Raw genomic sequence first — 57,671 nt, 5'->3', positions numbered from 1 at the left:
CCGGATCGACGGCGAAAAGCTCATCCTTTTGAAGGAGACCTGGATTGAGGCGGCTTTTGCCGGGGACGGGGATGATCATCTGACCGCCCATGACCAGGGCGGCCTTCTGGTCGGCGGCCGGGGCGATGACACGCTTCTGGGTGGTTCGGGGGATGACTACCTCGAAGGTGGGCTGGGCTCGAACAAGATCGAAGGGGGGCTTGGCAAGGATACAGCGATCTATCGGCTGGCCCGCGAGGCCGTGACCTTCGAAACGGTGGAAGAGGGATGGATCATCGCGACCGGAGAGGACGAGGATTTGGTCCGGGATGTCGAGGTCTTCGCCTTTTCGGACGGGCTTCTGACTTTTGATATCATGGATTCGGAAGCGGCCCAGATCTACCGGCTTTATGAAGCGACCTTTGGCCGGGATCCGGATGAGATGGGCCTCGTGCACTGGACCAAAGTCGCGATGACCGGCCAGTCGCTCGAGACCCTGGCGCGCGGGTTTGTCCATTCGGACGAGTTCGAGATCCGCTACGGGGCCAATGTGACCCATGCCGAATTCGTTGGCGAACTTTATGAAAACGTTCTTGGTCGGGAAGCCGGCGACGCGGAAATCGACCATTGGGTTCTTGCGTTGAACCAGGGACTTGCCCGGGAAGATGCCTTGGTGGGCTTTTCCGAAAGCCTCGAACACCGGATCCTTCGGGCGGAGGAACTCAAGAACGGGATCTGGCTTCCGGGCCAGGATTGGCTCCAATAAAAAAGGCGGGGCTCGGCCCCGCCTTTTCTCGTATCGACACCCCAATCAGGATCAGGTGATCGTCTTGTCGGTGACCTTGATCGTATCGTCGGTCTTGATGTCGGATTCGAGCGACTTCGCGAGCTGAACCACGGCCTGGGCCTTGGTGAGCACACCGGCATTGAGCGCGTTGATCCAGTTCTGCGCACCGCTATCCAGACCGCGGTCGAAGAGGTTCTGGTACATCGCCGCAATGAACTCATCATTCGAGAGCTGGTCAGCCGTCTTGCCGCCATTCTTCGCGGCAAATTCCTGCGAGGTCAGCATGGTCTCGGCAAGCTGGGAGAGATCAGCGCCGTTCTTGGCCGCCGAAGTGAAGGCCTTGGCACCGCCCTGATCCGAGGCGCGGCCGAGGATCGCTTCGAACAGGGTCGCTGCGGTCGCCTGATCTTCGCTATTGACCACGACAACAATTTTGCCGGCAACGTTAAGATATTCGGTGTTTTCAACAACGCTCGTTTCGCCCGAGCTTTTGTTGGTCACGGTGACTTTGCCGGTCGCTTCATCGAAAGCGACATCGAATTCACTCGCTTCGCCATCAAACTTGGCAGCATCAAAGCCCGAACCGCCGTCAAAGGAGCCGCCGCCGCCGTTGATGTTAAAGGTGTCGGCGCCAAGACCGCCATCAATATCGTTGTTACCGCCGCTGACCGTCACATCGAGCGGGCCGCTGGCTTCCGAGGCGTCAAGCTTGTTGTCGCCCGAGCCAAGATCGAAGGTTGCCGCGCTTCCACCCGTCGCCGTCACGGTGTCGTCACCGGCGCCAAAAACCGCAACCCCGGTCTTGGTGCTGTCGATCACGGTTGCCACGCCGCCGGTCCCGGAGAAGATCACGACCGGCACGTCCGGGACAACAACGTCACCGCTGACCGAAGGGTCGAAAGCCAGGATGGCCGTATCTTCCGGAATTGCGCCGCCGGTATATTCCGAAACCGTGGTCGGCGCCGCAGCGTTGGGATCGTCGCTCAATCCACCAAGATTGTTCAGTGTCGCCAGGATCTGCTGGGCGAGGCTCGCACCCACCGTGCTCTCGAGGTTGGACGAAAGATCACTCGTCGTAAACGAGCCCTCTGAACCGCCATATGTCAGCGCCATGACTTTCACTCCAAATTTAAGCTAGGGTTTTACTGGTTTACCACCCCGTAACCCTAATCAAATGCTAAATGGCACAGAAGGCGATGCCGTGTCCAGTAAAAAAATGATGCGGTGGAATAATTCAAGAAGAGCGAAAAACCCAATAAAAACAAAGATAAATATGGTTAACGAAGCGTTTCGGCAAAAATCGGCGCAATTTTTTTTCAAATCCCCCACTGAAGATCGACGCGTTGAAAAGCTTAATGACCGTGCGACGCTCAGGGGCGGCAGTAAAAATGAAGCTTTTGTGACACTCTGGCTGAATAACAGGCAGCGCGCGATCTTAAGCGAGGCAGCGTGCCGAATTTTTGGGCGCCATGCGATCGGCGGTCGAAACCGACCCGGCGATTGGCGACAGGTCCCGTTAGCCTTCGGCGGGCCCGCCGGACAAAAAGACCAATTCGCGCAAGGGTTTATCCTTATCCTGTTAAGGATCGAAAAATCCCCGGTGACACTCTTTCGCCGACCAATCGAAGAGGCGAGGCTGAGCTTCACCCGCTTCTGATGCCGAAAGCCCTATCATTCTTGATGGCCCGCTTTCCTCCTTCACTTGGGGGAGGAGATTCGATTTTTTTAGGAGGGCGGTCTTGCTTGGCTTTGCGTTTTTTGCAGCGAGGTTTTTGTGCGGCCCGGCCTTCATGCGGGTCCTGCCATGGGGCGTGGCCCCGTCCCTGATGCGGGGTCTTCTCCCTCATGAAGAGCCCCGTCCTTCACGAAGACCATGTCTTCGAGCTCGATCGCGATGGATTGGCGGGTTGTCGAGCCTGCTGTCCGATCCGGCGCATGATGGTCCTGAACCGAGCATGAAAAGCGGTCGGCGATGATGATCAATGGTTGGCCGCTGCCGGGCCTTGCGGGGGAAGACGGGGAAGGGAAGACGGGGAGGGGACATCGGGCCAGGGGGACATCGGGCCAAGGAGACATCGGGCCAGGGGGACATCGGGCCAAGAAGACATCGGGCCAAGAAGACGTCGGGTAAGTGGGCGTCTCGAGCAGAGGGCAGGGCCGTCAAGCATTCCCCCTACCGGAAAGCCTGGCTTTCTCTTGCCTTCTGGTTCTCCCTGTTCTGGCTCTTCCTGACGTTTTTCGCTATCGCCAAAACGCTCGAGTGAGCATCCAAGCGTTCCAGTGGTGCTTCGTTGAAGAGCCAGCGAGTTCTCGGCAGCAAAATTCTCGGTAGGGAGCTTTCGCTGGAGGCCAGTCTAGTTCGTCTCTTGGGAAAAAAAGAAGCCGGCTCACCAACGGGACGGCTGTTGGGGCGGCCGCCATCACGAACGAGGCGCGATTACGGGCTGCAACAATCGGCGAGGTTATCGGGATGACCGGTTGAGCTCATTTTGGTTTTCATCGTGCTTGCTTTTTTTTCGATCGTCACTCAGGAGAATGCGGGTGAGCCTGTGAGACGCTGGGGAATTTATCTTGCGCATTACAGCGGCATCATCGCCAGGAGCGGTTGAACGTCTTCGGCCAAGAGTAACATCTTTTTACCGTCCTGCTGGGGATCATTCTTGCGATCCTTCAACGCAGAAGAAAACTTTGATGGTTGAGTTGAGGCGAGTGCACGATGCGTTTTGAACCCCTTTCTCTTGATGGCGCCTTCCTGATCCACCCCGTTCGACATGGTGATCCCCGCGGATTTTTCTCGGAAGTCTTCCGGCATGACCTTTTTTCGGCAGCGATCCCCGGCATCACCTTTGTCCAGGATAACCACTCGCTCTCCGGCCCGCGCGGAACCTTGCGCGGGCTTCATTTTCAGAAAGCCCCCCGCGCGCAAGGGAAGCTTGTCCGCGTGACGCGCGGAGCGGTGCTTGATGTCATTGTGGATATCCGGCACGGATCCAAAACCTTTGGCCAGCATCTGGGCGTCGAACTCTCGGCAGAGAACTGGACCCAGCTTTGGGTCCCGGCCGGCTTTCTCCATGGCTTTTGTACGCTGACCGAGAATGTCGAATTTCTCTACAAAGTCACAGCGCCCTATAGTGCCGAGCATGATGCCGGCATTGCCTTTGATGATCCCGATCTCCAGATCCAGTGGCCGTTCCCGCGGGAGGCCCTGACCATTTCGGCCAAGGATGCGGCCCTGCCACGTCTTAAAGACCTGCCGCCTCTCTTTTAAGTTTGCTGTGACGGGAAGGAACACCCATGAAAAAAATCCTGGTGACGGGCGGGGCGGGCTTTATTGGCTCCGCCCTTTGTCGCTACCTTGTCCTTCGTGGGGATTGTCAGGTCCTCAATCTTGATAAACTCACCTATGCCGGCGATCTCCGGTCGCTTTCAAGCATCGACAACCACCCCCATTACGCCCATCTTCGTGCCGATATCTGTGATCGCGCTGCGCTTGACCTGGCGTTCCGGACATTTGCTCCCGATGCGGTCATGCATCTGGCCGCTGAAAGCCATGTCGATCGCTCGATTGATGGCTCGGAAGCCTTCATAAAGACCAATATCCTTGGCACATTCCAGTTGCTTGAGGCCGCGCGCGCCTATTGGGTTCAAGAAAAGAACGGAGATCGGGACGCGTTTCGCTTCCTTCATGTCTCAACTGATGAAGTCTATGGTTCGCTCGGGGCCGAGGGACTCTTTGTCGAGACCACCCCCTATGATCCAAGTTCGCCCTATTCGGCCTCGAAAGCGGCGTCCGACCATCTCGTGACCGCCTGGACGCGGACCTATGGCTTTCCGGCGCTCATCTCGAATTGTTCGAACAATTACGGCCCCTTCCATTTTCCCGAAAAGCTTATCCCGCTGATGATCCTCAATGCCCTTCACGGCAAACCTTTGCCGGTTTATGGCGATGGTCAGCAGATCCGGGACTGGCTTTATGTCGAGGATCATGCGCGCGCCCTCCATCTCATTCTCGAGCGCGGGGACATCGGCCGGACCTATAATATTGGCGGGCGCAACGAGCGGGCCAATATCGATGTCGTCAGAACGATCTGCGATTATCTCGACAAGGTCCGCCCGAGGGAGACATCCCATCGCGACTTGATCACCCATGTCAAGGATCGGCCGGGTCATGACCGGCGCTATGCGATTGATGCGACCCGGCTGGAAAGCGAATTGGGCTGGCGCGCGCTCGAGACGTTCGAGACCGGCATTATCCGGACCATCGACTGGTATCTTGCGAATGAATGGTGGTGGCGCCCCTTGCGCGAGAAGGTTTATGCCGGCGAGCGTCTCGGCCAGGTTGGTGGCGGGCGTGAATAGCGAGGGTTTCCTCCGGATCGACGGGAAGGGGATGTCGGGGGCGCCCATTGGGGTACGCCCTGTCGCTTCTCCCCGCCTGGCGCTCTCGAGCACCAAAGAAACGCGGCGCCATCGCGCCCGTGATCCATCGGAAGCCGCACGTCGTTTCAAGGGGCCCTCTTTTCAAGGGGCCCTCTTTTCAAGGGGCTTCCTTTTAAGGGGCACTTTGTCCGGTGGGTCTTTGACCAAATCCGGAATGGCCAAGTCTGAAACGATCAAGTCTGAAACGATCAAGTCTGAAACGACCAAGTCTGAACCGATCAAGTCTGAAGCGAGCCAGACAGAAATGAGCAAGATGTCATGAGGCAAGATGCCATGAGAATTGCTGTACTTGGCCAATCCGGACAGGTGGCACGGGCGCTTTCTGCGCTCCGGGATCCCAGGATTGGCGCTCTGGCAAGCTTTAGTCGACCGCGCTTTGATCTTGGCGCCGATGACCCTGACGTGACCGCGCTTGAAGCCTTTGAGCCGACGATCGTGATCAATGCCGCGGCCTACACGGCCGTTGATCGGGCCGAAACGGAACAGGACGCGGCCTATGCCCTCAATGCCACCGGCCCGGCGCGGATCGCATCCTGGGCTCAGAAGCGGGGATTGCCCTTTTTTCATCTCTCAACCGATTATGTTTTTCCCGGGGATGGGGCCCGGCCCTACCGCGAAGAGGATCCTGTGGGTCCTCTCTCGGTCTACGGGAAAAGCAAGCTTGCTGGCGAGGAAGCCATCCACCGGGTTCATCCGGGCGCCTACACCTTCCGGACGGCCTGGGTTTACGATGCTGAAGGCCAGAACTTTGTCAAAACCATGTTGCGCCTGGCGAGCCAGCGCGAGGAAGTCACCATCGTTTCCGACCAATTCGGCTCCCCAACCTATGCGCCGGACCTCGCGCTTGCGCTTCTTGAAGCCGCAGCCTTGGTCACGCGAAGCCAGGCAGGATGTTCTCCCGGGATCTATCATCTTGCCGGGCGGGGCGATACGTCCTGGGCTGGTTTTGCCGAGGCGATCTATGCCTTTGCCCGCCGCCACAACCTCAAGGGCGCGCGCGTCAGGCCGATCCTGACGGCCGATTACCCGACACCGGCGCGGCGGCCTGCCAATTCCCGTCTTGATACGGGCAAGTTCGAGGGCAGCTTTAAAACCATGCTCCCCCCCTGGTACGAAAGCCTCGGCGTCTGCATGTCCAAGATCGCCATCCGGACCAGGAACCCGTAACAACGAAGCCGTAATTGCCCGAAACAGGGCATGCAGAATCAAAGACGTGCAAGATCCGAGACGTTTCAGATTAGAGACGTGCAAGATCCGAAACGTTCAAGATCAACGACGTGCAGGATCGAAATGACGAGTGAGGCCTTCATGACAAAACGAAAAGGGATTGTGCTGGCGGGAGGGAGCGGCACACGCCTTCATCCCATGACCCTGGCCCTCTCCAAGCAATTGATCCCGGTTTATGATAAGCCGATGATCTATTACCCGATTTCGGTCCTGATGATGGCAGGCATCCGCGAGATCCTGATCATCTCGACGCCGCAGGATCTTCCCGCTTTCCAGCGGCTTCTCGGAACCGGGCAGGCCTGGGGGATGCGTTTTTCCTATGCCGAGCAACCGAGCCCCGACGGGCTCGCCCAGGCCTTTACCATTGGCAAGGACTTTCTGGCCGGTGCACCGGCCGTCCTGATCCTGGGGGATAACATTTTTTATGGCGCAGGATTGCCAGACCTTCTGAAAAAGGCCGACAGGGTCAAGCATGGTGCCACGGTTTTTGGCTATCATGTTGCCGATCCCGAACGCTACGGCGTCGTCGAATTTGATCATGATGGCCGGGCGATCTCGCTCGAGGAAAAGCCCCAGGCGCCAAAATCGCCCTGGGCGGTGACGGGGCTCTACTTCTACGACCCGTCCGTGGTGGATATCGCGGCCTCGATCCCGAAATCGGCCCGTGGCGAATATGAGATTACCGATGTCAATCGCCATTACCTCGAAAAGGGGGCGCTGAACGTCATCCGTCTTGGCCGCGGCTATGCCTGGCTCGATACCGGAACCCCGCCCTCGCTCGCCGATGCAACCAATTTTGTCCGTGCGCTGGCGGTCAGGCAGAACGTCCGGATCTGTTGCCCGGAGGAAATCGCCTTTCAGGAAGGATTTATTTCCCCCGATGCCTTTGGCGCCCTCGCCGAGGCGCTCGGGAAAAGCGATTATGGGCAATATTTGCGGGGTGTCCTCGCCCAGTATCAGCGCGAAATGCAAACCTAGGGGTCTGATTCCGACATTTGCATCCCAGCTAAGGAGATCGCGAGGCAAATGTCGGAATCAAGAAGACCAGTAACTGGGGCAGATTTTGTGGCGGTCAGTCCGTTGCGTTCTGCCGGACAAGAAGGGCGAGTTCGGGCACCACGCCTGCGCGGGGTAGGCGATCACCGAGATCGGCGGAGATCAGACGGACCACTTGGCTGTAGCGCGACAATCTGGGTGAGACGTGTCTCAGCTTGACTGTCGCGCCGCACTTGGCGGTTCGAGATCTCGACGCCGATCCCTGACAGCATCGCCGACAACCGCTCCGTCGTCACCTGCCCCTGAACATGCACGACCCAGGACGAACCGCCGATATACCCCATCTAGGTTCGGCCCGAAGCCGCCGAATACACCCGCCGGCAGGGGCGCGACCAGCGTCTCGCCACTCGGCGCGCGGCACCGGGCCTGCCAATAAAGCGTGACCCGCGGCGTAACGATGAGATCGCGTACGGTGATCGGATGGTAGCCCTGGAAGCGCGAGCCCGGAGGAACGTCCTCCAGCTTCAGCGTCACCTCGCGATCAGCGCGCTCGGCGTCACGCTTCGGCCCGCGCCTGCGCCACTTCGGTGGGCGCCCGACCTTGCCGGCCTTCTTCTTCATGCCCGAGCGGCGCGGCGGCTTCGTCGGTGGCCGTGGCGGCAGCCCCTTCAGCCGCGCGACCTCGTCCCAGAGAGAGAGAACCTCCGCCTTCAGCGCGATATTGGCCGCCCTCAACTCTTCGTTCCCAGCGCGCAGCGCCTCGTTCTCGGAACGCAGGCCCCGGACCGCGCCAATCAAATCGACGACGAGTGCGTGAAGCTCGATGACCGAAAGAGACGCTACCGAATCGGGCGTGAGGGGCGCCATAGAAGGCGTGAATCATCACGCCGAGTCGCTGGCAAATCGAAGCCGCCACAAAATTGGCTCCGCTTACTTCCTGGAGACCATTTCAGCTCCGCATCGGATCGATAGTCGGCCACTCGCCGACTCCTTTACGACCCGTTCGACATAAAAACATCCCTCATCGGCCCGCCCGACTCCCAGCGAGTCCAAGGGCTTGACGCTCCCGACTTCACCGACTGTCCACCGAACGCAAACTCTCGATGGCTATCGGGCAATTGCAATGGGAGACACGATTCTCTAAAATAACTACATGTAGTCACATTCTCCCGAGGGGCCTCGAAAATGAAAACGCTAAACCTCCGAGATGCCAAGGCGACGTTCTCCGCCGTCGTTGAAGCGGCTACCCAAGGGGAACCGACTGTCGTAACCAAGCACGGTCGCCCGGCGGCAATGATCGTTCCTATCGAGGAAGGACGGCGCATCTTCCCCGACACCAAGCCAAGCTTTGCCGATCTGCTCCTTTCCATGCCGCACGAACTTCAGATCGAGCGCGATCAAACTCCTATGCGTGAGGTTGACCTTTGAGAGGCTGGCTGCTGGACACGAACATCGTCAGCCTGCTTGCCCCAAAAGAGGACGGCGGCCCCAGGATCAGTTCAGAGCTGGCGGCTTGGATTCGCAAGAACACCGACAGCCTCTTTCTATCGGCAATTACGGTAGCCGAGATACGCGCCGGCATCAGCAAGCTTCGTCGCTCAGGTGGGCAAGGCCGCTCAGATGACCTTTCACTCTGGTTTGATCGTTTGATCTCAAACTACGGCGACTGCATCCTCCCCGTGGAGGTGCACACGGCAACCTTGGCCGGCGATCTCGCCGACCAGGCGACGGCAACGGGTCGAAATCCTGGCTTGGCCGATATATTGGTTGCTGCGACTGCCCAACGACACCACCTTTGCCTCCTCACGGCAAACACCAAGCACTTTGAGCAGTTAGCTCTGAGCATCCTGGTGGAAAATCCACTGGAGCACCTCCCAAGCTCTCGGGTCTAAGAGTCTGATTCAAAATTTCACGTGACATTCCAATGCCTTGCGATTTTGCATTTGAGCATTCGGATTGCCGATTCAGGCCGCTCGAAAAACGCTAAATCTCATAAATCAGAATTATGATCCAAATGTTATATTGCAAAAATATGATCTCACCGATATAATTAAAACGAGGAGACACGGATGCAAACCCTTGCCCGCACCCCGAAGCAGATGGGAGACGCGCTCCGCCGCGTTCGCAAACTGAAAGGCCTGAGTCAGGCTGAGCTCGGCGAAAAAACCAATCTTTGGCAAGAAACGATTTCGAAAATCGAGAGCGGATCCGATGCGACCAAAATCGCCACCCTCTGCACTTTGCTGGCAGCACTTGATTTGGACTTGCTCATCGTCCCGCGCAGCAAGGGCTGCGCCGAAGACATCGCGGATATTTTTTCATGAGCCGTCGCCGCGCAAACACGCCTCTGGACGTTTACCTCAATAACCGCCTGGTTGGTCAATTGCTGAAGGATGCAGCAGGCGCAACTTCATTCGCTTACGATCAGGGTTGGCTTGCCTTTCCGTCGGCAATCCCGGTTTCCTTGTCCCTGCCCTTGCGCGAAACACCTTTCGTCGGCGCGCCTGTGCTGGCCGTTTTTGAAAACCTCTTGCCAGACTCAGAGCCGATCCGTCGCCGCGTCGCAGAAAATCTCGGCGCGCGCGGGACAGATGCCTACAGCCTGCTCTCCGTGATTGGACGCGACTGCGTGGGTGCGCTGCAATTCCTGCCCGAAGGCCAGCAGCAAACACCAACCGGCATCATCACGGCGGAAGCGCTGACAGAAGACGAGATCGCTGCCACCATCAACAATCTGGCGCGGGCACCTCTGGGCCTCGACGCGGATGATGATTTCCGGATTTCTGTCGCGGGCGCTCAGGAAAAAACGGCGCTGCTTTTCCATAAGGGCCAGTGGAAAAAGCCGACGGGCACAACACCGACCACCCACCTTTTCAAACCACAAATCGGCCAGCTGCCACACGGCATTGACCTCTCAAACAGCGTCGAAAATGAATTCTACTGCCTGAAGCTGCTCGAACAATTCGGGCTTCAGACCAATGCCTGCACGATCGAGACATTTGGCGACAAGAAAGTGCTGGTCATCGAACGCTTCGATCGCCGCTGGACGAAAAACAATCTTCTGATCCGCTTACCGCAGGAGGACACCTGCCAGGCACTCAGCATCCCGCCCAGTGTGAAATACCAGAACCAGGGCGGCCCCAGCATCGTCGGCATCCTGAAACTCCTTCAGGCCAGCGACACACCAGAACAGGATCAGCAAGACTTTTTCAAAGCGCAGATCCTGTTCTGGCTGATGGGAGCAACCGACGGGCACGGCAAGAATGTCAGCATTTTCCTGACGCCAGGCGGAAAATTCCGCATGACGCCCTTCTATGATGTGCTGACGGCACTGCCGAGCCTGGAGGCTGGGCAGATTCATCCGAAGCAGATGAATCTGGCCATGTCGGTCGGCGACAACAAGCACTACCGGATGAAGGAGATTGTCGGCCGTCATTTCCTTCAATCCGGCATCGCGGGCGGAATGGCAAAACCCAATATCCTTGCCTGCATTGACCAGATCATCACGCAAACACCAAAGGCCTTTGATGCGCTGGAAGCCATCCTGCCAAAGGGCTTTCCTCCGGCGATCCATGATGCGGTAAAGGCGAACGCACTGAACGCTCTGAACAGTCTTCGCCTTCACGATACGGAATAGAATAAAAGGCGTGCTGACGCGCGCCCCTCTCCGGCGGGTGGATTTTCGGGCAGCTGGCGCGGAACGATCCAGTCATGGATCGGCACGACATCGCATGGAAGCGTTATGCTCCCATGATGCGTCTTGGAAGCCTCGCCATGCACCGGAATTGGCAATGGCGGGGTCTTCGGTACGGGGTCTTGGGTTCAGCCCTTCTCGTTAACGGACGTCCAGCGTTGCGTTGCTGCCTCTGGGATTATTGGCGCGTCCAGGATCATCGGCGTGTAAGGCAAAATCCCCCATGCGCTCGACGATGACGCGATCGGGTTCAATGAACGACGCGGATGTCTCAAGACCTCCGTCCGGCGCCTGATGCTTCTCCCGATCAAACGCGCAGGCGCTTGGATCGTGCAAGGCAAGATGTGACGGGGCGATACGGGAGCGTCAACTGGCGCCTCGGGTGCCATTTGGCGGTGGGGATCCTGACATCCACTGGTTCGGTCCGGCATGTCCGGGCCAGCGTCAGAGACTTCGGTTCTAAGGACATGCGCTCGTCGCCGCCCGCGCCGCGACCTGCATCGGCCGGCCGAAGGCCAAAGGCCCGGACCGCAGGCTCAAGGCCTGGGGCGCAGGCCACAAGCCAAAGCTCAAAAACCAGGGGCCATTTCTGGGCAGCGACGTGTCCGGACGGGATCGGCGAATTCTTGATCACGGGTGCGCTCTGCCGCATGGAGGTCATGCGCTTTGGGTGGGCGAATGGGGCTTCGGGTGGGTGAATGGTTCGGGCGCGCGGGCGATATCTTCGGCATGACCGGCGGCCCGCCTCCAAAAAAGAGGACGCAGCTGGACCCGCATCCTCTTGCCTTCAGCCCGATTATCCTCCGACGTTAAGGCACCCGGCGCGGGCGCGCCTGCCCTTGCCGGTAGATATCCTGCCAGGGCGCGGGCAGGGCGTCTGCGGGGAGCGCCGTGAGCGCGGTGAGGCGTTGATCCTTTTCCGGGGAAATGGCGACCCGGTTCATCATCAGGAAGCTTCCGCTGGCTGTCCCGATGAATAGGGCGCGTTGACCCGTCGTTCGGGCAACGGGCGAAGCGGGGTTCATGGGAAGCCCGAAGCCCGAGAGATGAAAGCCAGGCCCGGAAAAATCTCGGGCAAGATAGCCCTGGACAGCGAGCGGCGTCCTTGCGCGTGCAAGGCCCAAGGGAAGATCGTGCCGGATGGCGCGAGGGACGAGCCGGCCGTGGCGATAGGTGCCAACAAGGCTGGCGAACCGTCCGATGGCCGGCCTTGCCTGAAAGGCAATCGGCGTCGCGCCGATCCCGGGCCCTCGAGGCGTGGGTCTGACCTGACCGGTGAGGCTTGCGGGTGCCCGGGGCGCAAGGACGATCCGGCTCGCAACAACGACCCCATCCTGCCAGAGCCCGCTGATCCGCACCGTCACGCCGGGTCTCGCGGCAGCCGCCTGTCCCGCCTCCGTGACAATCGCGGTTCCTGCCGGCACCATCACCCGCGTGCCCATGACGGTGATTTCGCCCGGGCGTACGGATGTGATCGGGCCCGAGAGCGGGAAAAAGCGGATGATCTGCCGGGCCTGAAGGCCATTGGCCTGTCGCTCGAACCGAACAAAAACCGTCTCGCCCGGGACAAGCCGCGCGGCATGCGGCCCGGGCTCGCCCAGTCCTTCAGGATAGGTTCCGAGCCTTGCTCCTGGTGTTTGAATGGCAAGACCATTGACGATGATCGAGCCCAGGCTGTCGATGGTGCCAAAGACCATGCCCGTGCCGCCAATCCCGCCATCACGGCTATGCTGCCCCGCTTCCGCCAACCGGACCGGCGGGGTTAGCGTCTGGCTTTTCGCGGGCAAGAGCCCGCCCAGGAGGACAAAACCCACAAGGACGAGACCCAAGAACACAAGACCCGGGAAAGCAAAACGCGCGAGGACCAAACGCGCGAGGACTAAACGCGCGAGGACTAAGCGCGCGAGGACTAAACACGCGAGGACAAGCCCCGAGAGAAAAAAGCCCGAGAGGATAGGAACCGATGCCTCCCGCAAGCGCAAACGCAAGAATGGGCGGGGCTGGGGCACAGGATGATCAACAAGAGCCATGATCGGGCGCCTTCCTGGGGGGCGAACGGGGGGGTAAAGACGTCTGGCGAGAAGACGTCGGGCGGGACGAGGGAAGATCCGACGAGGTGAGATCAGAAGAAGTAAGATCCGAGGAGGTGAGATCCGGGGACGTCGAAGCCGGAAGCGGCTCGGTCCTATGGTTTTCGGTGACCTGGCTTTCGGTAACTTGGCTCCCGAATTGGGCAGGATCCCGGGCCGGCCGAGGGGGCGCGGCTGAACCCTTTTCTTCCTCGCCCTCCGTGTCTGGTTCGCCCGGGGGATCAGGGGCCAGATTGGCCATCGCTTCAGAAAAGAAGAACATGCCAAACCGGAACCGGTGCCTTGCCTGGTCGCTGGCGCGATCGAGATCCTGGAGGCTGCGCGCCTCCTTGTTGATCCGCCGGAGCAGCGCCATCCCATCCTCGCGGGTTTTGTGATCGAGCGCCGCAATCGATCCAGAACTCAGATGATCATAAAAGACCGCCCGTTCAAAAAAGAGCGGGTCTCCGTTTCGGGCAAGCACATTGGCTGTTGCTGCCTCGAGGTGATCGTGAAGATTTCTTGTCCAGAAATCATAAAGAGCGGCGCGGTCTTCCCCCGGGACATAGGCATCAGCCTTGAGGATGACGGTATCGGTGACCTCATCGAGCGCCACAAGATCCTGGGCAATCATCACCTCCAGCACAGCGGCTGGCCGAATATCGCTGCTGAGTTCCTCGACGAGCCGGGCAAAGCTCGCTTCGCCCGGCTTGCCATGGAGGCGGGGCAGCGGGCGGGGCTGACCCTTTTCGTCGAGCGTCCTCGGATCGGCGAGCCAGAGGCCGATCACGGTGCTCACAAGATGGGGCCGGGCCTCGGCATCCTTGTCGCGGGCCTGATCGCGGATGGATCGGACATCCTTGCGATGGACACCGGTCAGAACCGAGATTTGGCTATCGGACGGCGTCTTCCGGTTCTCGAGCCGGCTTTCGGCCACATCGACCAGAACCTCCTTGAGAATTGCAACGCCCGAGGCCAGCGGAAGCCCATGCGCGATCATCGCTCTGGCGATCGGCCGCAGCACTTTTCTTAACCCGCGCTCAAGCAGCGTCCGGTTGGACAGGGATGCGGCCAATCGTTCTGGCATGGACCTCGTTCGCCTCGTTCCCCGCTATAGCCCAACGCCGCGCGAAAAAAAATCATGATGTCCTCTTTACGTGGGAATTTTTCCCACAATATGAGATCAGGCTGGCGCATGCAAGGGCCAGCGCTCGAGGGTGGGGTTTCACAGCGCTTCCCGAAGGCTTTGTTGGTTTAGGTCCGGGATCGCCTCTTGGGGTAGGTCGCCGGCATGGAGAGGGAGAAAAGACATGGCAACGACGACTTTGGCCGGCCTAGTCGGGGCCTCCGGACCGGGCTTTGACGCTCATCCGGACAATTTCAATATCCTGGCTTCTGCGCTTGATGCGGCCGGTTTAACCGGAGCGCTGGCGGATCCTCAGGCAAGGCTCACGGTCTTTGCGCCAACGGATGCGGCATTCATCGCGCTGGCCAGGAGCCTTGGAGCGAAAGTCGCGGAAGGTGACGAAAAGGCAGCTTTTGATGCGATTGTTTCGGCCCTGACCGGGCTGGGCGGCGGCGATCCGATCCCGCTTCTTCGGGATATCCTGCTCTATCACGTGGCCGGGGGAGAAAAATCTTTGGGCGAGGTCAAGGCGGCCAAAGAGGTGGCAACCCTGTCGGGGCAAATCCTGACGCCCGTCGGCAACAGCCTTGTCGACAAGGATCCTGACCTCAAGGATCCGAGCTTTATTGGTGGAGCCACCGATCTTCTGGCCTCGAACGGGATCGCGCATGCGATTGACCGGGTTCTTCTGCCGGTGGATGTCCCACAAGCGACCAGCGATCCGACCATTGCGGATCTGGTGGCGGCTTCTGGCGGCAATTTTGATCGGAACAGCGCGGATTTTGATCTGCTGCTCCGGGCGCTCGACACGGCCGGTCTTGTTTCGACCTTTCAGGACAAGACAGCCGACTTTACCGTCTTTGCGCCGACAGACGCGGCCTTTATCCGTCTTGCCCAGACCCTTGGAGCCCCGGTCCGGGATGGGGATGAAGCGGGCGCCTTTTCGGCCATCGTCAACACATTGACCGCTCTGGATCCTGGAGGAAATCCCCTTCCGCTCCTGACCAAGATTCTGACCTATCATGTCGCCGAAGGGGGGCGGAGCAAGAACGAGCTCGTGGAAGGGGTGGAGGTTCGCACGCTGGCGGGCGAGACGCTGATCGCCCGGCCAAACCATCTCATCGACAAGGATCCCGAGGTCAAAAACCCGGGCTATGTTCCCGGTCTTGGCGATCTTGTGACCCAGAATGGCATTGTTCAGGCGATTGACGGTGTTCTCTTGCCGTTCGACGTCGCGGAAGCCATCCGCGCGCCGGATATCCGCTTCGACTTTGATGGCGATGCGGCCCAGTTGGTGCGCCTCTATCAGGCGGCCTTCGGACGAGCGCCAGACCAGCAGGGCTTTACCCACAACGAGGCTTTGCTGCGCGGTGACATGACCCTCAAGGATATGGCCGCGGCCTTCCTGGTGAGCAAAGAATTCGAAGCGCGCTTTGGTCGCAACACCAGCGATGAGCAATTTATCGACGCGCTCTACAACAATGTTCTGGACCGTAGCGCGGACCAGGGCGGGCTCCTCGAATGGGATGACCGGCTCGATAGCGGCGCCTGGGACCGGCCCGAGGTCCTGATCGGGTTCTCGGAAAGCCCGGAGAACCAGGCTCGAACCGCGGATCTCCTGACGTTTTTCTAAGGGAAGATCAGGATCTTTGGCCAAAAGGAGGGGGATGGGGCGGCGTTTCGGATGAAATGGCTGACCAAGCGTCGCTCACCCCCTCTCGGGCGCCTCCCTGAACCGCCCACAGTTTGCCGGAGGCCGTTTGGGTTAAGTTATGCGGCCATGGTTGGCGGGTGCAGGATGACGTAGTCGCGTTCTTCGCCTTCGGCTGGCGGGATATCGCCGATGGCGCGCATCAAGCGGCGGTGATTGAACTCGTGTACCTATTCGAGCGTGACGAACGCTCTAGCCCGAGCCAGCCGCTACTTTCTGAGTCAGACCAGCCATATCCCGTCATTGATAGCAGGCGCTACATTGTTGATGTTTTCCGGGCTCTCCGAAAAGCCGATCAGCAACGTGGTCCGCGTCCACGAGCCGTCATTCAGTCTCGCTTGCCATCCCTCTTGCCCAGCGGGATCAGCATCACGGCCAAGGACATTGCGGTAGAGCGCATTGATGTATGCCGTATCGCTGACATTGCTGCCGTATCTCTGCTGGAATTCCGCCGAAGCCAGGAAGGCAGATGACATTTGCGCCAGGCTCAGGCCGCCATCGACTAGACCAATGTTATGCTTTAGCCCTGCATTATCCGGCGTCCGGGCAAATGCCGCCTGATAGAGCCTGTATGTCTGGCCCGCGGTGCCCGATGTGTCCAAGGCGAGAGTGCCTTCTATAAACTGAAGCCGCTCTACGTTGGTTAAATCATCAACACCTCCAGAGCCGTCACTGATTAAGACACGATCATTCAGCAAAGAGACCGCGAACGAATTCCGCCCTCGGTCATAGATTGCAAAATCGAGCCCATCGCCTCCGTTGACCTGATCGAAGCTGCCATCCGCAGTCAGGATAACCCGGTCGCTCCCGCCCTGCAGGAATATGATGTCTTGGCCGAGGCCAGGCGCGACGACGTCATCAAGGCTGTTCGTAAGGATGCTGTCGCGTTTGGCCCCTCCAATAATCTCAGCGCCCATTTTCCAGTAATTCACTTGGAAAGAGTTAACTTCCTGCAAGTGGAGTACTCCAAAAATACTTTCGAAAAAACTTTGATTGTTGACGCCTAATTCATCAGATACGAATTCGCGCGCGCTCTCTTGGAAATTGCCGGTGATTGTGTCGAGCCGACTTTCATATTCGGCCCCGTCGACCCGCCCAGAAAGTCCATCTTCAAGCAGATCAAACAGATTGGAATGGAAGTTGGTCACAATGTCATGGACTTCACGAACCCTGTTGACTGTATCGACAAATTCGGTTGGCAGACTTAAGCGCTCGAGGATGTCCCGGGCCTGGTCCAAAACGACGTCTATGCCCGCATCTGCGATCTGGTCGAACAAGGCATTGGCGGTCGAGCCGGCATTGAAGTCGTCCAGCCCGGAAATGCCCGACAAGCCAGGAATATCCCACGAGCCGTCGTCATTGAGGTCGTAGAGCGGGGAGCTAAACCGGTCGCTGAATGAGTCGTAGGAGGGCTCGATCTGATCCGGATAATCGATCAGGTCTTCGGAGGGTCCGCCGCCGAAGTCGCCGTAGATGTCCGAGAGCAAGGTGCTGGATGGGTAGGTGTTAACGAGGAGCCGGATCTCGTCGAGCCCTCGGAATAGGAGAAAATAATCGCCGCTCGAAAAGAGCGAAATGACGGTCTCGACCTCGGGTGTGTAGGCGCCATATTCGATCAAGTACTGGCGGACCTCATTCCAGTCGACATTTGCCAAGCCGCTGAAGTCAAAGTTAAGAGCGATGCTCAAGTCCCCAACCGTGAGGTTTGAATAATCGGCAGCCATTGCTTCACCCGTAGCAATAATTATCGAAACGTTAATAATGAAGCATAAACTAGCCGCTCCGGCAATAGGCGTGAGAATTGGACGGTTCTATCAACTCGCCCTTCTCCAATTCTGACACCAGCATTTCCCCGGCCGAGTTGTGAAGCAGGCTCATGATCGGCGCGAAGAGGATTGATTTTGGTCGTCGACCGGACGCCTCTGCCCATCCCGCAACGAATTTGAAGAATTCCACGCCTCATGGGGCATCCGCCTGTCACACTTGCCCAAGAAGTCCCACACCAAAAGCCTCCACCGGCGAGAAGGGGAGCCGGTTTCAGCCCCCTCGAGAGGGCAAGGGTTGGCCTTCCTGCGCGCATTGCCGAAACCGACACTGGAAATCCGGGCTGTTTCGGGCCCAAGATCAGGCAGCGGGCTCTCTCCAAACTCTCGGGCGCGTCAGCCTCATGGTGCGTGTGCGAGCCCGGAGCCTGATGCGCTCATGTGCACAGGCGCAAGGAGACCGCCAAGATATTCCGGAACCTTGCGGCTTCGGTAATGCGTGAGCAGGGTGTCAAGGTACGCGTGGCCACTGAGCTGATTTGCCGTCATCGGATCGATATCGTCCGAATCTTGCAAAAAAGCGCAGCGTAGGCGCCGGTAATCATGGGGTTGCAGAGGCTCCTTGATCAGTGTGAGGCTGGTCTTCCTGATCGAGCGGTCAACCGAGGCCAGCGAGAGGGGGGCTTGATCGCGGGAGCGCCATATCGGAAAGGGCGGAGCCAGCGGGTTCTTCAAATCTGGCGCATAATCAACAAGTGACCGGACCAACCAATCCGGCAATGCAGCCGGAAAGGTGTGGCTGTTCTTCGTCATCGAGGCCGGGATAACCAGTATCGGTTTGGGCCCAGGGTGGATCCAGTCGCTGCAAAGGCCATGGACATTGGTGATGCGCAAGCCGGTACTCAGCATGACGCCCACGATGAGGAGGTCGCGCCTTTCGACTTCGAGCAGAGAATTGCGGCGATGGGGCCCGGATTGGATATTCTCCTCGATGCCCGCGAGCGCCCGCTGGACGCGCGTCAAAAGATCGAGATAATCGATATGGCTGACATCCCGTCGTTTCGGTGGCTTCGAGAGAAAATGCTCCCGACCGATCACGGAGAGATAAAGGCAGCCATGATCCCGATCCGCCGGAAAGATGCGCCTGTGGAGCATGCGAATGCGTCCGCACGTCCGGCCAATCGTCCGGGGATCGAGCATTTTGTGCTGGAGCCGCTGGACCATGGCTTCGAGCGAGGGGAGCGAAAACACCTCACAAGCTGGATCATCCGGGTTGCCGATTCCCTTCAGAATGCGGGCATTGATCAGGTGGAGCACATCCCCGTCGATTAGTTTCCGGCTACTGCGCTTGAACGACCGGGACGCACGTGACGACCGGATGGACGATTGGGCCGTGGGGGCGATCTGCTCCATCAGCGCCAGCAAGGGGCCGGTCCGCATATCCGCCCGGGTCTTCAGCCTGGGCCTTGAAGAGCGGCCCGGGCTTTTGGTCGTTGTTCCTTTTCTTTTCGGCGGCGGCGCGAGGGCCGCTTGACGCGCGCGGATGGCATCATGGAGCCACCGATGGGTCTTCACGCCGAGATAGGCGTCAAGCTCGGGGGCAATCAGGTGAAAACGCTGGAGAGAACCCGCGTCATGGACCCCACCAAGCCAGGCCAGCAGAACAGGTTCCAGCACCGGCTGGAGAAAGCGCTGCCGAAATTCAAGGGTGAGAAGGCGAGGAGAAGCGCTTGTTATGTGGCCGAGGAAACGCAAATAATCATCGCCGCGGTGGATGCCATACGTTTGTCTGATATGGTTGACGAACGCCTTTTCGTCGTCGGATAGCGCGCTCAGGGATACGGCCATGATTTTTCCCCCCCGCCCTGTGCCTGTCGTTTTCTGAACGGCGATCAGTTGCCTCAAGGCGCTCTTGTCGAATTGACCCGGCAAGGCAGCGCTCAGTGCGGACAAGAGAAGCTTCAAAAAGCCTTTGACATTCACCTTCCTGGCTTGAAGATAGGAAGCATATTCAACAAGATGTCTCTTGTTGATATATAGGCTTTCTGGATTGAGTTCACTGAATTCAGTCATCCAGTCGAAGAACGTTTTCAAGGCTCTTATATAGATTGTTGATGATCGCTCGTTGAGTTTTTGACCAAGGCTTGCCTTTTTGGGTGTCAGGAGACCTTTGACATCTGGGGAGAGATTGCGCCAGGTTGGCGCAATCTTCGAGGCTTGATGGGGGGTGCGAGAGAATTTTGTCATGGCGCGCCCCTTCATCCGATGAGCTTTTTGGCGTTGGCGAGCGCGATCAAGGGAGCGTATTTTATCTTGAACCGCAGGTAGGAGCCGTAACCGAGGATACGGTAGAGCCGGGCGGGACTTTGATGGGGGATGAGCCGCCAGACGAGCAAGTCACGCAACATGCCCGGTGTCATGCCTGGCGCGAGATCAGCAAGCACGAGGGCCATGCGGGCCTGGGCTGAGGCTTGCTGCGCACGCGGCCCGAGCAGGCCATCGAGCAAGGATTTCGGCATGCGGCCATATTCGGCAAAAAAGAGCGCACAGAAGGCGTTAAGGGCCTGATCGACCTCGCCGAGCGCCAGAACGTTGGGCAGGGTCCTTGTGCGCTCGGTCATGTCAGGGCTTATCGTGGGTTTGATCGAAGGTGACCCGTCATCGGGATCATAGATAATGGAGAGCGCAACAAGCTGCGCAAGGCGGACCCCGCTCATCAACTGGATCAGGCAGAGGCAAGCGCCGGATGCGCGGGCAATTCTCTGGCGCGATTGGCCGTCCGTGCCGACCCCGCCGGCAGCCCGCAGCAAGCCGCCGATGAGGTTGACGAAGTTGGTATCCTCGCCGATCCGGGCCACCAGCGGCAAATTGCGCAAGTGCGATCCGCCGGCCAGCCGAGATCGATAGGCTCGGGTGAGATCCTGGATCCTTTTGATCCCGCCAAGATCCATCGGTTTAATCTTGGCCGCAAAGCGCAGGACATGTAAAAGGCTCGCGCATCGGGCGGCTGGGACATGGTCGGCTTCGAAGTCCGCACATAACGCATCAAGGGCAGCGGGTTGCCAGAAATCCGATCGGCTGACCACGGAAATCCCGGCTTGCTGGAGCCGCACCGCACAATCGTAAAGATCGAGGGTGTAGCGCGACCGGACCCTTTGCGCGAGGGTCTCGGCGGCCGAGGAACGCATGATCCCATCGATCAGCCTTTTCGTCTGACGCGGCACATTCTGGCGGCGTTGCTCCTGGAGTTCGAAGGAGGACGGGAGGATCCGCAGATCTGACCAGTATCCGATGGACGGATCATTCGCTCGGAGGGCCAGCCATGCATTGACGCATTGGGTGAAGACGGCCCGGATCGCGCGCTGGACCTCATGGGCCTGACGGCCGGGCGCGGATCCCGACAAGGCCGTCCTGCGATGCTCCCGCTCAATTTCGGCAATCAGGTCCTCGATCACCGTCATCGTAAGATCGGCGGGCGAAATCCCACGCGCGAGCAGGATCCCTATGACGAGTTCACAAGGATTGCGCCTTTGGACCGTGACCTTGTCGAGGATAACCTGCCAATCGGCCGCGAGCGGCACATCCGATGTCAGGGGCTGGCCTAGCCCGGCAAGATAGGGCCTGCAGGTCGTGACGGCATTCCGATCACTCCTTCCAGGCGCATGGAGGATCCGCTCGGCCTTGTTCTTGCTTGGTCTCCCGCGCCGATCGGGCTGTTTCATTTTGGGCGTCTTCGCGGCGAGTGGCGATGTCGAGACTGGCGATGTCGAGAGTGGCGATGTTGAGAGTGGATTGGACATAACGGGGTACTCCTTTTAAGCAACATGGATGGTTAGGCCGACATGGGATTTCCGAATCCGGCGAATCCTTGTGTCGTGAAAAGGTTAGATGAAAAACGGCGACAGGAGAATCCCATTGCTGGAAGAGAAAAACCTTCGGTTTTAAGTGTCGTTCAGATCAAAAAAATGATGCCTTTATCAATCTCTTGTTTGGTTAACGGACAAACGAATCGTCAGCTGCATGAAATTTTTTTTGAGACCTTTTGATGCCGGAATGGCTGAGCGATGCCGTTAACCAATCGCACGCCGACCCAAGCGGGAAGGCTCCCGCAACGCGGTCTTCGTCGCTGAATTCAAGGTGTCAGCACGTCCCTGGCAGGGGTGTTGGATTGGGTCGTGATCAGCGGAACGAAAGCGGATTTCGGATCATCGAGCCGACGCCTCCGGCGATACCGATCGCGCGAGCAGCGCCCCGAGGATGGGAAATGCCTTGGTCTTCCCTCGGCCCGCGATGGTCTCCGACACCAGATTGTCCAGCCTGTCCGGTCTGACGCGCTGACGCCAGCAGGTCATCGACGGACGGCCGAACGGTAGGGTGTGGCGGAAGTGTTCCACCCCGTATGAAGCCGCAATATCCGGTTTCTCCACCGACGCCAGAGCCGGACAAGGTCGGTCTAAAGCGGAATTCGAACTAAATGAATCCGGTCGTCCACCCTCATTTTTTGTTTTTGACGCATTTTCTGCGATCAATCGGTATCCACGTCATTGGAACATGCTCGAGGTCACGGCACCGTTCTGCGGGAAAGCGTCGGCTATCTCCGGCGAGTGGTCCAATTCTGACATTTGCATCCCAGCTGGGGAGATTACGAAGCAAATGTCAAAATCAAGAAGACCGCGAGCAACTCGATGTTTTTTATGGATTTTTCGAATTCTTCATTCGACCCGACGTTCGCCTCGCGCGGGGCCCGAATGGAAAAATTCAATCCACGAGGAAGGCTGTCCTGAAAGCCTTCGGATCGCCAAGCCGGGTGAAGGGTACGTCGTTGGGGAGCGCCTCAACGGCCTTGGTCCCTTGACGTCACCCTTGAACCTGTATCAGGGCCGTCGCGATCTGGTTCATTTTGAGCCATAAACGCCCCGGGTTAATCGAGCCGGGTTAACCGAGGAACCTGACCACCAGCGCGACAAGGTCACTCTGCCGGGTGACCCCGAGGCGCAGGAAAAGGTCCTTGATATGGGTCCGGATGGTCGATGGACTAACCCCCGATTGTTCCGCGATGGTTTCGACGCGGCCTCCCCTGGCGAGGGCTTCGGCAATTTCGGCCTGACGCCGCGTCAGACCGAGCGCTTGTTGTAGCCGCTCGGTCTGGGGACTTGCGGGCAATCCCAGTTCCTTGAGCGTGACAAGAACACAGCCTCGGGCAAGAGGATTGTCGATCAGCGTTATCAGAGGCACCACATTCGCCATCAGGCTTGAGGCGCCACGCCTTTCGATCAAGATCGGAGCCCCATCTTTGGAAAGCTTGTCCAAAAGGGCATTCTGAATCGCGCGCTCGAGGCGCTCGCAGGCGCGACGGGGCCCCAGGAAGCGCCCCTGGCGGATCTGAAAATCCGACCCCAGAAGCGCCTCGGCCATCGGATTGACCTCGACGATCCGCCCCAGGCGATCAACCAGGATCGCCCCGATCCGCAGCGCTTCGAGCGTCTCGGTCGCCCCCGCAATCCGGGCCGCAGCGATTTCTTCGCCAAGGGTGGCCATCTCGGTCGTCTGCGGCCCGGAAAGTCGGCAGGCATCCTGCTTATCGGGGGACAGTGCCCCCGCTTCGGCGCCTTGCTCGACTGTCAGGCTTTGGACGTCCGCGCGAAGCCGCATGGGATCACACCGAACCCAAGAAAACAGAATCGACCGCGGTGCCCACGTCAGAAGGAATGCCTGTCAGCGTCTTCAGCCGGGATAGCGTTTGGATTGGTCGATACGCCCTTTTCCAACGGGATTGGAAATCGGCGATCGCATGCATTCGGAAGCGATCAACTTTTCTCAAAACAGGTCTTGGCCCGTTTGCCGAGCGATGTTGAAAAAAGATGGGAAGGTGTCCGCTCGAGAACCGGGAGGATAATCCATTGTTCGGATCGGTGCGTCCTGGCGACCTGACCCACAGCGATCGGTCAAGCTTCTGGATCAATCGCTGCATGAACGAATGCCTGCTCAACTTTGAAAAAACCCGCACGCCCTTGCCCGCTCAATACCAAACGCCGGTTAAGAAGTTTGGCAATCTCTATGTGAACCTATTGAAACTGACGAATAAAAATCAATAAAAGTTCGTCCCTGCCATTTGTTTTTTGACGTCCTTCTGTGAGTTTTTTCACAGACGAATTTCATTATGCTGATATGGCCGCGGTCTCGGGCCAGCGTACAAGAAAACGAAACGCATTCGCTATCCTCACTTTCACAGAGGTTGCGTAGGATAGTCCGGGGGTCAAGTATCGACCGCGGGTTTTCAGGAATGCGGGGGCGTTCAGCGCCTCAGCTCGCACCCTTATGGCTCAGGCGGCGATCACGCTTCTTGAGCCAGAACCGTCTGAGCGCTCGGTGTGCTCGGCAGAGCCCACCAGTTTTGTGGCATCCTCTTGTATCATTGGACGGCCGAGCAAATAACCCTGCCCCTGGTGACAGCCGAGCTCCTTGAGGAAGCGCAGGTCTTCGAGCGTCTCGACCCCTTCCCCGGTCACGTCCATCGAAAATTGACGCGCCAGCTCCATGATGGTGTGCAAGGTCGCTGCCTTGGCACCGCGCATGATTTCGGCCCCCTGGACGAGGCTACGGTCGAGCTTGATCTTATTGAAGGGGAATTTCCAGAAATAGCTGATCCCGGAATATCCAGCACCGAAATCATCGATCACGATCCGGATGCCCTGCTCCTGGAGCCGCCTGAGGTCGGCCATGACCTGCTCGTTCTGGTCAAGCAGGATGCCTTCGGTGATTTCAAGTTCAAGCCGGCCAGGGGCAAGCCCGCTGGCTTTCAGGGTTTGCTCGACAAGATCGGTCAGCCGGCGATTGGCCGTCATCTGTGCAGGCGAGATATTGACGGCAAGCCGGACTGGCACCGGCCAGCTTGCGGCGAGGGTGCAGGCCTTGCGCATCACGATTTCGCCAACCTTGTTGATCTGGTGATTATCCTCTGCGATCGGGATGAAGAGCGCTGGCGAAATCATGCCCCCCTCCGGATCGGCAAGGCGCGCGAGGGCCTCGAAGCCAACGAGCCTTCCCCTCTGGATGTCCCAGATCGGCTGGAAATGCACGTCGAGTGTCTCGCTCTCGATGGCTTCAGCCAGGATGGCTTCAATCCTCTTCGCCTTTCTCTGGGCTTCGTCGAGGTCAAGGCTATATAGGGCATAGCGGCCGCGACCGCTGGTTTTGGCCTTGTAGAGCGCAAGATCGGCGCGGCGGATCCACGCTTCGGCATTGTCGGGACGTGGCTCGGCCTTGGCAATGCCGATGCTGGCCGAGAGCCCAAGCACTTGCCCCTGACAAGGCTTCGGCCGGCCGAGCGCCTTGAGGATGCGGCCAGCGAGCGATTCAGGATCGCCCCGGTTCAGTGCGACCACGAACTCATCACCACCGAGCCGGGCGATCAGGCCATCCTTGCCAATTTCCTCGGTTAGGGTCGATGCGACCCGGCAGATCATGGCATCGCCGATTTCGTGACCGAACTCATCATTGATCTGCTTGAAGTGATCGAGATCAACAAAAAGGATCGATTTCAGCCTGATATCCGGCATGTTGATCGCTGCCCCGAGCTTCTTGTGGAATGCGTTCCGGTTCAGCGCGCCCGTCAGGGCATCGTGATGGGCAAGGAAGATCAGTTCGTGATGAGCCTTCTCCTTGGCGAGTTCCCTTCGCCGCACCGCACCCATTGCAATCAGCAAGAGCATGGTCGTCAGAAGACAAGTGCCCCAAAGCCAGGCCTGAATAAGGCGCGCACGGTCACGGGCCTCGACGAAAGCCGGACCGACCTTCGTCGTCACCGTAATGATGCCGCGCACATCGCCCTGCCGCCAGGTCCGGATCGGTGAATCCCGATGTTCATTATGACATTGGACACAGGTCCGGCTCGAGAGCCGGTCGGCTATAGCCATGCGGTAGCGGGCATCGAGTCCCACGCCTTCCTGCACGGCGACGACCTCGTCAGGATGATCCCGGAACTGCTGCCAAGCTTTGTTGAGAAAGCTATCCATGGGCGAACGCGACTGCCCTGGCCAGGGGAACGGGCTGACGATCTTCACCTCGATGTCGCGGCCGGACATGCGTCTGGTGATGTCCCGGATGAACTCGATCGGGAGCGGGATATGCGTTGGCTCTGCGCCCCGCATGGCGGAACGCGGGTTCTGGCCGGGCTGGCCTTTGGCAACGGTCTCGGCATAGGTATCGCGGATGTCCTTGATTTGGCTGAGCGTCTCCCGGGATGTGAGATCGATGAATTCGAGTGTAGCCTGCTCCACCATCCGCGGAATTTGTACATTCATGAAAAAGGCGCCGGTCCAGATCGCGAGAATGGCCAATATTGCGATCCGTGAAAGCGCGTGCTGGGCATGGAAACGCACCACGCTCCCGACCTCGTGAAAAAAGCCAGCGATGCTTTGTCTCAATGACAATGGCCTGCTCCTGATGGTGCCGAGGGTGGACCATCCGGGTTCAGGATTGGTTTCGCCTGCGCCTGATCGCATCGCCGGCGCGCAAAAACCCTCGATCGTGTCTAATTGATCGTAACGAAGGACGCGTCACAGTCGCGGCGCTTCGCATATCGAAGCCTTTTCCGGGCCAGTCGGATGGTTCAATTTTGTGACTGCACGGGCAAGAAGGCCAGTCGAGAGAGGCATTGTTGACGCAAGAAAAAGGAAAGGCGAAGGAAGGCACCTTCGTCTGAAGGATTTCGACCCGATGCCCCTGCCGATCCCTTCGTTCCTCTCAAGATGGTTGCGGGCGTCCTTTCCCCGGCATCGCACGGATCGGTCAAATCAATCCCCTTTGGCTGGAAGGAGGGTCCCCCCCGACATCGGACCGATTTCACCCAAGGTGACAGTTTTGATCCCGACCTTTAACCGGCCGGCCATGCTGGAACGGGCCCTCAAGAGCGTGATCGAAAGCGGGTGCAGCGGCCTCGTCATCCGCGTATTTGACAATGGGAGCACCGACGAGGCCAAGGCGGTCATTGATCGGTTGAAGAAATCCGATGTTCCGATCCATTATCAAAAAAACCCGGTCAACATCGGGCCGATCGCCAATTTCCAGCAGGCACTCGGATGCGTTGATACCGATTATTTTGTGCCGCTTGCTGATGATGACTGGGTATACCCGGATTTTATTCCCAAGGCCCTGGCCATGCTCGAAGCAGATCGAGCGCTTGGGGCAGCGATTTATGTGACCGAAGCGCGAGATTGCGGGGGCAAACTGCTCGAGACCTATCCGCAAGTGCCCGATCAACGGCGCTTTGGCCGGCTCGAGCCGGCCGAGCATATGGAGGATTGGCTTCGCTTTGGCCATTATGCCTGGAGTTCGATTCTTTGGCGTCGTTCGGTGCTCGAGACGGTCGGTGCGCCTTACCTTCATGCCGGCTTGCCGAGTGATGTGGATTTCCAGCTCCGGGTCTTCGCGCGGTTTCCCATTTTTCGGGTCAACCAGCCTGGCGCGGGTTATCTCATCCATGAAGGGCAGGGCGGCGCTGCCCTTTCTGCATCCCACCTTGCCGATTGGGCCCGGATTTTTCTGGCGCTGGATCGACATGTGGAAATTCAGGAATTATTTCCTCGTTCCAAATATGCAGCATTGCGAAAAATCGCCCTGACGCGCTATCGCCCGCTCTGGCGGCGAGGGTCGCCGGAAACAGCGACCGAAAGCCTTGAGGATCTCGCAGTTTTGGCAGGCATCTGTCTCGACGATTGGGAGTATGCGCTGGAGCTATTGCAAAGGGCGCAAGAAGGTCAATGTCGGTCAGGGCCCGATCTGGGCTTTGCTCGGCCACCCCATTGGAACAGGGCAAATCCGAGTGATCCGGCCGATGCCCTGGATCTATGCAACGAAAGCTCTGGCTCAGAACATTGCGAGGCCCGGCTTGATGCGGCGATCCTCGGCCATCTTCGGGCGCATTTTCTTTCAAGGCTTAAAGTCCCGTGACCGGGTCTTGGCTCTCGCTGACTTTCCTAGGGCGACCTCCTTGCCTTCCGACGCATTTTACACAACCCAGTCGATCCTTGGCGGCCCAGGCTTGCGCGCCCTCCAAGATCCGGTTGGAGGAGAGCGATCCGGGTGGAAGGGCCCGATGAACCGAAGTTTGTTCATGCATGCAAAATTCGGGTTGCCGCCTGAGCGCGCTCCCGGCGCCTTCGATGTCTTTGGGGCAGAGTTGGTCCCCCTGGTCCTTGGCCTAAGGCTGAAACGTTTAAAGGGCTTGGGCGGAGTAAAGGGCTTGGGCGAAGGTCCGAGGGCGAGGGCGCAGGGGCGGGCGGCGAATGAGCCGGTTTGTGCCAGAAGACGAATTAAAACTGGCCAAGACATCTGTCGCTGAACCAGATCTGGCAGCGTGTTTCTCACATGGAGCCCGGATCAAGATGAATTCACCCGAGCGCAATCAAGGGTATTCCGGCCTCAACTGAGCGTCGGCAGGTCGGTCAAAACCCCGATAAGGCTCAGTGTCGAGCCATCATCGAGGGCCCAGGAGAGCACCCCAAACCCTTCATCGCCGTAGCGCGCTTCATCCCGTTCGAAAAGCACAACGTTTCCGTCCACCATGAGCAGGTCTACCGTCGGCGAGTTCTTGAGGAAAGCCTGGACCAGGGGTTCCATCCGCATGTCATACCGGTCCAGTTGGCTCGCAAGATCTTTCATGGACCGATTGCTTGCCCCGGTATCCTCGTGAGTGTTCAAGGAGCCGGTCTTGTCCTGGTCTATTGCGGCCTTGGCATCGAGCTCAATCGGAACATGTTCGTCCACAACGTCGCTCTCGATCGGGTGATGGATTTCCTGAAAGAAGGAAACGCCTTGACCCTCCCCTTGATCGACGTGCCCGAAGACCTCGCTGACGCGGCTGACAAGATAGCGCAGGCCATATCCGCTCTGAACCACCAGGTCCTGCTGATCTTCAAGTGCCTTGATTGGCAATTCTAGCTGAAGCGCCTGGGCTTCCTGAAGGACAAAGCTGAGGGCTGATGAGATGGCGCCCGTCTCGGCTTCAAGATCGGCGCTGTCTGACGCATTGAGCCTTTCATTGGGTGGCGCGGCTTTGGGATTGTCTGTCGAGGCCGAGCGATCGGAGGGATGCAATGAAAGGTTGCGGCTGGAAACATCGACCAGGTTTGCAACGCCGTTGTTATCCTGGGGCAGGGGCGTGTCGCCGGACTTTGCGCCAGGGCCGGCGGGGAAGATTTCAGCGCTCCTCGGGTCTTGAGAATCCCGGCCAATAGCCGAGGCGGTGGTCTCCAGCCGCTCGGTGAAAAACGCCGCGCCTTCCCCTTGATCCCCTGGCCGGCCTGCAAATTGAGGTCCAACTTCAGCCCTGCGGACCACCGCATCATGAGCCTCGTCCAACGTCAGGAGGACCGGCGCCAGGCGTTCAGCAACAATGCGTTCTTCGATCGGGGTGTCGTTCAGGATCCAGTTGTCGACAAGGCCAAGAATGGCGTGATCGGAAACCCAATCGAACGTTGCGGCCATGGTCATGATCGAAAGGATCAGGACAAGATGCCTTGATTGGGGATGATCGTCTCCCCCTTCGATCTTCGCCGGAGGCTCGGCTTCCAGCCCGGATGAAACAAAGGCCAATCCCTCTGTGCCACCGGTTTCGATGGGGTGGCCTTCGGCATCAAGAGCATCGCTATCCATCGTGTTGGCTACCGCGTCCTGGGGCTGGATCCAGAAAAAGGCGGTTGCAACAATGGCAGCAAGAAGGGCAGAGGGATGAACGAAAAGGCGGGAGCGGGACGGGGATGGTGGCAGAGCCATCAATGTCGGATTTTGTCCGGCAAACCGGTTGATGAGCTGACGGAAATCCTGCCCGCGCAGGGTTTCCGGAAAAGTGTCAGATGCAATAAGGTAATCATGACCGATCCGGGCAAAATGGATCACCACATCGCCGTCAGGGGCTCGGCAGAAAACAAACCAAGGATCACCTTCGTCCGTCTGTCCTCGGTCGGAAAAGATCCGCAAGCCTGCCTGGGTCAATGCGGCCTCGACCCGGTAGAATTCAGCCAATTCCTGGTTGGTCCAATCTCTCGAACCAATCTTGCGGGATTGAAACAGGGCAACCGGCTGGGCCACGAACAACTCTTAAGAAAGCGATGATGTTATCAGGGACAGGGCTATCCGATTGACACCATTCTGACAAGGCTCGCAAGTCTGACAAGGCTCGCAAGTGGTGAGGATTGATCAGCGAGGTCAGCCTTCTTTGTCTACTGCGATGTCGAAGGCCCCAAACCAAAGGCGCGACGCCAATGGCTCCGGATCGGGAAACTCACTCGCCAAAAAGGATTTCGAAAGTCACAGGGTCATAATAGGCCATCAACTGCCGCACAAAGACCTTGGTATCGATCTCGAGTGCCTCGGCCCAGAGCCTATACCGATCGGGAGGAATGCGGCCGCGCCCTGTCTCAAGCTGCGAGATAAACGTGTAATATTCACAGTCAGTTCGCTCGGCAAGCTGCCGTTGCGACAGGCCTTTGGCCTCGCGGAGTTCACGAAGCCAGCGTCCGGCTTCTTTGCGAAGTTCCTGGACTTCCTCCAGCGATCGCTTTTGCGCGTTGGTATACATCTTCAGAACTCCCAAACGACTCGATCGTTGCCTCAGCTTTGACCGTTACCAATCGGTCTGGATTGCACGTCAGTCTGGCTGGCAGGCAAATCCCCCAAATTGGGGTATAAAATTTCAATACCATAGGCGTTGAAAAAAGGCAAAGGCGGAATTGGGGGTAAAGAGGCTCGCAGTAGACGGGGCTCGGGGCGGCCAGGCTTGCCGTCCGAGCCCCTTCGCCTTCGATCAGTCGTATCCGAGTCCAATCGATCTCGAGCACCGTCGTGCCCCGGTCGCACTTGGCCTGACGGCGAGTTGACAAAGTCTCAGCCTTTGGCAAGAGGCAACGCGCGTGCTGGCGGGATTGATCGGTGTCAGTCCGGGCCAGATCAGAGGAGCAACGGGTCGGTGGATCAGGAACGCGACGATCAGTTTACGACGGTATTGGCGCAGCAAGCATACCGATTGGTTTTGGGCCGCCCGGTAGAGGCTGCTCATCTCCATGCGATGATCGAGGCCAAGCCGGATGGATTGAGCCTGCTGGGTCACTTGCTCCGGTCTGAAGAGTTCCTCCTGGATCGCGCCCAGCGTTTGGGCTCAGTCATTGTTCCTTCCCGCGCCGATCTTGATCTCATCCGATCGATCCCTCGCTATATGGGGCCAGGCGAGCCCGGTTTTGTCCGCGACTTTCTTGGCATTCGCACCGATGTCCGGTTCGTCAATGCGATTGTTGGGCTTTCGGGTGCTGTGGAAGGCTATCCAATTCCCCATGGCAATTTTCATGGTGACCTCGACGAGTGGTGTGGTCTCATCGATGCTATGGAACATGTTTCCGGGTCTCTGGTTGCAATGGAATTGGGGATGGGCTGGGGCCCCTGGCTGGTTGCAGCAGCCACAATTGCCAGGAAGCGCGGGATCGAGGCGATCCGCCTCGTGGGAGTTGAAGCATCGCAGGACCATCTCGACTTCGCTCATGCGCATTGTGCAAATAACGGCATTGACCGCGAAATGACTCGTCTGATCCATGCCGCGATTACCTCTGCGGATGGGGCAGTAGAATTCCCTGTCGCGGATGATCCGGCCGAAGACTGGGGCATGGCTGCGTTCCGACAGGGCGAATCGACAGGTCACGATTACCGCGGCCATCTCGTCCGACAAACCGAGATCGTGACAGGTCTTTCGATCGCAACGCTCCTTGCCGAGGAAACGCGCGTTGACCTTCTGCATGTCGATATCCAGGGCCATGAAGCGGAGTGTATCGGGGCCGCCATCGAACCAATCTCGGAGAAAGTTGCGAGCCTGATCGTGGGGACCCATGGCCGGGCGATTGAGGACGCTCTGATGAGCTGCCTTGGGGATGCTGGATGGAAACTCGTTCGGGAGAAGCCGTGTCAGTTCCGCCTCGATGACGGGCGGCCAACGTTGCTCGTCGATGGCTGCCAGGTCTGGAAAAATCCCCGGCTTCGCGCTTGATCCCCCTGCTCGCGGAAAGATATAATTCCCTTGCGCGCGGCAATCACGGTCAGATCCGGCGCGCAAGAGCTACCGTGTCATCAGAAAAAAGGGCGAGGCCTTCTCCTCGTCAGTGCCCGTATCGCCCTCTTCGACGCCTTGTGCATCTCGTTACCCCATCCGCAACGTCGCCTTTTTCGTGATCTCCTCGTCCATCGTATGGAGTTGACGCGATGGCGCCTCACCAGCACAGATGGAAAGGGGCGCAAACGGACCGAAGGGGCCCAAGAACCGGGCCCAAGAGCCGGGCCCAAAAACCGGATTAATGAGAAGATCAGGAGAACGGCGTGGGTCAACGAGCGACACTTCTGGCGTTGCTTGGACGCTTTCAGCGCGCCTGGCAGCTTGCCGGCGCGCTCGGGGAAGACCGTGACGCCGCTCAGGACTATCTGGTCAGTGTCGATGATTGGGGCGGGAAGGAGATCCGGGGCTGGGCGATCGACAAGAGGGCACCGGATCGGCCGGTCCGCCTCTGCCTTCTGCACCGTGGGACATGCGTATGGTCAGGCCGTGCCGACAATTTCCGCGCCGATCTCAAAGCGGTTGGCCTGAGCGCCGGATCAAACGGGTTTACGATCCCCCGCCCAGACCTTGTGGTCGATTTCGTGGCGGCAACTCCGGAACACCTTGCGCTTTGTGTTGATCGCCCGGGAATGCCGGTCCTTGCAGCCCTTGATCTCTCGGCAGTCCATCAGGATTTCCAGGCGCTTTATCAGCGTCATTTTGCCAAATCGCTTGATCGAGAAATGTCGCTCGATGGCGAAACGGCTGCTTTCGAGCGGCATCCGGCCTCAGCGCTGCTTGGCAAGCTTTTCTTGCGTGATCCTTACTTGTCTGATGATCAAGGCTCCAGACCCGGCTTTTCTCAAGATCAGTGGCCTGCGCTTCCGAGCGCCTACAGTGCCTTCTTGCGCCAGACCCGTTTGTCCCCGGAACTTCGCGCGCGAACCGGAGCTGGCGCCCCCCCCGATCGGCTTCTTGCCAACTTGCTTGCTTATGCCGAGCGCGAGCCGGTGGCGCCGCTGCCGTTTTCTGCCGACGAGATTGCATATCTGAATGCTTGCGTCTTCCTGGGCGACGCACCCTTTCCGCTCTCGCGCGCCACCACCTATTTCCTGGCAACCCCCGATCCGACCCGTCCAACGCTCGATCTGACACGCGCCGAAAGCCATGAGGCCCTGGTTGCCTGGTGGGCATTCAGCAAGCTCCCGCGGCTCAAGGCGGAGGATTTCCTCATTCCCGATGCCTATCGGCGGGTCCTGATGCGGGATGTCCGGCCAGGCGCGCACCCGGTTCTTTCGATGCCGGCTTTCATGCGGTACCTTTGGGCGAATGAACCCCATTGGCAGACGTTGCTGGCCTTTCCCGAAGGCGCCCTACCGCTTCTTTATGCTCGGGTCCTTCTTCAAAGTCTTGAGCGTCCCTTTCTTCTCCAGCTTCTCCCCATCGCAGCGCGTGAGCATGTCCTCGCTGACTGGGAAGCCCGAACGCAGCCAAACTCCGTTTGCCCTTTTCCCGGGCGCGACAAGATCGAGTTGTGCCTTAACGCCGTCGGTGTTTCGCTTGATGACCCGCGCTCACGGCATTTCTCGAAAGAGGGGCATCGCGCCCGCGCTTTTGCGCTGCAGGTTCCGCATGATGAACCGCTCGATTGCCAGGTGATTGGCCCCCTTGATCGCGCATCGGGGCTTGGCCAATCCGCGCGGCTCTTGCTCGAGGGCTTAGCCAGTTTGCCGATGAAGGTTGCAGGATATCCGTTTGTCCTTGGGAATCCCCAGCCTGCTGGCGCCCAGCATCCCCACGCTCTCGATCGTCCGCGCCCCGCCCGGACCCATATCTTCCATCTCAATCCCGATCAGCTCCCGCTCGCCCTGACCCAGATGCCGGACATGTTCGAGGGGGCACGCAAAGTCGGCATGTTCTACTGGGAGCTCGACAGGCCTGCCCCCGGTGATCAACTCGCCCTGAGTTTGGTGGACGAGATCTGGGTAGCTACCGAGTTCTGTGCCTCGATCTATCGGGATCTTGGCAAGCCGGTCCATGTCGTCGGATTGCCGATCCCCGAACCCTCGCCGCTTGGTGAGGAAGAAAGGCGCCGTCTTGTCCGGCCATACCTTCCGGAAGAGCCGGGCATTCGAACCATCCTCGCCATGTATGATTCGCTGTCCTGGATCGAGCGCAAGAACCCCCGCATGGCTGTCGATGTTTTCCGGCGCGCTTTCCCGGGCCGGGCGAATGTGCGGCTTGTCCTGAAAACCCATAATCTCGAGCGCATTGCCGATCCTCGCCAGCGCCAGATCTGGGCCAATGTCCAGGAACAGGCTCTGAATGATCCAAGAATTATCATTATTGACCAGACGATGGCACCCGATGCCCTTGGCGCCCTGATTGCGTCGGCCGATGTCTTTCTCTCACTTCATCGATCCGAGGGTCTTGGGCTGGGGCTCATTGAGGCGATGCAGCGCAACGTCCCTGTCGTTGCGACCGACTATTCCGGTAATCGGGATTTCTGCCTCCCTGATTCGAGCTGGCCTGTTGCCTATGACTTGGTTCCCGTCAGCCCTGGGGATTATGCCTATGCTGATGGGCGATCGCGCTGGGCCGAACCTTCCGCTGACCATGCGGTTGAGCAATTGCGAAGCGCGCTTGACGGGGACGAGCGAGATGTCCGGGTTGCACGTGCAAGGCGCCATCTTGTTGAAAAATGGAGCCTTCATGCCTTCGCAGCCCGGGTCTCCCGCCTGTTGGCCTGAAGGAGAGTTGGGCCTTTCCCAACCCGCTCTGTGCTTTGCGTGTAACAAAGTGCCCGTCTTCGCCTATCGAATAGGCATTGGCTCGAACGGCTCTTGTGGGGGTATTGAATTTACTGTATGGCTAATTTCATCACCCCTAATCAAGGGTTGAGAAGGCCGGCAGAACGGTGTAACAGCCGGTCCTGCTACACGTGCTAGCTAAAATGGAGATTCCACATGGCGCTCACAGCCGCGCAAATCGAAACCGCCTATCAAAACGTTCTCCAGCGCGCTCCGACCGCTGCTGAAGTCGCCGCTTGGGTTAACACCAGCGCCAGCGGTGCCCTTACCGATGCGCAGATTTATGCCGCGATCGTGAACTCGGGCGAAGCGCAGAATGGCGCTGCCGCCATCATCCGCGTTTATCAGGCCGCCTTCGGCCGTGTGCCGGATCAGGCCGGTCTCGATCAGCAGACCGATTCGTTCGTTCGCGGTGGCTTCACGATCAACAAGATCGCCGAAGGCTTCGTTGTTTCCCAGGAATTTGCCAATCGCTATAATGGCGGAACTTTGGTCGTCGACAACGCCGCCGCCGTGACCGACGCGCTCCTCCAGTCGCTTTACCAGAACGTGCTTGGCCGCGCTGGCTCTGCCGCCGAAATCGCTGCCTGGCAGACAGCCCTCGTCACCCCTGGTTCGGGCTACACCAAGGCATCTGACGTTATCTTCGGCTTCTCGCAGTCAGCGGAATTCGTGAATAAGGCAGCCTCTGCCGTTACCACCTTCCTGACTGCTGCGGCACAGGGTACCGCGGTTTATTCGGGCGCGCTGCTGGACCCGGCTGTTGGTACGGGCTCGACCTTTACGCTGACGACCGGTGCCGATACGGTCACGGGCACTGCCGGTGGCGACACCATCAACGGGAGCGCTTCCGATACGTGGAGCGGGTTCGATGCGGTTGATGGTGGTGCGGGCACCGATACGATGAATGTCCTTGTGACGGGCACTGCTGTTCCCGGTGCGGCGACGATCAAGAACGTTGAAAACTTGAATATCAACACCACGGGCGCTGGCTACACGGTCGACTCGACCGGCTACACCGGGCTGACCAAGCTTGGTGTCAGCGCTTCGGCCGCGGGTGCCATCAGCGTTACAGGTTCGACCACGACCGCGGCAACCGTCGTTGGAACTGGCGCGAGCGCTGTTACCGTGATTGGTACCGGAGGCGCGCTCTCCGTGACCACCGGCGCCGGTGCGGTCAATATCGGCCAGACTGCGGTGGTGAATGCGTTGACCTCGGTTGCTGTGGTTGGCGGTTCGACGGTCGCAATCAGCGACAACAAGACAACGACCAAGGCGGACGGCACGACGCTGACGTCGGTTTCGTTGAAGGGTAACACGGCTGCCGCTACCCTCGACACGGATGGTCTGACCTCGCTCACGCTCACGAATAACAGCCAGAATGTCACGGTGAATGCGGTCGCTGGCACCCGTACACTTGGTGTCAATCTTGATGGAGCCACTGGCGGCGTCATCAGCGATAATCTCGCGACCACACTGAATGTTAAGGCAACGGGTACGGCGTCGACCGGTGTGACGCTGACTGCCGGGGCTGCAACTACCGTGGCTTTGGATGCGGCCGTGGCGCTCACAGTGGCCGATGTGAATATCAACGCTGCGACCGCGCTTACGATTGCGGGTGCTGGCAAGACCACGGTTTCTGCAACTTCTGCTGTCGCTGCTCTCAAGTCCATCGATGCTGCGAGCAACACGGGCGGCGTGACCGTTACGCCGGCGCTGGGCGCTGGCGTTGCCTATTCGGGCGGTTCGGGTGTTGACACGATCAGTGTTGCGACTGGCTGGACGAAGGCGATCACAACCGGTGCAGGCAACGACGTTGTGACCTATGGTGGTCCGGCCGGTTCGGGTGGCACCATCGATGCTGGTGACGGTACCGGTGATGCAATCAAAATGACGGCTGCTCAGGCTGTCACGGCGACAGGCTCGGCGACCTTCGCAGGTACGGTTTCGAACTTCGAAGTGCTCGAAATCTCTGCTGCGACGGGGGCTGCCGCTGCCATCAACATGGCAAATGCCGACGGCATCAACAATCTCGTCCTCAATGGCGTGACCGTGGGCGCACTGACGGTGACCAACGCGGCTGCGAACTTCAGCTACACGAATAAAGCAGCTGTTGCGTTCGCCAGCTCGATTGCGTTGGCCAGCGATGTCGGCACCAACGACACGGTCAACGTCACCTACACCGCCAATGATGGATTTGCCGATACCGCCGCAATGACCATCGCGAATGTTGAGAACATCAACATTACGACGAAAGACGCCGACACAACGGCCCAGACAACGAAGTTCACGGCGCTTATCACCGCTCCGGCAGTGAAGTCGGTTGTGATTTCGGGCGATACCGGTGTTGTGTTCACCAATACCGCCACCACCGTCACCAGCCTTGATGCCAGCGGCCTGACCAGCAAAGTTGCAGCTGCAGGCGGTCTGACTTGGACGACCGGTGCACTGGCGGAAGCTGCGACGATCAAGGGGAGCGCCGCTGCGTCCAACACCGTGGATTTCTCGGCTGCAACAAAGGCCGTGACTTACACAGGTGGTACGGGTGTTGACACCATTACTGCCAACGGCAGCAATAACACCATCGACACCGGCGACGGTAACGATGTAATCACGCTCGGCAATGGCAATAACACCGTTACGGCTGGAGCAGGGGACGACAGCGTTACGCTCGGTACGGGCGCAAACACTGTTGATCTCGGCGCTGGTGCGAACACCGTGACAACAGGCGGTATCATGAACGGGCTGAACGTAATCACGTTCGGCGCGGGTGTTGATACCTTCGACGTCAATCATGTATCGTCGGCTGCCGGCTTTTATCCGTCCATCAAGGGGATTGCCGCAGGTGACAAGATTGACCTTGTTGGCGCCGGTGTTAACACGACTGTCGCAGAGGCCACTCTGGGCACAGCCGTTACACTTGGTGGTGCAGCCAGCTTCGCTAACTATCTCGACGCGGCTAACGCTGCTAACAACGGCGCAACCAATGCGATCGTGAACTGGTTCCAGTTTAACGGCAACACGTACATTACCCTGGATAATAGCAACAACACGACCTACGCCGATGGTGTTGACCTCGTGATCGAGCTCCAGGGTCTGGTCAACCTGGCCAACTCGACGCTCGCTGGGGAAATCATCACGATTGTCTAAGTGAGCGTTTCGATGATTTATTCATCGGATCCTTAAATCAAGGACCCACCCTTCACAGGGTGGGTCTCTTTCCTTTTGGGGAAGTCTATGACCTCTTGGACCGCTGGTTACGTTGCCGAAATCAACTACACATTCGGGTACTACTCCGAGCTGAGTCCGTTGACGGCCGCATTCGCCCTCGCATCCGCTGGCCTCGCCCTTCCTAAAACCGCTCGCGCCTGCGAACTCGGTTTTGGGCAGGGCATGAGCTTGGCCATACATGCGGCCGGTTCCGCCACCGAATGGTGGGGAACGGATTTCAACCCAGCTCAGGCTCATTTTGCACAGAGTATCGTCGAAACCTCAGGAGCCAAAGCGCATGCCTTTGACTTGGCGTTTCATGAATTTGCAACGCGAAGTGATCTTCCGGAATTTGATTTCATTGGCCTACATGGAATCTGGAGCTGGATCTCGGATGAAAATCGAGGCGTGATCGCAGAGTTTTTGCGCAAGCGCCTTGCAGTTGGTGGCGTTGCCTATATCAGCTACAACACCCTTCCTGGCTGGGCGGGATTTGCGCCGATGCGGCATTTGATGACACAGCATGCCGAAATACTCGGCGCGCCGGGTCGCGGCGTAGTCAACAGGATTGATGGCGCAATTGAGTTCGCTGAGAGACTCTTGGCCACCAACCCGGGATATGCCCGGATGACGCCCACCTTGGGAGATCGACTAAATCGGGTAAAGGGCCAGAACCGACATTATCTCGCGCATGAGTATTTTAACCGCGATTGGCACCCGATGCATTTCGCCACCATGACGGAGTTCCTTGAGGAAGCGAAACTTCAATTTGCAGCTTCGGCTACATTGCTGGATCATATCGACGCTATCAATCTGACGGCGGAGCAGCAGGCCTTCCTGAACGATATACCGGATAGCAGTTTTCGCCAATCTGTGCGGGATTTCATGGTCAACCAGCAATTCCGCAAGGATTACTGGGTTAAGGGCGCCCGCATGCTCTCTCCGCTGGAGCGGATAGAGGCTTTGCGAGAGTTCCGCTTTATCCTTAGCACCAACGCGGCCGATGTGCCGCTCAAGGTCAATGGCGCTTTGGGTGAAGCCAACCTCTCCGAGGCCATCTACAAGCCGCTGATCGCGCTGCTGGCAGATTACGCTATCCATTCGCTCGCCCAGCTCGAACAGAAGCTTGGCCCCAAGGGCATCAGTTTCGCGCAGGTTCTCCAAGCGGTCACGATGCTGCTCGGCGCCGGGCATGTCCAGCTCGCTCAGGCGGATAGTGTGATCAGCCAGGCGAAGAAGGCGACAACGCGCCTCAATCAGACGTTGATGCAGAAATCGCGCTCCTCTAATGAAATCGGCTTCCTCGCCAGCCCGGTCACCGGCGGCGGCGTTGCGGTCGGCCGCTTTCCGCAGCTCTTCCTTTTGGCGCGCCAGCTCGGCCACAAGCAACCGGCCGATTGGGCACAATTCGTCTGGAACACGCTTGCCATGCAGGGCCAGCGCCTGATCCGCGATGGAAGCACGCTGGAAACCGCTGAAGAAAACCTCGCTGAGCTGAACAACCAGGCGCAGCCGTTTAATGAGAAGATGCTGCCGATCCTTAAAGCGCTGCAGATCGCCTGACCGCCAGCCTGGTAACCATTTTTGACGCTGATACGCGCACTGCACTCAACGAGTACAGCGCGACCTTCGCATTTGTGCTAAATGTCGTAAACGGCCCCGATCATTGATTGTTCATGTGGTTGGGTTTAAAGAATAATCTCGTTCATCGCCAAAGGTTGTGACGCATGGCTCGCCCTCTTTCAAAATCGCGACAGGTGCTCGCCAATGGGCTCGGTGCTATCCGGCCGGCCATTCTCTCGGCGATTTTCTTCAGTTTTTTCATCAATTTGCTGGTTTTCGTCAGTCCGCTCTACATGCTCCAGATCTATGATCGGGTGCTGGCGAGCCGGAATGAGACAACGCTCGTCGTCTTGACGATCATCGCTGCTTTCCTTCTGTTCATCTATGCCATTCTCGAGACCCTGCGGTCGCGCATTCTGGTGCGGGCGGGAATCCTTTTTGATGAGCGGATTGCAACGCCGATCTTTGATGCCATTCACCGGGCCAACCTGCGAAACCCTGGTGGGGGACACCATCAGGGCCTGCGCGATATCGATAGTGTGCGGGAATTTCTGACTGGGGCCGGGCTGATTGCACTTTGCGATCTTCCCTGGGTACCGATCTTTGTCTTCGCATGCTTCTTGCTCCATCCCTGGTTTGGTTACATCGCCATTGTTGGAGCCGTCGGCATCCTGGCGTTGACCCTGATTAACGAGAAGACCACCAGCAACATCCTCGGCATGGCTTCAACCAGTGCCATTCAGGCCAACAATCAGGCTCAGTCTGTGTTGCGGAATGGCGAGGTTCTTCATGCCATGGGCATGCTTGAGGCTCTTCGCAGCCTCTGGGTGACCCGGCATCAGTCAACGCTCTCATGGCAGGCTATGGCGTCGGACCGGGCCGGTCTTCTGGTTGCTTTCACCAAATTCTTCCGGATGTTTCTCCAAACCGCGATTCTGGGTGTTGGGGCTTATCTGGCGATCCATGGCGTGGTTTCCGCCGGCGCCATGATCGCGGCATCGATTATCATCGGCCGGGCTTTGGCTCCGATCGAATTGGTGGTTGGCAACTGGAAAGGACTTGTGAATGCCCGCGGCGCGAAGGCGCGGCTTGAGAAGCTCCTCGACATTGCTGGTGCCGAAGAAGACCGAATTCCTCTTCCCCGGCCCGAAGGTCGCCTTGAGGTTGAAAACCTTGTTGCCGGGGCTCCTGGTGGGAACAAGCCGATCCTCAAAGGGCTCACCTTCGCGATTGAGCCAGGGGAAACCCTCTGCGTCGTCGGACCGAGCGCCGCGGGAAAATCGAGCCTCGTTCGTGTGCTGACTGGGATCTGGCCGAAGGCCAATGGAACGGTTCGTCTTGATGGCGCAGAATTATCTCATTGGGATCCTCAGGCCCTCGGTCAGTTCGTCGGATATCTACCGCAGGATGTTGAACTTTTTGCAGGAAGCGTGGCGGAGAATATTTCACGCTTCCGGGACGTCGAGGCCGATGAGATTATTGCTGTTGCCAAGCTGGCCGGGTGCCATGACCTGATCCAAGGCTTGGCCGAGGGCTATAATACCCAGATTGGCGAAGGAGGGGCGGCCCTTTCCGGCGGGCAGCGCCAGCGCATCGCTTTGGCGCGGGCGCTCTTTGGCAATCCGGCTCTCGTCATTCTCGATGAGCCGAACTCCAACCTCGATTCTGCGGGCGAAGAAGCGTTGTTGCGGGCGATTCAAGAGTTAAAAGCGCGCGGGACAACAGTGATCCTGGTCACGCACAAGGTCAACATCCTAACCGCAGCGGACAAGGTTCTTGTCTTGACGCAAGGCGCCCTGCAGGCTTTCGGCCCACGCGAAAAGGTTCTGGGCAAGGTAATGGGTCCCCAGCCGGTTGCTATTGCGGGCTAACCGGTAGGGGACGAAGCGGTCGCCCTAGTTTTGCCACGGGACATGCCTCTTAAGAGTGTCGAGAATCTATGGCGAATTTGCCATAAGGAGCATCGGGAATGAACAAACCCAAAGCGCCATCCGCGGATTGGCGACATCCGGCCCGCCTCGGATATCTCGTCATTCTCATGACATTCGGGGTTTTTGGCGGTTGGGCCGCGGTAGCTCCGCTTGATCGGGCTGTTGTGGCCAGCGGCAGCGTCACCAATGAGGGAAGCCGCAAACTCGTCCAGCATCTCGAAGGGGGTATCATTTTTGATGTCCTGGTCAAGGAAGGACAGCAGGTCGAGGAAGGCGATGTGCTGTTCCGTCTCCAGCCTGTCCAGGCCAGGGCAAATGCAGACATGATCACTTCGCAACGCGATGCCGCCCTTGCATTGCGGGACCGGCTTCAGGCCGAACTCGATCAGCAACCCAAGGTAGTGTTTTCTGCCGATCTCCTGGCCCGCCAGGATAACGAGACCGTACAACGCTTGATGCGCGACCAGACCAAGCAGTTCGAGGAACGCCGAGCGACGATCGAGGGCCAGGTGGCGTTGATTGAGTCGAAGATCCGGCTTCTTGAGACGGAGAAGGAAGGGCTTGCTGTTGAGAAGAAGTCTGGGCAGGAGCAGGTCACCTATATCAATGAGGAACTGGTCGGGCTTCGTGAACTGCGCGCCAAAGATCTGATCCCCGTTGCGCGCGTCATGGCCATGGAGCGAGAAAGGGCGCGGCTTGAAGGGATCATTGGCCGCGCTTCCGCAGACGCGGCGAAAGCCGAGAACGGAATGACCGAGGCGCGGTTGCAGATCAATCAGCTACGCCAGAAGTTCCAGGAGGAAGTCGCAGCCCAATTGATCGAAACACGTCAGAAGATCGCGGATCTGACGGAGCGCTCCACTGTTGCCCAGGATGTCCTTCGACGGCAGGCGATCCTGGCACCGCGTTCCGGCGTGATCCAGGGGCTCAAGGTGTTCACTGTCGGTCAGGTGATCCGAACCGGCGAGCCTCTGGCGGAAATTGTGCCGCAAGATGACAAACTTGTCATTCATGCGCAGATCCCGGTAACCGAGATCGAGCATCTGAAGGTTGGCCAGAGCGCCGAGATCCGCTTCCCGTCCTTTCACTCACGCAAATTGCCGGTTCTCATTGGTTCACTCGATCACATTTCACGCGATCGGCTTATCGATGAGGCCTCCCGCCAGCCGTATTTTCTCGGAATCGTGTCGATCAACAAGATCAACCTGCCGGAGGATTACCGGGCGCGGGTACTTGCAGGCATGCCTGCGGAAGTTATCGTCGCAACCGGTGAGCGGACTGCGCTCAATTATCTGATCGCACCACTCACGGATTCTCTCCGTCGATCCTTGCGAGAATGACCAGATGTACCAGGGCCGCCGGCAGAAAAGTCCTTCTGCCCATTCCGCAGGTCGCGCAGGCGCTGCGGGCGCGCTCGGTTCTGGGCCTCTAGGAATGGACACGTTGCCGTGAACGAAACGACCCAGCGCCTGCCGAGGACCGCCGAGGATTGTCTCCCCGAGCAGGGCCTGGTGGTTGAGACGCTTCCGGTACCAGCCCTGCCGCCGAACGGGGCGGAGGTAGAAGCTGCCAGGCGGGCCATTGCAGCCGAGGCCGCCAGTCCACAACCCAAGAGGCTCCGGCTTCTTTCCCCCCAGACATGGCCAAAGATCCCGTTCTATCCCTTGACCTTTGTCCTCATGGTGCTCATCCCGGCATTCATGGCGACGTTCTACCTCGCCTTTTTGGCCTCGGATCAGTTCCAGGTGGAAGCCCGCTTTGCTGTTCGCTCAGCCCCCAGCGAGCAGAGCGGCGATGGCGACCTCAAGTCAGCCCTGACCAGTCTCACCTCTGGCGGGACACCAACCATGGCGACGCAGGATGCCTATATCGTGGCCTCATATCTCCAGAGCCGGGCGGCAATCCAGGATCTTGAGAAAAAAGGGTTTGATCTCAAGGGTATGTTCCGTCGCTCAGAGATCGACTTCTATGCCCGCCTGAAGGCCCAGGCGAGCGCCGAGGATTTCGATATCTACTGGAAATCGATGGTCTCCGCTGCGGTTGATGGGCCAAGCGGTATCGTGACCCTGTTTGTTCGAGCTTTCCAGCCCGAAGATGCCAAGCGGATTGCCCAGGGCCTGATCGAGGTTGGGGAATCGCTGGTCAATACGCTCTCGGATCGGGCCCGACAGGATACGCTGTTGAAGGCTGAGGAGGAGGTCAGGCGGGCGGAGTTGCGGCTGCGGCAAGCGTTGGTTGACCTGAGGCGGTTCCGCGATCAGGAAGGCTTCCTGGATCCGGTGAAAGCGGCTGGAAATACCTCGACCCTGATGCTCAATGCGATGTCGGACCGGATCAAGACCCAGAACGACCTCTTCGTTGCTGAACGGGCTTTGGGCCCGAATGCGCCTTCGATTGTGACCTTGCGGGCTCGCCTGACAACGATCGATCAGCAAATCGATAAATTGAAAGGGAGTCTGACCTCGACCGATGCAACAGCCAATCCGGTCTCGGCCGCCCTACTGCGCTACGAAGAACTGGAAGTCCAGCGCATCTTTGCTGAAAAACTCTATGGTCTTGCCCAGAATGGTCTTGAGCGGGCCCGCCAGCGGGCAGACAAGAAACAGATCTATATTTCTGTCTTTGTTCCACCGCTATTGCCAGAAGAAGCACGATTTCCTGAACGAATTACCTATCCATTGATCGTTCTTGCAATTCTGATCATTGTTTGGGGTATTTTTGCGCTGACCTGCGCAGCAGTTGAAGATCATCTCTATTAGGGCGTGGAATGGCAAGAGAGCTTCGAGCGCGATCTCAGTCTGTCCTGGTCCGTCCGCCGCTGATGGCAATTCTGGCTGCGCAGTGGAATGTCTTTGTGGCCCTGATGCTGCGCGACATTCGCACCCGTTTTGGTTCCGCGCCGGGCTTTCTTATCGCGATTGCCTGGCCGCTCTCGCATATTCTGATCCTGGTTGTTCTGAATGTCAGTTTCGGTCGGACAGCACCCTATGGCGAGAGCCCGGCCCTGTGGTTTGCGACGGGTGTTGTGCCCTTCATGATCTTTTCGTACACGGCGCGCTTTGTCATGCTCGGGATTGTGCTCAACCGTCCTTTGCTGGCCTTTCCGAACATCAAGATCCTCGATATTCTTTTTTCCCGGGCAATTATTGAATGCCTGATCTCAGCGCTGGTGATTATCGTCTTAATGATCATCTTCCTGGTCGCGGGCATCGATTTCATGCCCCATGATCCCGTCCAGGCTTTCTACGCCTTGCTGGCTTCATTCTGGCTCGGGATCGGGTTTGGAATTTTCAATTCCATCATCGCGATGATTTTCGTCCAATGGATTACGGTCTTTATGTTGTTGATTGTTCTCCTGTGGATGACGGGCGGCGTATTTTTTGTGCCCAACCACATGCCGGAATATGTCCGGGACCTTCTGTACTGGCACCCCTCGATCCATGCTTCAGAGTGGCTTCGGAATGCCTACTATTCAAGCTATAATTCGTTGATCCTTGATGTGAAATATCTTCTTGCTTTGGCAACAGCGAGTGTTTTTGCTGGTCTCGTTCTTGAGCGACTGCTTCGTGGCCGAATGCTGGTTGGCTGAAGGGGACCAACCTGCACCAGCGATTTGGTGCGATCAGCCAAACCAGATGCCGCAATCAATCACGGCTGCCACAGCCGATTTGTTCTCAGGGCTCTCCGAAAAACCGATGAGTACGTCGGCCCGATCCCAGGAGGCATCGGCAAGGCGTGCCAGCCACCCCTCGCGGCCGGCATCGTCGGGCGCACGATTGAGGACGTTTTGGTAAAGCGCCTCAACGAAGGCCGTATCGGATGGATCGCTCCCATAGCGCTGGATGAACTCCGCCGATTGCAAGAAGGCAGCGCTCATTTGTTTCAAGGTCAATCCTTCGTCCATTAATCCGACATTGTGCTGAAGGCCTGCAGGATCGGGCATTCTGGCAAAAGCCGCCTGATAAAGGCGATAGCCCTGGCCGGCTGACCCTTCGGTATCGAGCCGGAGCGTTCCGCCGTCGAACACAATCTTTTCAAACCCTGAGAGAACATCACGACTGGAAAAATCACCCACATAGGTCAAGGACTCGCAGTCGTTGACGAACACGTCGCTTCTCTTGGCCGTCGTTACGAAGGTGTCAAACCCGGCTTCGCCAAGGAAAAAGGCTGCTCCACCGCTGTCCTGGACAATGTCTGCGCCGCTGGATCCGGCCTTCAACTCCAGCACACGGACCCCACCGCCATTGGGAAGAACCTCAACCTTCCCGGCGTCGACGCCATCGAGCCGGATCCCTGAATCAAATGTACCATCCCCATCGAAATCGAATTCGAGTGTTGATCCCCCTGCGCCAGGCGTGAGCCGCACCTGAGCATCCTTGGTGATGCCGCCAATGTCGATTTTCTCGCCATATTCGTAGTCGCTGATCCGCTCGCCTGGATCGATATCACCGTTGCTATAAACGAAGACATCGTCGCCAGCACCGCCCGTGGCGACATCTGCCCCATCACCGCCGCGCAACGTATCGTTGCCTGTTCCGCCGTCGAGTGAATCGGCACCTGCATCCCCGTCGAGATAGTCGTCATCTGCGCCGCCAAGGAGTTGGTCCTCTCCGATGCCGCCGAAAAGCTGGTCATCGCCAGCCTCGCCATTCAACGTATCGTTGCCGCGATCGCCGCTGATCACGTCCGGCCCGTCGCCGCCGTTTAACGTGTCATCTCCATCGCCCCCTACAAGGGTGTCGGCGCCGCCAACCGCAAAGACAAGGTCATTGCCGTCCAGCAAGAAGATCACATCAGCTAGGTCGGTCCCCTCGTGGGTAGGCATGCCCACAAGGTCGATCATCGTTGCCATTGAGATTGATGGCTCGATCCATGTAGCGTTCTGATCCGCGGCCTTCAGGATCCGAATTGTGCTGGTCGGGACCGAGCAGCAATTGGTATCAATCTGCAAACGCCCTGTTTTGTCGCCGTCAAGGATGATTGTGGTTTCAAAACTTCCGTTTTGATCAAGATCGAGCTTGATTCTGGTTTGTTTGGTTGTGTCGTTGTATTCGAGTTCGACATCTTGGGTCCTTACCCGGACGCCTTCAATATCGATCGCTTCGCCAAATTCGTAATCGGTGATCCGGTCACCGTCATTCAGCGTTGTCCGCCCGAGGTCATTCGGAAAATCGGTTTGGAAATAGAACGTATCTTTGCCCTTCCCACCGGAAAGAACATCAAGGTCTTTTGTGGCGGTGATCCCATCGTCTTTATCCGTCGGCGTCCCCATAATGGCCTCCTCCGGTTTTCTTGCTGGTGGGTGGTTCGGTCGCCATGCGACGGAATTCAATTGTAACTATCGCATTCGAGGAGAAAAAGGTAAATAGTTGCTTTGGATTTCATCATGTGCGGCACTGCCGGTGATCCTGCCCGCAGCGCGGAGGCGGGGGCAGGGGAAGGCAAAGACAGAGGCGAGGCTCATGTCCGAAACCGGCCCAGACCAGGGCGTTCTTGTCCTGATTGTCGGGCTGTCTCAACTTGATTGTCGCGCTGCACACGCCACAGGAGAATGCCGTCTGGCCGATGGACGCACAGGGCTGGGGGCGATTGCTGGGTACAAACATTACTCTTTGCTGGCCGGCTACAACGATAATCATGCATCAAACCCGCGAATGGGCGCTCCGCGCGTCTGCGCGCGAGATGTCCCGTGTTCCGGGGTCACAGAAGGTCAATGTCTGGTCAGCGCTTGGCATGCGGCTCGCGCGCAGATTGTCGGATGGAACCGTTTCGCGCTCCATCCTATTGGACAGGCTCGGCGGTCTTCGTCAAAGGGAGAGGTGAGCCCTCGGCAGGAAGACCTCGGCATGAAGACCTCGGACTATCGGACATGTTCCATAATCGCTGAGCGAACTTGCCAATAGAGCTCCAGGTCGCGTTCGATCAGGTGATTGATCGCACGGGTTTCAGCAATGATTTCCGCCAACGCCTCGGCCTTTGGAAATTGGGGGATTGAAGGCAGGGACATCGGGTCAAGTCCGAACCAGGCGCCAAGGGCACCGACATAGGTCTCTGGATCTTCCCGTAAGCCGACGACCTTGCATTCGGAGAGGATTTCAAGGCATGCGGCCAAGGACGCGCCCGTTGGCATTTCGTCGGGGGTTGAGGTAACAAGCTGGCGCGTGACCGGGTCGGCCATGAGGTGGGCGACCTCGATTGGCATGTCATTGAGCGCCTTTTTGACAAGTTTCGGATTGCTGACGTCCAGGCCTTTGAAATAGCGAACGGCCGGCTCAAACCGCGTGCCATCGCGATCTCCGAGATACTTTGTCCCGAGTCGGTCGAGCTGCTGGAGAACCAGAAGGCGTTCGGCAAATTCTCGAAAGGGATCCTGGAAGAGGATCGTCATTTCAAAGCCTTGATCGACATAATACGCATAGTTTTTATACAGAATTCGACCAGCCAGATAAACAGAATTGACATGATTGAGGAGGAAGAGCTGGGTAACTGTTTCTCGGCCAAATCGTTCCAGACCCTTGTTGAAGTACTGGAAGAAATAGTCAAAGCTGTCATCAAGTCGCCAGAGCGGAAAAAGTTGCGTCTCGATCCGCAATACCTTGGCCTGGGTCTGACCCGGCTGGGGCCGACGATAGATCAGGATGTCGGTTGATATTTCATAGAGCTCAAGATCTGCCATCAGGGCAAGATCGGGAATAAGCTCGGTGCCGATGGAAAAGCCGCAAAGTCCTGTTGCGTGACGGCCCGCGTCAACGAGCGCAGGACGGGGGTCGTTGGCGGTCAGGCGCAAGACTTCCTTCCCTTCGCTGATCACACGGACGGCGGGCGTTTCGGTGAAGGTATCCGGAACAATATAGCCAACGATCTGGTCGCCGAAATCGCTTTCAATGTTGAAGAGCATGGCACCAAATCCGCAATCTGCGTCTACGCCATGTGATTGCGGATCGCACTGACCGTTCCCACAAGGGCACCCCAGAGAGCGAGCGCACCGAAAGCCGACAGGAAGATCATCAGCATCCGCCGCGGATATCTTGCTTCTTGGGGCATGGTCGGGCGAACGAACGTGTTAAGATACATTTTCTTCCGTTCTGCGTTGATCCGAGCGAGCTCAAGCGATGCGATGGCATTGCCATAATGTTTTTCAGCGATTTCCCGTTCGAGTTCGAGTTCAGAAAACCGCGTCATGGCCATCGAAAGCGTGTCATTGAGTCCTGGTCCTGACTGACTTTGCGTGAGTTGCGCCTCAAGGTCGCGGATCTGTTGTTGGGTTGCCCCAATGCGTGCCCGAAGGTTCTGCATCTGGGGCGCTTCCGGCGACACCGTTCGAAGATTGGCCTGATATTCCTGTTGCAACTGAAGCAGACCACCCCGGATCTCGGTGAGGAGTTTATTCAGTCCTTCGGCAGCACGGGTAACATCGAGGTAGCCTGCATCATTACGGACGCGCTGAAGGTTGATCCGCGCGAGGCTAAGCCGTTCCCCTGTTCGCTTGACCTCGGCTTCTGCCAACGTGAGGGCGTCGCGGTTCATGCGGTCATTCATATCGTTGATTAAGGCCTCGCTGACCTCGATCGCAGCATCGGCGATGGCCTTGACGGTTTCAGGTGAAAAGGCCCGGATCCGAACGTCAACAATCCCAGACGGCATCTGGATGCTCGCACTGGCCATACCCTTCCAATAACGCAGAAAATTCTCGATGGGCTTTTCTGCGTTAAACCGCGCGAAGTAATCAAGGTTCTTGTCGCTATAATGCTTTCGAAGCCCGACGCGCTTTTCGATGCTTTCCACTGCGGCTCGGCTGGTGAGATGGTTGACGACAATCTGGGTGTCCTGAACGATGCTCATCGCAGGAATGCCGGTCATGGCGCCAATCCGATCCGTTACGGGCAATTCAGAACCGGCGACGGTAAACTTGAACTCGGCAACGTATTGGTCGGAGGCATAAAAGCCGAAGTAAGCGATGCCGAGTACGCTGGGGATTGCGACCATGAGCCAGAAACTGATCATGGCGAACCAGGCGAACAGCGTCTGACCGCGCCGGGCCGCAAAGCCGCTCTTGACCATCCGGCGTGAGCGCGTCGAATACCGTGCCCGACGCGCGGCGTCAGCAAGCGCTTCGGAGAGTTTCTGTGCCCGCTCCAGCGGTGCGGTCGGCCTGAAGGCGACAGGGCGCTGGATGTCGTTCTCAGCCATGGTTCGAATACCAGTCCTCTCGTGATGGAACGATATGCGCGCAAATGTATGCGAAGGCAATCCGTGCCCCAAGGCAATCCGTGCCCCAAGGCAATCCGTGCCCCAAGGCAATCCATGCCCCAAGGCAATCCATGCCCCAAGGCAATCCATGCCCCAAGGCAATCCATGCCCCAAGGCAATCCATGCCCCAAGGCAATCCATGCCCCAAGGCAATCCATGCCCCAAGGCAATCCATGCCCAAAGGCGATCCGTTCACCAGGTCAATCAAGGCGCTTCGCCGCACTCAGACGACGCTCTCCGCTGCGGCACCAGACTCGGAGCCTCGTATCGGATGCTTTCTGCGCTGTCTCAAGAAGCAAAAGGACAGTCTTGCCTCAGTTCACGCGCAAAGGTCTCATCATGGGGAAAGAGAAGCGTCAATCCTCGGGCGGGGGTCACCGGTTCAGGCGATTATAGGTTTCGATGGCTCGGTCGACATGATCAAACATCATCAATTGGCCATCGACGAGCACGGCGCCATGATCGCAATAATCCTTGATGGTGCTCATTGCATGCGAGACCACGATGAGGTCAGCATGCTCTCGCCGCTTCTCAAAGGCATCACGGCAGCGTGCCTGAAACCGGGCATCGCCGACAGCGGTGATCTCATCAATGAGATAGCATTCGAACTCGATGGCCATTGAGAGCCCAAAAGCCAGCCGTGCCATCATCCCGGAGGAATAAGTCTTGACCGGCGCGTCGATATAGTCGCCGATCTCGGCAAAGTCCTCGACAAAGGCCAGAACCGTCCGGGGATCCTCGCCATAGGCGCGGGCAACGAACTTCACGTTCTCCCGCCCGGTCATTAAGGGATGAAAACCACCGGCAAATCCGAGCGGCCACGAAACCCGGACCGAACGGCGGATCTTTCCTGAATTGGGCAATTCCGATCCCGCGATCAGGCGAAGGGTTGTCGATTTTCCAGCACCATTGACGCCAAGCAGACCATAGCTCCGGCCCGATTCAAAGGTTGCGGAGACATGATTGAGCACAATCTTGTTCTGTCCACTCGCCGTGTAGAACTTGAACACATTGTCGAGCTGGATCACAAAATCGGTCTCCGGGGCTGGCCGCTTCGCGCATGAATGGCCCGTCAACGAAGCGATGGTTCTCCTATAGCCAACCTGGGCCTGCAACGGAAGCAGGAGGATCCTCAACGTTTGTTCTTCACACGGCTGAGGCCTTTTCTTGGCCTTCCGGTTGTTGGGGCGTGAGCTCATCAATGCGGCTACCGAAGTGGCGCGCGGCGAGCCGTGTGATCATGTTCTCGAGCCAGGCGGCCGGGTTTGACGTTTCTCAGTTGGCAGCATTCGATCAGCGTGGCGAAGATCGCCCAATGCTCCGCGCCGTCATCGCATCTCGCAAAGAGCGCGCTTTTGCGGTTCAGCGTGATCGGTCACATCGCCCGTTCAGCCGCGTTTGTGTTCAATTCGCTTTAGCCGTCCTCGAAAATGAAGATCTCGTCCCATATGTCAGGATATCGCGGATGGCATTGGCGATCACGGAACCCGCATGCACCTTGCGCTGGTGGCCTTCGAGGAAGTCGCGGAGCTCATCGAATACGGGCTGCACTGGCTGTGGCAGCACGGTTCCAATTTCCAAGAATCTCCGACTAGTGGATGCTGCCCGGGTATATATCCCTAGTCGACAGTTGAAAGCCCGTCGAGTAACGTCGATTGTCGCGACCGTAGCAGGCAATAAGCTATTGGTCAAAGTCCCTCGGTGACTGCTTAAAAGCTCTGGATCGAGATCCGTCGACGTTTAGACGGCGACGAAAGCGGAGGACCGACAATGGCTGGCTTGAATGACTCATTCGGTGTTTCGAACGACACTTTCTTCGAGGCAGAGTACCTCGGCAGCCTCGGATACACCGGTTCGGGTGCATCCCATCTGAACTTCTTCCGATCCTTTGACATCGGCCCGGACGCCTTTGGCGTTTCCGATGTGGTCGACTGGTACAGCTTCGGGACGGTTGGACTCACCCAGATCAAAATCGACATTCATCCATTCGCCATCACGCAGGGCGCCTCCAATTATCAGGCGGGCCTCGCTTACAAGATCGTTGCCGGTGCGGATGTCCGCTCGGTCCTCATGCTGTCCGACGGTGGCAACCAGGACGGTAAGCTCAGTATCTTGCTCGGTGATCCCGCTGTATCTGGCTACAATGCTGTTTTCTACGAGGATTTCTTGTTCAACCCGGAATTCGACGATCATCTCGTCATCGACATCGCACCGGGAACAGAAGTTTACTTGGAAGTCAGTTCCTTTGGTCGTGAGGTCTGGGACAGCGAGGGAACGGATTTGGTCGGGTACGAACCCCTGACCTATGTGTTAGATATTTTCCCGAGAAGCGGTTCGAGCGATGGCGGAGGGACTGGCGGTGGGACCGGTGGCGCACCCTCAACGGCTGGTGACGACACGGCTGACTGGCTGGCAATCACGGGCAATTATGATGGCGGCGCAGGCATCGACACGGTGAGTTTCCTGAATGAGATCGCGCCGTTTAACGCATTGTGGTCGGGCAACAACGCCAACTGGCAAATCACGCTCGAGAATGGCGTCATCGTCATCAATGGCTACCATCGCCTTTCCAATGTCGAACGACTGGAATTTTCAGATGGCACGCTCGCGCTCGATACGTTGGGTAATGCCGGGCAAGTCTACCGCCTATACCAAGCGGCTTTCGCCCGCACACCTGATTCGGCAGGATTGAAGCATAATGTCGGGCTGGTGGATGGCGAGCTTTCCCTCCAGCAGATGTCTGCTGCCTTTCTTGTTTCCGCCGAGTTTCAGCAGAAATACGGGACGAATGTCAGCGATACGGCTTACATCAACTCGCTCTATCGAAACGTGCTCGGCCGTGACGCGGACCAGGGCGGACTCGATGGTTGGCAGGCTCGGTTGAATGACGGCAGTTGGACCCGGACCACCTTGCTGATTGGCTTTTCGGAGAGCCCGGAGAACATCGCCAACGTAGCGCCCGCTATTGCCAACGGGATTTGGTTGGCCTAGCCGGTTTTGCTCACCATTGTTTCTCGCTCCGGTGTTCGCCGATAATCGGATTGCGAAGGGCGCGTGTTTCCGTTGCGCATTTTTCACAGCTTCGGAACTGGAACATGGGAACGCGTTGAAATGACGGACCGGGTTCACGAGGGGCGTTGCACCCCTTCGGCCATGAAGACGCGACCATGAAGACGCGACCATGATGGCGCGGCCTTGGGCGTTGCGTCAATCGAACCGAAGAAGTTGGCATCCGACCAGGCGCTGGCAAAGGCGATGCGGATGCAGGTTGCCTTTTCGGTGATGCGGGGGGAGGGGGGGGATTACCCGGGTGGAGACCTTGTGAGTCCTGAGGTGTAAAGCGCTGAACGCGGCCGTCGCCACGGCGTCGGCCCTCTTACCTGCTACCTTTTTTGGAACAGGCGGTAGCGCATCATTGTACTCCCCGGCGCTGATGTTGACTCTCTCGCGTTTTCGGGTTTGCCCCCGCTGGGTGATCAGGAATCATCCTCACAAGCGCGGCAACGCTCTCGGACCAGAGCCATTCGCGGGCCGGCGCCTCAAGCTGGAGGGGAGACTGATCCAAAGCCGCCAGGAAGGCGAGGATTTCCTCGGCAAGCGCTTTTCCATCGCCGCCCTTGAAATAACGCGTCGTGGCGCTGCCAATCTCCCGGAAGACCGGGATGTCCCTGGCAAGGACGGGCAGGCCCGCATGCTCCGCTTCAATCAACGGGAGACCAAACCCTTCCCCGCGCGAAGGCAGGATGACGGCGCGAGCCTGCTGGTAGAGTGAAGCAAGCTCACGGTCATTGGCGCCTTCGATCCAACGCAGTTTTGGATAACGTGCGCTCAAGTCAGTTAAGGTCTTGATGAGCCCATCGACCAGCCAGCCGCGTTTCCCGGCAATAACAAAGCCGGTTTCCGGTCGTTCGGCGAGACAAAGCTCGATGGCCTCCAGGAGTTGATCATGGCCTTTTCTGGGTTCGAGGGTCCCAACCGTCAGGAGAAACTCCTTGACGCCCATGGCTTGGCACAGGCTTTCGAATTTGCCGTCCCCTTCGGCCGCATTGGGGTCAGAAAGAATATCGGCGCCGAGAGGAAAAGGCTCGATTGTCATGTTATCCAGACGTGGGCAGCCACGCTCGACAAGCGCCGCCTTCACATCATCCGCCGTTGCCTGGGAGATGCAGGCAAGGTGATCCGCACAGGTACTCAGGAACTCAATCCAGCCGGAAAATGCCTCGCTCATCCCGGGATGGAACCATTCGGGGTGACGCAGCGGCAGGATGTCATAGACCACGATCATGAAGGTGACGCCTGCGCGCTTGTGTTCCCGCATTCTGGTTATCGCCGAAGGGGGGATGGCTGCATCAAGATCGAGTCCAAGGAAAATATCGTGCCTCCGAAAATCGACGAGGTCATCCATGAGCGGCAGGGGCGGCTTTTTCAAGAACTGGGCCGCAAAGCGCCGGGCAAAGAACCAATCATCACCGACCCGAAAGACCGGCTCAATGCGAAACGGCAGGCTGAGGGCAAAAAGGCCATTGAGGATATTGCGAACCACCCGCTGAATGCCGGACTTGGCATCATATTTGGCCAGATGGCTGACATCCACGAGCAGGCGTCGGGGTGTGTCGGCGACACCGAGCCGTGTCCGGTCGAGAACAACGGAACGGGCAAGATGGCCGATTTCTCCGGGTTCTAGTCCACGGGCCAGCCCTGCCAATCGGTCAAAGCGGATGAGGTCGCCACCGAGCATACAAGAGGCGAGTGAGCTAAACAGGGCCTCCGCGGCATCCTCGCGACTCGTGCCTGATCCCCGACTGATGGGATGCTGACCCACTGAGCCCAGACGTAAGGCGTGCGCCCAGGACCAGAAGTCGGGGCCTGATGGACCAAGAATCCCGACGATATTCGGATGCAGGTCGATAAGGCGTCGAGCCTCTTTACCCAAGGGGTCGGCAATCGAACAAGGCTGGGCAGTATCGGGTATCGCCGAAAAACCGGCCTCACGATAAAAAAGAAGCGCAACAAGTGGAGGAGCAAGTTCAATCGCACCGGATTGCGCCAGCTCCAGGATGCAAGGCCCTTCTTCGATCCGGTTGAGGTCCTCGACAAGAAGCGCTCCGTTTAGCCGGATTACCTCTGGCCTTGCTGATACCGGCAGGGTCTGCGTGCCAGTCTGGGCACGGGTATGCCTCCCCTGCAACCGGGCCGTCCCTTCGAATGCCTCTAGTGCCCGCTTTGCCGAGCGGTCCCACGAAAAGACCTTCGCTTGTTGGCGAGCGTGATCACGGGCCTTGGCCCGGAAGTCGGGATCACTGGCCATCATCAGGAGCAACCTGGTCAATTCAGAAGGATGGTTCAAATCGAAAAGATAGGCATCATGCCCGACGACTTCCGGCAGGCTCGTGGCCCGAGCCCCGAGGGCGGGCGTCCCGCACCGCATTGATTCCAGAAGAGGCAGCCCAAAGCCTTCGGCCATGGAGGGCATTACCGTTGCAAGGGCCAAACCGTATAGACGGACGAGGTCGGATTGCTCGGCATGCCCAGCAAGGACCAGTTCATTTTCCCCCAGCGCAAAGTCACTTCGCCATTGCGTAACAAGACCGCGCGCATGGGCATCATTGCGGGCGACAAGAACAAGCTGGTTGGCAGCCCGGATTTCAGGAGGCAGATCGGCGAAAGCCTCAACCAAAAACCGGACATTTTTCCGATGTTCGAGAATCCCGACATGCAGAAAATAGGGTCGCGTAATCCCGTAGCGCGCCTTCAGCGCGGCCTCCGCAAGCGGATCGGGGGGAAGTGGTCGGAATGCCGGATCCGCATCGGCTCCGATTGCGACGAGTTCGGGGCCATCGGGCAGGAAGCGCGTGCGGGCCGATGTCGCAACATGGTCGGATATGGCCAAAAGGAGGTGATTGGCGCCGAGCTGGCGATACCGCTTTTCAAAGAAGGCCCGGGCCTGAGGTTCAGCAAGATAGTGATCGGGCATATCAAAGGGGATCAGGTCATAGAGCGTTGCTGCCCGACACCATTCCAAACCCGGCATCGATTGATCTCGAACAAGATCGTCAGCCTCGACAACGCTGTCATCGCCAAAACCCTCGAAAGGACTGGCAACATGAACAAGGTCGGGTTGGATCGCGGCGAGCAGATGCTCGCGCAGCATGGCGCTCGCGTCTTCTCGTGGACGGAAGCCAAAACCGAGGCCAGCCGTTCCCTGCAAACCTGAAAAAATATGGATGTTTCGGGGATCGACCCGATCCGATAGCCAAGCCTTGAGTTCTGGATCCCGGATCAGCGGGTCCCCGCCCGACAGGGCTGAATTGAGGAGAACATGCCATTCATGCTGTTGCGAATGGTTCAGGAGCGAAGCGGCAAGACCACGCGAGTAGGATCCAATACCACGCCCTCTCGATTGGGATTGCAGGGTCTGGAGATCAAGAACAAGGCGCATGAGACAAATTCGTTGCTGATGGGAGAGGGATTAAGAAGAACCAGGTGACAAAGAGTGTCAGCAAGTCCACGGATCAGGCTGATGGTCGGGCGCCTTGGGAAGATCGAGCGGCTGAAAGGCGCACTGCGAGCCAGCGGCCTGCTTCTGGCAAGCCATCATGAACCGGATTAGGGGAAATTGGCCCGGCTGGCGCTTCTGCGCAAACTGGTTGACGCCTTCGCAAAAGCGGGTGACCGAGCGCCGAAATATACTCCATGCTGCGCAGCGCTCCGCTCGCATAACGACGCAACGGCGCGGTCCAGCGCCATGATCGCGTTCGGACAGCCCATTCATGAACAGAGCGCACATGATCAAGTTCACCCTGGATCCGCGCAACATCGTTGACGGCTTGGAGCCTTGCCCTTTCGAGCGCCTGGAGTTGGTCGTCCATGGTTTCGATAATGAGACGATGGTGACGGCCGGTTGCTTCTATGCCGGAGACCAGATCGATTTTGATCCGCTCAAGTGCAGCTTGAAGATCGGCAATGTTGCCATGCAACTGATCGATCGTTGCATGCAGGCGCTTCTGGTATGCCTTCGCAGCCTTTTGTTCCTGGACTGCCAGCGCCGGTGTAAAACCATCAAAGTGGTTGGGCGGCAGCTGAAAATGAGCCTTCCACATCAGGAAGGGCGTATCGAGATAGAAGCGGTTCAGACCATCGCGATAGGCAAGGTGATAACCATTCTCAAGCAGGTGTGGTTCCCACTCCTGATGATTTTCTTCGCGAGTGTTCGGTAAAGTTGACTCGACAATGAGGACTTTTGGCCGGACCCGGCCAAAGTCGAGCCCCTTGAGCACATCGGCTTCGCTTCCTTCGGTGTCGACTTTGAGAAAATCGACTTCCGCCACGGCGTAGCGCTCAAAAAGGGTTTGCAGACGGAGAACCTCGCGCTGCTCTTCAAGGACAGTCTTTCCTTGTTGCGAATAAAGCTCGGCAAGATCACGGCGTGTGGTTGAAAGCCCTGTTCCCTCAACGTGAAAAAAGGTCAACACCGCATCGCTCGCCCCGACGAGGCAATCCAGATTGATGTCGCGTGGTCGCTCGCTCTTGAGCTTCTCAGCGTATTCGGCAACCGGTTCGACATTGAGACCCGACCAGCCATGATCGTAAAAGAGCTTGGTGACGGAATCGATCTCAGGATCCTGCGCGCCGACATCGACATAAAATCCAGGTTTGCCCTGGCCAAACAGTCGCCAGAGCATAATGTCTTCATGATTTTGCGCGTAGGCGGCTATAGGCATTGCCGGGCTATTCCCTTCATTGAGCAGTCAAAAGCTGTATTGTCTATCATAGCCTTCAGGCCTCACCATCTCCCTAGCCCGTGCGGCCGCGAAAATCACCCTGGAATCAGTTCCCATAGCGCCAGTCCTCGCGCTTGCGGGTGGTGAGCCGGACCAGACTCTTACCGATCCTCGCGGAAAAGCGGCAACAGGGCAGATCAAGGCCTAAAGGTCTGTGCCCCAACGCCACGGGGCCTTCAGAAGCGCCCTGGCTCAACTGACCTGCCACTGAGTTGTCATCCAGCGGCGATTAGAGCCTCGGCGGGTTTTACGCCTTGTGG

General features: G+C 58.2%; 40 protein-coding genes (1 of these 40 running past the window's edge). 22 read left to right on the top strand and 18 right to left on the bottom strand.

Annotated elements, in window-relative coordinates:
- Nucleotides 1-745: the final stretch of a S8 family serine peptidase gene (locus tag P0652_RS18385; RefSeq protein ID WP_284180355.1), read on the top strand. 1,640 nt of this gene lie to the left of the window's left edge; only the last 745 of its 2,385 coding nucleotides appear in the window; its start codon lies beyond the left edge, outside the window; it ends in the stop codon at nucleotides 743-745.
- A 51-nt stretch (nucleotides 746-796) separates the two neighbouring features.
- On the opposite strand, the gene P0652_RS18380 is transcribed toward P0652_RS18385, so the two are convergent.
- Nucleotides 797-1,879, bottom strand: a complete 1,083-nt coding sequence (locus P0652_RS18380) for a DUF4214 domain-containing protein (RefSeq protein WP_284180357.1) — start codon at nucleotides 1,877-1,879, stop codon at nucleotides 797-799.
- A gap of 88 nt (nucleotides 1,880-1,967) precedes the next feature.
- Between P0652_RS18380 and P0652_RS18375 the strand changes: the two genes are divergently transcribed.
- The 5 genes from P0652_RS18375 (at nucleotide 1,968) to rfbA (ending at nucleotide 7,411) form a co-directional block, all read left to right on the top strand.
- Nucleotides 1,968-2,423 (top strand): hypothetical protein, encoded by a 456-nt coding sequence (locus tag P0652_RS18375; RefSeq protein WP_284180354.1) that lies wholly within the window; start codon nucleotides 1,968-1,970, stop codon nucleotides 2,421-2,423.
- Between the two features lie 1,059 nt (nucleotides 2,424-3,482).
- Nucleotides 3,483-4,034 carry a dTDP-4-dehydrorhamnose 3,5-epimerase gene (rfbC, locus tag P0652_RS18370; RefSeq protein ID WP_284180353.1) on the top strand — a complete coding sequence of 184 codons (552 nt, stop codon included), beginning with the start codon at nucleotides 3,483-3,485 and terminating at the stop codon, nucleotides 4,032-4,034.
- Nucleotides 4,035-4,060: 26 nt separating this feature from the next.
- On the top strand, nucleotides 4,061-5,125 hold the full coding sequence (rfbB, locus tag P0652_RS18365) for a dTDP-glucose 4,6-dehydratase (RefSeq protein ID WP_284180352.1): 1,065 nt from the start codon (nucleotides 4,061-4,063) through the stop codon (nucleotides 5,123-5,125).
- Between the two features lie 354 nt (nucleotides 5,126-5,479).
- The gene (gene rfbD, locus P0652_RS18360) at nucleotides 5,480-6,373 is read left to right on the top strand and encodes a dTDP-4-dehydrorhamnose reductase (protein WP_284180351.1); all 894 of its coding nucleotides are present in this window, start codon (nucleotides 5,480-5,482) and stop codon (nucleotides 6,371-6,373) included.
- 141 nt (nucleotides 6,374-6,514) lie between these two features.
- The gene (rfbA, locus tag P0652_RS18355) at nucleotides 6,515-7,411 is read left to right on the top strand and encodes a glucose-1-phosphate thymidylyltransferase RfbA (protein ID WP_284180356.1); all 897 of its coding nucleotides are present in this window, start codon (nucleotides 6,515-6,517) and stop codon (nucleotides 7,409-7,411) included.
- Nucleotides 7,412-7,639: 228 nt separating this feature from the next.
- On the opposite strand, the gene P0652_RS18350 is transcribed toward rfbA, so the two are convergent.
- Complete coding sequence (locus P0652_RS18350; RefSeq protein ID WP_284180350.1) at nucleotides 7,640-8,296, bottom strand: hypothetical protein; 657 nt, start codon at nucleotides 8,294-8,296, stop codon at nucleotides 7,640-7,642.
- A gap of 318 nt (nucleotides 8,297-8,614) precedes the next feature.
- On the opposite strand from P0652_RS18350, the gene P0652_RS18345 reads away from it, so the two are divergent.
- The 4 genes from P0652_RS18345 to P0652_RS18330 all read left to right on the top strand — a co-directional run bounded on the left by P0652_RS18345 (nucleotide 8,615) and on the right by P0652_RS18330 (nucleotide 11,066).
- Nucleotides 8,615-8,857 carry a type II toxin-antitoxin system Phd/YefM family antitoxin gene (locus P0652_RS18345; protein ID WP_284180349.1) on the top strand — a complete coding sequence of 81 codons (243 nt, stop codon included), beginning with the start codon at nucleotides 8,615-8,617 and terminating at the stop codon, nucleotides 8,855-8,857.
- Nucleotides 8,854-9,321 carry a type II toxin-antitoxin system VapC family toxin gene (locus P0652_RS18340; protein ID WP_284180348.1) on the top strand — a complete coding sequence of 156 codons (468 nt, stop codon included), beginning with the start codon at nucleotides 8,854-8,856 and terminating at the stop codon, nucleotides 9,319-9,321. Before P0652_RS18345 ends, P0652_RS18340 begins: the two co-directional genes overlap by 4 nt.
- Before the next feature lie 177 nt (nucleotides 9,322-9,498).
- The gene (locus P0652_RS18335; RefSeq protein ID WP_284180347.1) at nucleotides 9,499-9,753 is read left to right on the top strand and encodes a helix-turn-helix domain-containing protein; all 255 of its coding nucleotides are present in this window, start codon (nucleotides 9,499-9,501) and stop codon (nucleotides 9,751-9,753) included.
- Nucleotides 9,750-11,066: a type II toxin-antitoxin system HipA family toxin gene (locus P0652_RS18330; RefSeq protein WP_284180346.1), complete on the top strand. Its 1,317-nt coding sequence runs from the start codon at nucleotides 9,750-9,752 to the stop codon at nucleotides 11,064-11,066. Before P0652_RS18335 ends, P0652_RS18330 begins: the two co-directional genes overlap by 4 nt.
- An 866-nt stretch (nucleotides 11,067-11,932) precedes the next feature.
- On the opposite strand, the gene P0652_RS18325 is transcribed toward P0652_RS18330, so the two are convergent.
- Together P0652_RS18325 and P0652_RS18320 are read right to left on the bottom strand one after the other, a co-directional pair.
- On the bottom strand, nucleotides 11,933-12,910 hold the full coding sequence (locus P0652_RS18325) for a DUF5666 domain-containing protein (RefSeq protein WP_284180345.1): 978 nt from the start codon (nucleotides 12,908-12,910) through the stop codon (nucleotides 11,933-11,935).
- A gap of 229 nt (nucleotides 12,911-13,139) precedes the next feature.
- The gene (locus tag P0652_RS18320; protein ID WP_284180344.1) at nucleotides 13,140-14,279 is read right to left on the bottom strand and encodes a DUF6502 family protein; all 1,140 of its coding nucleotides are present in this window, start codon (nucleotides 14,277-14,279) and stop codon (nucleotides 13,140-13,142) included.
- A 223-nt stretch (nucleotides 14,280-14,502) separates the two neighbouring features.
- On the opposite strand from P0652_RS18320, the gene P0652_RS18315 reads away from it, so the two are divergent.
- Complete coding sequence (locus P0652_RS18315) at nucleotides 14,503-15,951, top strand: fasciclin domain-containing protein (protein ID WP_284180343.1); 1,449 nt, start codon at nucleotides 14,503-14,505, stop codon at nucleotides 15,949-15,951.
- Nucleotides 15,952-16,250: 299 nt separating this feature from the next.
- Here P0652_RS18315 and P0652_RS18305 read toward each other — a convergent pair whose 3' ends face one another.
- From P0652_RS18305 to P0652_RS18290, 4 genes are all read right to left on the bottom strand, one after another.
- Complete coding sequence (locus P0652_RS18305) at nucleotides 16,251-17,753, bottom strand: DUF4214 domain-containing protein (RefSeq protein WP_284180342.1); 1,503 nt, start codon at nucleotides 17,751-17,753, stop codon at nucleotides 16,251-16,253.
- A gap of 441 nt (nucleotides 17,754-18,194) precedes the next feature.
- A complete protein-coding gene (locus P0652_RS18300; protein ID WP_284180341.1) occupies nucleotides 18,195-20,039 on the bottom strand; it encodes a site-specific integrase in 1,845 nt (614 codons plus the stop codon).
- 11 nt (nucleotides 20,040-20,050) lie between these two features.
- Nucleotides 20,051-21,514 (bottom strand): hypothetical protein, encoded by a 1,464-nt coding sequence (locus P0652_RS18295; RefSeq protein WP_284180340.1) that lies wholly within the window; start codon nucleotides 21,512-21,514, stop codon nucleotides 20,051-20,053.
- A gap of 1,213 nt (nucleotides 21,515-22,727) precedes the next feature.
- Entirely contained in the window at nucleotides 22,728-23,444 is a 717-nt protein-coding gene (locus tag P0652_RS18290) for a helix-turn-helix transcriptional regulator (RefSeq protein ID WP_284180339.1), read from the bottom strand.
- 248 nt (nucleotides 23,445-23,692) lie between these two features.
- Here P0652_RS18290 and P0652_RS18285 point away from each other — a divergent pair, with 248 nt between their 5' ends.
- Complete coding sequence (locus P0652_RS18285) at nucleotides 23,693-23,887, top strand: hypothetical protein (protein ID WP_284180338.1); 195 nt, start codon at nucleotides 23,693-23,695, stop codon at nucleotides 23,885-23,887.
- Between the two features lie 228 nt (nucleotides 23,888-24,115).
- On the opposite strand, the gene P0652_RS18280 is transcribed toward P0652_RS18285, so the two are convergent.
- On the bottom strand, nucleotides 24,116-26,176 hold the full coding sequence (locus tag P0652_RS18280) for a putative bifunctional diguanylate cyclase/phosphodiesterase (protein ID WP_284180337.1): 2,061 nt from the start codon (nucleotides 26,174-26,176) through the stop codon (nucleotides 24,116-24,118).
- 469 nt (nucleotides 26,177-26,645) lie between these two features.
- Between P0652_RS18280 and P0652_RS18275 the strand changes: the two genes are divergently transcribed.
- Nucleotides 26,646-27,743, top strand: coding sequence for a glycosyltransferase family 2 protein (locus P0652_RS18275; RefSeq protein ID WP_284180336.1), 1,098 nt, complete (start codon nucleotides 26,646-26,648; stop codon nucleotides 27,741-27,743).
- 471 nt (nucleotides 27,744-28,214) lie between these two features.
- Here P0652_RS18275 and P0652_RS18270 read toward each other — a convergent pair whose 3' ends face one another.
- Both P0652_RS18270 and P0652_RS18265 read right to left on the bottom strand, forming a co-directional pair.
- Nucleotides 28,215-29,882: a hypothetical protein gene (locus tag P0652_RS18270; RefSeq protein WP_284180335.1), complete on the bottom strand. Its 1,668-nt coding sequence runs from the start codon at nucleotides 29,880-29,882 to the stop codon at nucleotides 28,215-28,217.
- Between the two features lie 193 nt (nucleotides 29,883-30,075).
- The gene (locus P0652_RS18265) at nucleotides 30,076-30,372 is read right to left on the bottom strand and encodes a helix-turn-helix domain-containing protein (protein ID WP_284180334.1); all 297 of its coding nucleotides are present in this window, start codon (nucleotides 30,370-30,372) and stop codon (nucleotides 30,076-30,078) included.
- A 387-nt stretch (nucleotides 30,373-30,759) separates the two neighbouring features.
- Between P0652_RS18265 and P0652_RS18260 the strand changes: the two genes are divergently transcribed.
- Nucleotides 30,760-31,824: an FkbM family methyltransferase gene (locus P0652_RS18260; protein WP_284180333.1), complete on the top strand. Its 1,065-nt coding sequence runs from the start codon at nucleotides 30,760-30,762 to the stop codon at nucleotides 31,822-31,824.
- Between the two features lie 599 nt (nucleotides 31,825-32,423).
- Here P0652_RS18260 and P0652_RS18255 read toward each other — a convergent pair.
- On the bottom strand, nucleotides 32,424-32,648 hold the full coding sequence (locus P0652_RS18255; protein ID WP_284180331.1) for a hypothetical protein: 225 nt from the start codon (nucleotides 32,646-32,648) through the stop codon (nucleotides 32,424-32,426).
- A gap of 201 nt (nucleotides 32,649-32,849) precedes the next feature.
- Between P0652_RS18255 and P0652_RS18250 the strand changes: the two genes are divergently transcribed.
- The 7 genes from P0652_RS18250 (at nucleotide 32,850) to P0652_RS18220 (ending at nucleotide 44,969) form a co-directional block, all read left to right on the top strand.
- The gene (locus P0652_RS18250) at nucleotides 32,850-34,616 is read left to right on the top strand and encodes a glycosyltransferase (RefSeq protein ID WP_284180330.1); all 1,767 of its coding nucleotides are present in this window, start codon (nucleotides 32,850-32,852) and stop codon (nucleotides 34,614-34,616) included.
- Between the two features lie 216 nt (nucleotides 34,617-34,832).
- Nucleotides 34,833-37,826, top strand: coding sequence for a beta strand repeat-containing protein (locus P0652_RS18245; protein WP_284180329.1), 2,994 nt, complete (start codon nucleotides 34,833-34,835; stop codon nucleotides 37,824-37,826).
- Nucleotides 37,827-37,913: 87 nt separating this feature from the next.
- Nucleotides 37,914-39,449: a methyltransferase regulatory domain-containing protein gene (locus P0652_RS18240; RefSeq protein ID WP_284180328.1), complete on the top strand. Its 1,536-nt coding sequence runs from the start codon at nucleotides 37,914-37,916 to the stop codon at nucleotides 39,447-39,449.
- A 164-nt stretch (nucleotides 39,450-39,613) separates the two neighbouring features.
- Nucleotides 39,614-41,320: a type I secretion system permease/ATPase gene (locus P0652_RS18235; RefSeq protein WP_284180327.1), complete on the top strand. Its 1,707-nt coding sequence runs from the start codon at nucleotides 39,614-39,616 to the stop codon at nucleotides 41,318-41,320.
- 98 nt (nucleotides 41,321-41,418) lie between these two features.
- Entirely contained in the window at nucleotides 41,419-42,720 is a 1,302-nt protein-coding gene (locus tag P0652_RS18230) for an HlyD family type I secretion periplasmic adaptor subunit (RefSeq protein WP_284180326.1), read from the top strand.
- 108 nt (nucleotides 42,721-42,828) lie between these two features.
- Complete coding sequence (locus tag P0652_RS18225; RefSeq protein WP_284180325.1) at nucleotides 42,829-44,139, top strand: KpsE/RkpR family capsule polysaccharide export protein; 1,311 nt, start codon at nucleotides 42,829-42,831, stop codon at nucleotides 44,137-44,139.
- 8 nt (nucleotides 44,140-44,147) lie between these two features.
- On the top strand, nucleotides 44,148-44,969 hold the full coding sequence (locus tag P0652_RS18220) for an ABC transporter permease (RefSeq protein WP_284180324.1): 822 nt from the start codon (nucleotides 44,148-44,150) through the stop codon (nucleotides 44,967-44,969).
- Nucleotides 44,970-45,002: 33 nt separating this feature from the next.
- On the opposite strand, the gene P0652_RS18215 is transcribed toward P0652_RS18220, so the two are convergent.
- The 4 genes from P0652_RS18215 to P0652_RS18200 all read right to left on the bottom strand — a co-directional run bounded on the left by P0652_RS18215 (nucleotide 45,003) and on the right by P0652_RS18200 (nucleotide 50,658).
- Nucleotides 45,003-46,652 (bottom strand): DUF4214 domain-containing protein, encoded by a 1,650-nt coding sequence (locus P0652_RS18215; protein WP_284180323.1) that lies wholly within the window; start codon nucleotides 46,650-46,652, stop codon nucleotides 45,003-45,005.
- A gap of 588 nt (nucleotides 46,653-47,240) precedes the next feature.
- On the bottom strand, nucleotides 47,241-48,278 hold the full coding sequence (locus P0652_RS18210; protein WP_284180322.1) for a hypothetical protein: 1,038 nt from the start codon (nucleotides 48,276-48,278) through the stop codon (nucleotides 47,241-47,243).
- Nucleotides 48,279-48,301: 23 nt separating this feature from the next.
- Nucleotides 48,302-49,570 carry a KpsE/RkpR family capsule polysaccharide export protein gene (locus tag P0652_RS18205; RefSeq protein WP_284180321.1) on the bottom strand — a complete coding sequence of 423 codons (1,269 nt, stop codon included), beginning with the start codon at nucleotides 49,568-49,570 and terminating at the stop codon, nucleotides 48,302-48,304.
- A gap of 434 nt (nucleotides 49,571-50,004) precedes the next feature.
- Nucleotides 50,005-50,658, bottom strand: coding sequence for an ABC transporter ATP-binding protein (locus tag P0652_RS18200; RefSeq protein ID WP_284180320.1), 654 nt, complete (start codon nucleotides 50,656-50,658; stop codon nucleotides 50,005-50,007).
- Nucleotides 50,659-51,400: 742 nt separating this feature from the next.
- Here P0652_RS18200 and P0652_RS18195 point away from each other — a divergent pair.
- Nucleotides 51,401-52,621, top strand: coding sequence for a DUF4214 domain-containing protein (locus tag P0652_RS18195; protein ID WP_284180319.1), 1,221 nt, complete (start codon nucleotides 51,401-51,403; stop codon nucleotides 52,619-52,621).
- 421 nt (nucleotides 52,622-53,042) lie between these two features.
- Here the strand turns inward: P0652_RS18195 and P0652_RS18190 are convergent, their stop codons facing one another.
- The gene (locus P0652_RS18190; RefSeq protein WP_284180318.1) at nucleotides 53,043-56,069 is read right to left on the bottom strand and encodes a glycosyltransferase family 4 protein; all 3,027 of its coding nucleotides are present in this window, start codon (nucleotides 56,067-56,069) and stop codon (nucleotides 53,043-53,045) included.
- A gap of 73 nt (nucleotides 56,070-56,142) precedes the next feature.
- The gene (locus P0652_RS18185) at nucleotides 56,143-57,351 is read right to left on the bottom strand and encodes an FkbM family methyltransferase (RefSeq protein ID WP_284180317.1); all 1,209 of its coding nucleotides are present in this window, start codon (nucleotides 57,349-57,351) and stop codon (nucleotides 56,143-56,145) included.
- Between the last annotated feature and the right edge of the window lie 320 nt (nucleotides 57,352-57,671).

It is taken from the genome of Rhabdaerophilum sp. SD176 (assembly GCF_030143245.1).
Taxonomy (GTDB): Bacteria; Pseudomonadota; Alphaproteobacteria; order Rhizobiales; family Beijerinckiaceae; genus Rhabdaerophilum.
Note: the sequence above shows the minus strand (reverse complement) of the source record. Positions and strands in the feature narration are given on the sequence as shown.

Coding starts and splice junctions, on each gene's coding strand:
- P0652_RS18380 (WP_284180357.1), bottom strand. CDS start 1,879: ATGGCGCTGACATATGGCGGTTCAGAGGGCTCGTTTACGACGAGTGAT.
- P0652_RS18295 (WP_284180340.1), bottom strand. CDS start 21,514: ATGAAACAGCCCGATCGGCGCGGGAGACCAAGCAAGAACAAGGCCGAG.
- P0652_RS18215 (WP_284180323.1), bottom strand. CDS start 46,652: ATGGGGACGCCGACGGATAAAGACGATGGGATCACCGCCACAAAAGAC.
- rfbC (WP_284180353.1), top strand. CDS start 3,483: ATGCGTTTTGAACCCCTTTCTCTTGATGGCGCCTTCCTGATCCACCCC.
- P0652_RS18350 (WP_284180350.1), bottom strand. CDS start 8,296: ATGGCGCCCCTCACGCCCGATTCGGTAGCGTCTCTTTCGGTCATCGAG.
- P0652_RS18290 (WP_284180339.1), bottom strand. CDS start 23,444: ATGCGGCTTCGCGCGGACGTCCAAAGCCTGACAGTCGAGCAAGGCGCC.
- P0652_RS18210 (WP_284180322.1), bottom strand. CDS start 48,278: ATGCTCTTCAACATTGAAAGCGATTTCGGCGACCAGATCGTTGGCTAT.
- P0652_RS18330 (WP_284180346.1), top strand. CDS start 9,750: ATGAGCCGTCGCCGCGCAAACACGCCTCTGGACGTTTACCTCAATAAC.
- rfbB (WP_284180352.1), top strand. CDS start 4,061: ATGAAAAAAATCCTGGTGACGGGCGGGGCGGGCTTTATTGGCTCCGCC.
- P0652_RS18230 (WP_284180326.1), top strand. CDS start 41,419: ATGAACAAACCCAAAGCGCCATCCGCGGATTGGCGACATCCGGCCCGC.
- P0652_RS18220 (WP_284180324.1), top strand. CDS start 44,148: ATGGCAAGAGAGCTTCGAGCGCGATCTCAGTCTGTCCTGGTCCGTCCG.
- P0652_RS18320 (WP_284180344.1), bottom strand. CDS start 14,279: ATGCCAGAACGATTGGCCGCATCCCTGTCCAACCGGACGCTGCTTGAG.
- P0652_RS18190 (WP_284180318.1), bottom strand. CDS start 56,069: ATGCGCCTTGTTCTTGATCTCCAGACCCTGCAATCCCAATCGAGAGGG.
- rfbD (WP_284180351.1), top strand. CDS start 5,480: ATGAGAATTGCTGTACTTGGCCAATCCGGACAGGTGGCACGGGCGCTT.
- rfbA (WP_284180356.1), top strand. CDS start 6,515: ATGACAAAACGAAAAGGGATTGTGCTGGCGGGAGGGAGCGGCACACGC.
- P0652_RS18315 (WP_284180343.1), top strand. CDS start 14,503: ATGGCAACGACGACTTTGGCCGGCCTAGTCGGGGCCTCCGGACCGGGC.
- P0652_RS18235 (WP_284180327.1), top strand. CDS start 39,614: ATGGCTCGCCCTCTTTCAAAATCGCGACAGGTGCTCGCCAATGGGCTC.
- P0652_RS18345 (WP_284180349.1), top strand. CDS start 8,615: ATGAAAACGCTAAACCTCCGAGATGCCAAGGCGACGTTCTCCGCCGTC.
- P0652_RS18195 (WP_284180319.1), top strand. CDS start 51,401: ATGGCTGGCTTGAATGACTCATTCGGTGTTTCGAACGACACTTTCTTC.
- P0652_RS18300 (WP_284180341.1), bottom strand. CDS start 20,039: ATGACAAAATTCTCTCGCACCCCCCATCAAGCCTCGAAGATTGCGCCA.
- P0652_RS18305 (WP_284180342.1), bottom strand. CDS start 17,753: ATGGCTGCCGATTATTCAAACCTCACGGTTGGGGACTTGAGCATCGCT.
- P0652_RS18255 (WP_284180331.1), bottom strand. CDS start 32,648: ATGCCGCTCGAAAGCAGCCGTTTCGCCATCGAGCGACATTTCTCGATC.
- P0652_RS18205 (WP_284180321.1), bottom strand. CDS start 49,570: ATGGCTGAGAACGACATCCAGCGCCCTGTCGCCTTCAGGCCGACCGCA.
- P0652_RS18240 (WP_284180328.1), top strand. CDS start 37,914: ATGACCTCTTGGACCGCTGGTTACGTTGCCGAAATCAACTACACATTC.
- P0652_RS18185 (WP_284180317.1), bottom strand. CDS start 57,351: ATGCCTATAGCCGCCTACGCGCAAAATCATGAAGACATTATGCTCTGG.
- P0652_RS18265 (WP_284180334.1), bottom strand. CDS start 30,372: ATGTATACCAACGCGCAAAAGCGATCGCTGGAGGAAGTCCAGGAACTT.
- P0652_RS18335 (WP_284180347.1), top strand. CDS start 9,499: ATGCAAACCCTTGCCCGCACCCCGAAGCAGATGGGAGACGCGCTCCGC.
- P0652_RS18245 (WP_284180329.1), top strand. CDS start 34,833: ATGGCGCTCACAGCCGCGCAAATCGAAACCGCCTATCAAAACGTTCTC.